Origin of the sequence: Sphingomonas sp. dw_22 (assembly GCF_018449795.1) — a bacterium.
Lineage (GTDB): Bacteria > Pseudomonadota > Alphaproteobacteria > Sphingomonadales > Sphingomonadaceae > Sphingomonas.
Genome location: NZ_JAAVVE010000011.1, coordinates 1 through 57,671 on the forward strand (window position 1 = coordinate 1; position 57,671 = coordinate 57,671).

General features: G+C 67.5%; 46 protein-coding genes (1 of these 46 running past the window's edge). 22 read left to right on the forward strand and 24 right to left on the reverse strand.

The window, feature by feature from the left end; all coding sequences use genetic code 11:
- From hutU to HB724_RS07170, 3 genes are all read left to right on the forward strand, one after another.
- On the forward strand, positions 1-1,097 hold a 1,097-nt coding region (gene hutU / locus HB724_RS07160; protein ID WP_213980233.1), incomplete at its 5' end, for a urocanate hydratase.
- A 32-nt stretch (positions 1,098-1,129) separates the two neighbouring features.
- The gene (locus HB724_RS07165) at positions 1,130-1,675 is read left to right on the forward strand and encodes a HutD family protein (RefSeq protein WP_213980234.1); all 546 of its coding nucleotides are present in this window, start codon (positions 1,130-1,132) and stop codon (positions 1,673-1,675) included.
- A 173-nt stretch (positions 1,676-1,848) separates the two neighbouring features.
- Complete coding sequence (locus HB724_RS07170; RefSeq protein ID WP_213980235.1) at positions 1,849-3,723, forward strand: ABC transporter ATP-binding protein; 1,875 nt, start codon at positions 1,849-1,851, stop codon at positions 3,721-3,723.
- 614 nt (positions 3,724-4,337) lie between these two features.
- Here the strand turns inward: HB724_RS07170 and HB724_RS07175 are convergent.
- From HB724_RS07175 to HB724_RS07190, 4 genes are all read right to left on the reverse strand, one after another.
- Complete coding sequence (locus tag HB724_RS07175; RefSeq protein WP_213980236.1) at positions 4,338-6,920, reverse strand: M14 metallopeptidase family protein; 2,583 nt, start codon at positions 6,918-6,920, stop codon at positions 4,338-4,340.
- Between the two features lie 175 nt (positions 6,921-7,095).
- Positions 7,096-9,693: a bifunctional lysylphosphatidylglycerol flippase/synthetase MprF gene (gene mprF / locus HB724_RS07180; RefSeq protein ID WP_213980237.1), complete on the reverse strand. Its 2,598-nt coding sequence runs from the start codon at positions 9,691-9,693 to the stop codon at positions 7,096-7,098.
- Positions 9,663-10,067 (reverse strand): DUF2147 domain-containing protein, encoded by a 405-nt coding sequence (locus HB724_RS07185; protein ID WP_213980238.1) that lies wholly within the window; start codon positions 10,065-10,067, stop codon positions 9,663-9,665. Before HB724_RS07185 ends, mprF begins: the two co-directional genes overlap by 31 nt.
- Entirely contained in the window at positions 10,064-10,834 is a 771-nt protein-coding gene (locus tag HB724_RS07190) for an AcvB/VirJ family lysyl-phosphatidylglycerol hydrolase (protein WP_213980239.1), read from the reverse strand. The genes HB724_RS07185 and HB724_RS07190 overlap by 4 nt, the downstream gene beginning before the upstream one ends.
- 242 nt (positions 10,835-11,076) lie before the next feature.
- Between HB724_RS07190 and HB724_RS07195 the strand changes: the two genes are divergently transcribed.
- Both HB724_RS07195 and HB724_RS07200 read left to right on the forward strand, forming a co-directional pair.
- Positions 11,077-11,997, forward strand: coding sequence for an alpha/beta hydrolase (locus tag HB724_RS07195; protein WP_213980240.1), 921 nt, complete (start codon positions 11,077-11,079; stop codon positions 11,995-11,997).
- A gap of 56 nt (positions 11,998-12,053) precedes the next feature.
- Complete coding sequence (locus HB724_RS07200) at positions 12,054-12,926, forward strand: NAD(P)-dependent oxidoreductase (protein ID WP_213980241.1); 873 nt, start codon at positions 12,054-12,056, stop codon at positions 12,924-12,926.
- Between the two features lie 188 nt (positions 12,927-13,114).
- On the opposite strand, the gene HB724_RS07205 is transcribed toward HB724_RS07200, so the two are convergent.
- Complete coding sequence (locus HB724_RS07205) at positions 13,115-14,800, reverse strand: MFS transporter (protein WP_213980242.1); 1,686 nt, start codon at positions 14,798-14,800, stop codon at positions 13,115-13,117.
- Positions 14,801-14,897: 97 nt separating this feature from the next.
- Between HB724_RS07205 and HB724_RS07210 the strand changes: the two genes are divergently transcribed.
- The 6 genes from HB724_RS07210 to HB724_RS07235 all read left to right on the forward strand — a co-directional run bounded on the left by HB724_RS07210 (position 14,898) and on the right by HB724_RS07235 (position 20,841).
- Entirely contained in the window at positions 14,898-15,164 is a 267-nt protein-coding gene (locus HB724_RS07210; RefSeq protein ID WP_213980243.1) for a DUF6356 family protein, read from the forward strand.
- The gene (locus HB724_RS07215; RefSeq protein WP_213980316.1) at positions 15,161-16,510 is read left to right on the forward strand and encodes an FAD/NAD(P)-binding protein; all 1,350 of its coding nucleotides are present in this window, start codon (positions 15,161-15,163) and stop codon (positions 16,508-16,510) included. Before HB724_RS07210 ends, HB724_RS07215 begins: the two co-directional genes overlap by 4 nt.
- Before the next feature lie 110 nt (positions 16,511-16,620).
- Positions 16,621-17,658: a 4-hydroxyphenylpyruvate dioxygenase gene (hppD, locus tag HB724_RS07220; RefSeq protein WP_213980244.1), complete on the forward strand. Its 1,038-nt coding sequence runs from the start codon at positions 16,621-16,623 to the stop codon at positions 17,656-17,658.
- 255 nt (positions 17,659-17,913) lie between these two features.
- Positions 17,914-19,191, forward strand: a complete 1,278-nt coding sequence (gene hmgA / locus HB724_RS07225; RefSeq protein ID WP_213980245.1) for a homogentisate 1,2-dioxygenase — start codon at positions 17,914-17,916, stop codon at positions 19,189-19,191.
- Positions 19,192-19,325: 134 nt separating this feature from the next.
- Entirely contained in the window at positions 19,326-19,679 is a 354-nt protein-coding gene (locus HB724_RS07230; RefSeq protein WP_346344687.1) for a Rieske (2Fe-2S) protein, read from the forward strand.
- 10 nt (positions 19,680-19,689) lie between these two features.
- Positions 19,690-20,841, forward strand: coding sequence for an isovaleryl-CoA dehydrogenase (locus HB724_RS07235; protein WP_275956455.1), 1,152 nt, complete (start codon positions 19,690-19,692; stop codon positions 20,839-20,841).
- A 130-nt stretch (positions 20,842-20,971) separates the two neighbouring features.
- Here the strand turns inward: HB724_RS07235 and HB724_RS07240 are convergent, their stop codons facing one another.
- The gene (locus HB724_RS07240; RefSeq protein WP_213980247.1) at positions 20,972-22,153 is read right to left on the reverse strand and encodes an SGNH/GDSL hydrolase family protein; all 1,182 of its coding nucleotides are present in this window, start codon (positions 22,151-22,153) and stop codon (positions 20,972-20,974) included.
- A 27-nt stretch (positions 22,154-22,180) separates the two neighbouring features.
- Entirely contained in the window at positions 22,181-24,238 is a 2,058-nt protein-coding gene (locus HB724_RS07245; RefSeq protein ID WP_213980248.1) for a M13 family metallopeptidase, read from the reverse strand.
- A 132-nt stretch (positions 24,239-24,370) separates the two neighbouring features.
- Between HB724_RS07245 and HB724_RS07250 the strand changes: the two genes are divergently transcribed.
- A complete protein-coding gene (locus HB724_RS07250; protein WP_213980249.1) occupies positions 24,371-25,972 on the forward strand; it encodes a carboxyl transferase domain-containing protein in 1,602 nt (533 codons plus the stop codon).
- Positions 25,973-25,992: 20 nt separating this feature from the next.
- Here the strand turns inward: HB724_RS07250 and HB724_RS07255 are convergent, their stop codons facing one another.
- Positions 25,993-26,403: an endonuclease domain-containing protein gene (locus HB724_RS07255; RefSeq protein WP_213980250.1), complete on the reverse strand. Its 411-nt coding sequence runs from the start codon at positions 26,401-26,403 to the stop codon at positions 25,993-25,995.
- A 98-nt stretch (positions 26,404-26,501) separates the two neighbouring features.
- On the opposite strand from HB724_RS07255, the gene HB724_RS07260 reads away from it, so the two are divergent.
- Genes HB724_RS07260 through HB724_RS07280 form a run of 5 tightly spaced genes read left to right on the forward strand, consistent with a single transcriptional unit; the run spans position 26,502 to position 30,883 of the window.
- Positions 26,502-27,020, forward strand: coding sequence for a nuclear transport factor 2 family protein (locus tag HB724_RS07260; RefSeq protein WP_213980251.1), 519 nt, complete (start codon positions 26,502-26,504; stop codon positions 27,018-27,020).
- On the forward strand, positions 27,017-27,328 hold the full coding sequence (locus HB724_RS07265; protein WP_213980252.1) for a DUF3088 family protein: 312 nt from the start codon (positions 27,017-27,019) through the stop codon (positions 27,326-27,328). The genes HB724_RS07260 and HB724_RS07265 overlap by 4 nt, the downstream gene beginning before the upstream one ends.
- Positions 27,325-29,199: a biotin carboxylase N-terminal domain-containing protein gene (locus HB724_RS07270; RefSeq protein ID WP_213980253.1), complete on the forward strand. Its 1,875-nt coding sequence runs from the start codon at positions 27,325-27,327 to the stop codon at positions 29,197-29,199. The genes HB724_RS07265 and HB724_RS07270 overlap by 4 nt, the downstream gene beginning before the upstream one ends.
- Positions 29,199-29,651 (forward strand): MaoC family dehydratase, encoded by a 453-nt coding sequence (locus HB724_RS07275; protein WP_213980254.1) that lies wholly within the window; start codon positions 29,199-29,201, stop codon positions 29,649-29,651. Before HB724_RS07270 ends, HB724_RS07275 begins: the two co-directional genes overlap by 1 nt.
- Positions 29,652-29,668: 17 nt before the next feature.
- Positions 29,669-30,883, forward strand: coding sequence for an NAD(P)/FAD-dependent oxidoreductase (locus HB724_RS07280; protein WP_213980255.1), 1,215 nt, complete (start codon positions 29,669-29,671; stop codon positions 30,881-30,883).
- 24 nt (positions 30,884-30,907) lie between these two features.
- On the opposite strand, the gene HB724_RS07285 is transcribed toward HB724_RS07280, so the two are convergent.
- The 9 genes from HB724_RS07285 to HB724_RS07325 form a co-directional block, all read right to left on the reverse strand.
- Positions 30,908-31,096 carry a hypothetical protein gene (locus HB724_RS07285; protein WP_213980256.1) on the reverse strand — a complete coding sequence of 63 codons (189 nt, stop codon included), beginning with the start codon at positions 31,094-31,096 and terminating at the stop codon, positions 30,908-30,910.
- An 82-nt stretch (positions 31,097-31,178) separates the two neighbouring features.
- Positions 31,179-32,645: an NAD(P)/FAD-dependent oxidoreductase gene (locus HB724_RS07290; protein WP_213980257.1), complete on the reverse strand. Its 1,467-nt coding sequence runs from the start codon at positions 32,643-32,645 to the stop codon at positions 31,179-31,181.
- 50 nt (positions 32,646-32,695) lie between these two features.
- Positions 32,696-36,913, reverse strand: coding sequence for a translocation/assembly module TamB domain-containing protein (locus HB724_RS07295; protein WP_213980258.1), 4,218 nt, complete (start codon positions 36,911-36,913; stop codon positions 32,696-32,698).
- Positions 36,913-39,075 (reverse strand): BamA/TamA family outer membrane protein, encoded by a 2,163-nt coding sequence (locus HB724_RS07300; RefSeq protein ID WP_346344688.1) that lies wholly within the window; start codon positions 39,073-39,075, stop codon positions 36,913-36,915. Before HB724_RS07300 ends, HB724_RS07295 begins: the two co-directional genes overlap by 1 nt.
- Positions 39,076-39,171: 96 nt before the next feature.
- Positions 39,172-41,256 (reverse strand): malate synthase G, encoded by a 2,085-nt coding sequence (locus HB724_RS07305; RefSeq protein ID WP_213980259.1) that lies wholly within the window; start codon positions 41,254-41,256, stop codon positions 39,172-39,174.
- A gap of 73 nt (positions 41,257-41,329) precedes the next feature.
- On the reverse strand, positions 41,330-41,791 hold the full coding sequence (locus HB724_RS07310) for a MarR family transcriptional regulator (protein WP_213980260.1): 462 nt from the start codon (positions 41,789-41,791) through the stop codon (positions 41,330-41,332).
- Positions 41,792-42,173: 382 nt separating this feature from the next.
- Positions 42,174-43,583: a coniferyl aldehyde dehydrogenase gene (locus HB724_RS07315; RefSeq protein WP_213980261.1), complete on the reverse strand. Its 1,410-nt coding sequence runs from the start codon at positions 43,581-43,583 to the stop codon at positions 42,174-42,176.
- Positions 43,584-44,396 (reverse strand): A24 family peptidase, encoded by an 813-nt coding sequence (locus HB724_RS07320; protein ID WP_213980262.1) that lies wholly within the window; start codon positions 44,394-44,396, stop codon positions 43,584-43,586.
- Positions 44,386-44,646 (reverse strand): hypothetical protein, encoded by a 261-nt coding sequence (locus tag HB724_RS07325; protein ID WP_218625112.1) that lies wholly within the window; start codon positions 44,644-44,646, stop codon positions 44,386-44,388. The genes HB724_RS07320 and HB724_RS07325 overlap by 11 nt, the downstream gene beginning before the upstream one ends.
- Positions 44,647-44,734: 88 nt before the next feature.
- On the opposite strand from HB724_RS07325, the gene HB724_RS07330 reads away from it, so the two are divergent.
- Positions 44,735-45,922 carry an acetyl-CoA C-acyltransferase gene (locus HB724_RS07330; protein WP_213980263.1) on the forward strand — a complete coding sequence of 396 codons (1,188 nt, stop codon included), beginning with the start codon at positions 44,735-44,737 and terminating at the stop codon, positions 45,920-45,922.
- Positions 45,923-46,107: 185 nt separating this feature from the next.
- Here the strand turns inward: HB724_RS07330 and HB724_RS07335 are convergent, their stop codons facing one another.
- Complete coding sequence (locus tag HB724_RS07335; RefSeq protein WP_213980264.1) at positions 46,108-46,854, reverse strand: glucose 1-dehydrogenase; 747 nt, start codon at positions 46,852-46,854, stop codon at positions 46,108-46,110.
- A 114-nt stretch (positions 46,855-46,968) separates the two neighbouring features.
- On the opposite strand from HB724_RS07335, the gene HB724_RS07340 reads away from it, so the two are divergent.
- The gene (locus tag HB724_RS07340) at positions 46,969-47,304 is read left to right on the forward strand and encodes a helix-turn-helix domain-containing protein (RefSeq protein ID WP_213980265.1); all 336 of its coding nucleotides are present in this window, start codon (positions 46,969-46,971) and stop codon (positions 47,302-47,304) included.
- Between the two features lie 169 nt (positions 47,305-47,473).
- On the opposite strand, the gene HB724_RS07345 is transcribed toward HB724_RS07340, so the two are convergent.
- A complete protein-coding gene (locus tag HB724_RS07345) occupies positions 47,474-47,950 on the reverse strand; it encodes an SH3 domain-containing protein (RefSeq protein WP_213980266.1) in 477 nt (158 codons plus the stop codon).
- A gap of 90 nt (positions 47,951-48,040) precedes the next feature.
- Between HB724_RS07345 and HB724_RS07350 the strand changes: the two genes are divergently transcribed.
- Positions 48,041-49,039, forward strand: a complete 999-nt coding sequence (locus HB724_RS07350) for a D-glycerate dehydrogenase (RefSeq protein WP_213980267.1) — start codon at positions 48,041-48,043, stop codon at positions 49,037-49,039.
- Here HB724_RS07350 and HB724_RS07355 read toward each other — a convergent pair.
- From HB724_RS07355 to HB724_RS07370, 4 genes are all read right to left on the reverse strand, one after another.
- On the reverse strand, positions 49,036-49,575 hold the full coding sequence (locus HB724_RS07355) for a YetF domain-containing protein (protein ID WP_213980268.1): 540 nt from the start codon (positions 49,573-49,575) through the stop codon (positions 49,036-49,038). The two genes, HB724_RS07350 and HB724_RS07355, sit on opposite strands and share 4 nt — an antisense overlap.
- The gene (locus HB724_RS07360; RefSeq protein WP_213980269.1) at positions 49,572-50,975 is read right to left on the reverse strand and encodes a nitronate monooxygenase; all 1,404 of its coding nucleotides are present in this window, start codon (positions 50,973-50,975) and stop codon (positions 49,572-49,574) included. Before HB724_RS07360 ends, HB724_RS07355 begins: the two co-directional genes overlap by 4 nt.
- A 65-nt stretch (positions 50,976-51,040) precedes the next feature.
- The gene (locus HB724_RS07365; RefSeq protein WP_213980270.1) at positions 51,041-52,174 is read right to left on the reverse strand and encodes a glycosyltransferase; all 1,134 of its coding nucleotides are present in this window, start codon (positions 52,172-52,174) and stop codon (positions 51,041-51,043) included.
- Positions 52,175-52,858: 684 nt separating this feature from the next.
- Positions 52,859-53,728, reverse strand: coding sequence for an alpha/beta hydrolase (locus HB724_RS07370; protein WP_213980320.1), 870 nt, complete (start codon positions 53,726-53,728; stop codon positions 52,859-52,861).
- 18 nt (positions 53,729-53,746) lie between these two features.
- Between HB724_RS07370 and HB724_RS07375 the strand changes: the two genes are divergently transcribed.
- Together HB724_RS07375 and astD are read left to right on the forward strand one after the other, a co-directional pair.
- Positions 53,747-55,102: a protein adenylyltransferase SelO family protein gene (locus HB724_RS07375; RefSeq protein WP_213980271.1), complete on the forward strand. Its 1,356-nt coding sequence runs from the start codon at positions 53,747-53,749 to the stop codon at positions 55,100-55,102.
- Between the two features lie 95 nt (positions 55,103-55,197).
- Positions 55,198-56,613 carry a succinylglutamate-semialdehyde dehydrogenase gene (gene astD / locus HB724_RS07380; protein WP_213980272.1) on the forward strand — a complete coding sequence of 472 codons (1,416 nt, stop codon included), beginning with the start codon at positions 55,198-55,200 and terminating at the stop codon, positions 56,611-56,613.
- Here the strand turns inward: astD and HB724_RS07385 are convergent.
- A protein-coding gene (locus tag HB724_RS07385) for an acyltransferase family protein (RefSeq protein ID WP_213980273.1) crosses the window boundary here: on the reverse strand, positions 56,610-57,671 show its 3' portion. It continues 48 nt past the right edge of the window; 1,062 of the gene's 1,110 nt are visible here — the last part of the coding sequence; the start codon falls outside the window, past its right edge — the gene reads right to left on this strand; the stop codon is at positions 56,610-56,612. The two genes, astD and HB724_RS07385, sit on opposite strands and share 4 nt — an antisense overlap.

A 57,671-nucleotide genomic window follows, 5' to 3' on the forward strand; every position in this document is an offset into this window, starting at 1 on the left:
GCATCGCCGTCGAGTGCCAGCCCTCGCGGATCGAGATGCGCCTCAAGACCGGCTATCTCGATCGCCAGGCCGCCACGATCGAGGAAGCCCTCGCCATCGTCGAGGAAGCGCATGCAGCCGGCAAGCCGGTCTCGGTCGGCCTGCTCGGCAATGCGGCGGACGTCTATCCCGAGATGGTCCGCCGCGGCATCCGCCCCGATGCCGTCACCGATCAGACCTCCGCGCACGATCCGCGCAACGGCTATCTCCCGCTCGGCTGGACGCTCGACCAGTGGGACAAGATGCGCGTCGCCGATCCGGAGGTGGTCGACAAGGCCGCCCGCGCCTCGATGGCGGTCCATGTCCGCGCGATGCTCGATTTCCACAAGATGGGCATCCCGGTGGTCGATTACGGCAACAACATCCGCCAGATGGCGCTGGAGGAAGGCGTCACCGACGCATTCGATTTCCCCGGCTTCGTCCCCGCCTATATCCGCCCGCTCTTCTGCCGCGGCGTGGGGCCGTTCCGCTGGGCCGCGCTCTCGGGCGATCCCGAAGACATCTACAAGACCGACGCCAAGGTGAAGGAGCTGCTGCCCGACGACGGGCATCTCCACAACTGGCTCGACATGGCGCGCGATCGCATCCACTTCCAGGGCCTGCCCGCGCGCATCTGCTGGGTCGGCCTGGGCGATCGCGACCGGCTGGGCCTCGCCTTCAACGAGATGGTGGCCAAGGGCGAGCTCAAGGCCCCGATCGTCATCGGCCGCGACCATCTCGACAGCGGCTCGGTCGCCTCGCCCAATCGCGAGACCGAGCGGATGAAGGACGGCTCCGATGCCGTGTCCGACTGGCCGCTGCTCAACGCGCTGCTCAACACCGCCAGCGGCGCGACCTGGGTGTCGCTCCATCATGGCGGCGGCGTCGGCATGGGCTTCTCGCAGCATTCGGGCATGGTCATCGTCGCCGACGGCACCGAGGACGCCGCACGCCGCATCGGCCGCGTGCTGTGGAACGATCCCGCGACCGGCGTGATGCGCCACGCCGATGCCGGCTACGAGATCGCGATCGATTGCGCGCGCGAGAAAGGCCTCGACCTCCCCGGCATCCTCGGCTGATGCGCCTGCTCCCCGCCGCTTCTCGCACGGCCATGCCGTGGCGGAACGGCGGCGGGGTGACGACCGAGGTCGCGGCCTCTCCCGAAGGCGCCGGCATCGCCGATTTCGACTGGCGCGTGAGCATCGCCCGGATCGATGCCGACGGGCCGTTCTCGGCGTTTCCCGGCATCGACCGGACACTCGTCCTCCTGTCCGGCGGCCCGGTCGTCCTGACCGCGCCGGACTGGGAGGAGACGCTGACCGAGGGATCGGCCCCGATCGTCTTCGACGGTGCCGATCCCGTCGCGGCGCGCATCGCCGCCCCCTCCACCGATCTCAACGTGATGAGCCGCCGCGAGCGTTGCCGTCACGTGCTGCGCCTGCTCACACTGCCACAGATCGTGACCGGCGAAGCGCTGGTGATCGCCGCCGATGCCGGCATCGCCTGCAACGATCTGGCGCTCGAACCGATGGATGCGCTGCACCTCGCACAGGGCGAAACCGCCGCCCTCCACGGCCCGGCCGGCGCCCGAATCTGGGCAGTTTCGATCCGAAGCGCCGCGAAAAGCCGCAAATTGCGGGAAACACCCCAGCCGTAAACCGGCTGCATCAGTCGGCCCGACATGCAATTGGTCGACCGGCTCACCGATACAGGCCCACCTCCTGCCCGGTCGGCACGAAAGGTTCATTCGGGGTTCATGCAGGCACCGCTCTTTCCGTCCAAGGGTCTGCTGCGCCGCAAAATTAGAATGGACCAATAAGGGTCGAACCATTGCCGTTTCTTGCCAGTCCCATACGTTTTCTCGCGCATTATGTCGCAACCCGGCCGCTCGGCTTCGCGCTCCTCACGCTGATCGTGGTCCTCGGCTCGTCGAGCCAGGTCGGCGTGCAATATGCCATGAAGCTGCTCATCGATGCGATGACCGGGCCGGCCCATGCGCTGGGCCAGGTCGAGACGGCGCTGATCGCCTTTGTCGGGCTGGTCGCGCTGGAAAGCGGGCTGCTGCGCGCCTCGGCGATGCTGCTCTGCCGCCTGACCGTCTCGACCGGCGTACGCATCCGGCTCGACATGTTCGATTATCTGACCGGGCACCAGCTCTCCTTCTTCCAGAACCAGCGCGCCGGTTCGCTCGGCCACCGTGTCGGCGCGCTCACCGGCTCGTTCAGCGCGCTGGTCCATCGCATCCTGATGGAGATCGCGCCGCCACTGATCTCCTTCGCTGGCGCGCTGCTCATCTTCCTGTCGATCGACACACGCATGGCGATCGTGCTCGCTTTGGTGTTCGTGACGGTCAGCGCGACTTTGGTGCGGCTCGGCCTGGGCGGCGATGCCTATCACAAGGAATTCGCGCGCCAGGCGGGCAACAGCAGCGGCGAGCTGGTCGACCTGATCGGCAATATCTGGGCGGTGAAGGCGTTTGCCGCCCGCCCGCGCGAGCTCGATCGGCTGCGCGGCTATTTCGAGAAGGAAGCGGCCGCGCAGCGCCGCGGTTGGTTCTTCGTCGAGCGCGTCCGCGGGCTGCACGACATCGCGCTGATCCTGCTCGTCGGCGGCACGCTCTTCTGGGCGATCAGCCGCTGGTCCGCCGGCGCGATCACCGCGGGCGACGTGGTGGTCATCAGCGCGATGACCTTCCGCATGCTCAACGGCTCGCGCGATCTCGCGATGGCGCTGATCGATACCAGCCAGCAGTTCAGCTATCTGGGCGAGACGCTCGACATCATCGGCGTGCCCCATGCGCTTCCCGATGCGCCGAACGCGCGTCCGCTGAAGCCCAGCGAGGGCTCGATCCGGCTGGAGAACATCACCTTCGGCTATGATCCGCACCGCCCGGTGCTGCACGACGTCTCGATCGACGTGCCCGCCGGGCAGAAGGTCGGCATCGTCGGCCCGTCCGGCGCCGGCAAGTCGACCATCCTCCAGCTCGTCCAGCGCCTCTACGAGACCCAGGCGGGGCGGATCCTGGTCGACGGCCAGGCGATCGACGCCGTGACGCAGGACAGCCTTCACGCCGCGGTCGCGGTGGTGCCGCAGGAAGTGCTGCTGTTCCACCGCTCGGTGCTGGAGAATATCCGCTTCGCCCGCCCCGACGCGACCGACGAGGAAGTCCAGCGCGCCGCCGAGGCCGCCCATTGCGCCGCCTTCATCAGCGAGATGCCGGAGGGCTATGACAGCATCGTCGGCGAGCGCGGCACCAATCTCTCGGGCGGCCAGCGCCAGCGCATCGGCATCGCCCGCGCCTTCCTGAAGGATGCCCGGATCGTGCTGCTCGACGAGGCGACCTCGGCGCTCGACACCGGCTCCGAGATCGAAGTGCAGCAGGGGCTGGACGCGCTGATGACGAACCGCACCGTGCTCGCGGTCGCGCACCGCCTGTCGACGGTCGTCGCGTTCGATCGCATCCTGGTGGTCGAGGACGGCCGCGTGGTCGAGGACGGCCCGCCGCTGCGCCTGTTGCGCGAGGGCGGCGCCTTCCGGCGGCTCTGGGCGCTGCAGGCAGAGGGGCTGGACCAGCCCATCGGCAATGGCGCCCGCCCGCCCGTGCAGGAACCGATCGCTCTCCCGATCGCAACCCGCAGCCGCGCGCCGGGCCGCACCGGCCGCCGCTGGCGGAGCGGCCTCACGAGGCTGCCGAAGATCAATTGAGGCTGCCCGGTTCTTTCCGGGACCGATCGGCGGTCGCGCCTCCAGCATAAACCCCACCCCAATCGTCCCCCGGCCGAAGTGCCGGGGTCCACCGTGCGGCTGGGAGAGCCCCTGGAGCCTGATCCACCGATGTTGAAACACTTTTCCCCGGCGAAGGCCGGGGCCCAGTTTCCACGAAGTCGAGACGGCAGGATGACGCCTCCAATGCCTCGCGACTGGGCCCCGGCCTTCGCCGGGGAAACCGATTCCAATCGGTTGAATCCGACTCTGGAAACGTGAGGGGTTCTCTCGCGGATACGTAGACCCCGGCACTTCGGCCGGGGTGCCGTGGGAATTTTACCGCACGCGGCACCCACCAATCCGCGCCGCGGCCCCTTGAAAAATAGGATTTGAGAGCCGACCCCAAGGATCGGCTCTTTCTCATCGTCGAAGCATCTGGAAAGCGCGCGCCGCGCGGAAAGACTCACGCGTGATGGAGTCAAATGAGTCAACCGGCCGGTCAACGGCATCCTGCCGGACCCACGGATTTCCACCAGTCTTCAGTCGACCCGCAACTCGGTGCGGGGACATCCACCAAAGCGAAAAGGGGGCGCCTCACGGACGCCCCCTCCCTCTCAATGTGCGTACATCAGGTTGAACAGCAGCTTGTAATTGCCATGCGACTGGCCGCGCCACTGCGGCTCGAAGCCGTAGAGATAGATCTTGCCCTTGCCATAGGGCACTTCCATCGCCGCGGCCTTGCCCTGGATCTTCTCCGGGTGGAGCAGCACGCCGCTGCGCAGCGGATTGCCGCTGGCCGCATAGGACGCGAGGATCTTGCCGTTGAAGCCGGCCTTGGGCGCGAAGGCCGGGCTGCGCTCGAACATCACGATCGGATCGGTGGGCATGCCCGCCGAGGCCGCCGTGCCCGGCTCCAGCAGGATCTGGAGCAGCGCACCCGAGCAGAAGAACTCGTCGCTCTTCACGCCCTTCAGGATGTTGGTCACCGGCAGGTCGAACAGGTCGATCACCGCGTCCGAGGCGTTGTTCATCGCGACCAGCGTGCCGCCGTCCGCGACGAACTTCTTCAGCGCCGCGCCGCCGTCCTCGCCGATACCGCCGGCATAGGGAGCAGGCGCTTCCTTCTCGCTGAAGCCGTTGATGAGCGCGCCGATCGATCCCCGACGCTGCGGGGCCGCACCCGCCACCGGCGCCGTCGTCGCCGCGGCGACCTGGCGGCCGCCGCTGATGTCCGGCAGGACGATCGTATCGTACTTGCCCGCCAGCCCGGCCTTCACATCGGCGTTGTAGACGCTCTTCGCGCCGAAGCCGTATTGCTCGAAGACCCAGCGGGTCCAGCCCTCGTCGATGTTCGAGCCCCAGGGACGATAGAGGCCTACCCGGCCCTTGCGGACCACCTGCCCCATCGGCGCCTGGCTGACGGCCGTGGCGGTCACGCCCAGCGGCGTCACGATCTTCTCCAGCTTGGCGCGGTCGATCCCCGAGACCACGATCGACTCGTCCGATCCGGCCGCGAAGCTCGCCTTGCCGCCGGCCGCGAGCACGGCGTTCAGCACCTTGAAGCTGCCGTTGACCTTGCGGCTGAGAACATAGCTGCTCCCCTGCCCGGTCACGCCGCCCGCCGGCGCATCGGCCTTGGCGACCTTCACCAGCGCGTCGGACAGCCCGGCATCGAGCGGCGTCTTCACCGCATCGACCTTCACGCCCAGCTGCATCGGCAGCGTCCAGCCGGTGACGTCATAGGGCAGGTCGACGGGCTTGCCGTCGCCGTCCATGATCGCGTCCGGATATTTCTGCGGCTCGAACAGCTCCTTGGCGAGGCCCGCGAAAGGCTGCGCCATCAGCACGACGAACGAGCCCGCCGGATAGCTGGTGCCGCCGATCGTCGCCGGGCTCTTGAGCTGGTGTACGTCCAGTCCATGGCTGATCATGAGCTGCGCGAGCGAGGCCGCCTCGGGCATGTCGGCCTGGCCCGAGGGGATGACATAGGCGAACGGCCCCTCGGTCGAATAGAGCTTCACCGCGTCGCGGCCCGCCTGGTAGCGGTTATAGAGCAGCGTCTCGCGATATTTCTGCGCGGTCTCCAGCACCGACATCGACGCGGTGACCATATAGTCCACCGAGTCCTTCAGGTGCCATTCGCCGCCCTTCCAGGGGTCCGGATACCAGATCTGCGCCTTCAGATCCTTCATGTTGTCCGGGAAGTCCTTGACGTCATAGGTCTTGGGCGTGGCGCTGTCGTGCGCGGTCTCGGTGAAGAACGAGATCGTGTTGCGGAAGACGTGGATGTAGTCGAGGAAGCCCGGATACCAGTTGTCGAACCGCGCCATCGCGATCGCGCCCGGCTTCTGCTCCTTCTCGAAGCGCGCCATCATGTTGGTGCCGATCGCGTTGGTCCAGATGCGCATATAGGGGCTGATGTTCGACGAGACCGGATCGGCAAAAGGCGGCATCCAGATGCGCGCGGGGAACGGCGCGGTCTGATGCTGCGAATACCAGATGACCGGCGAATATTCCTGCTCGGCCGAGTTCACCGCGCGAGTCTCGATCATGTTGAGCATGTAGCCGTCGCGATTGTTGTCGTGGCCGACATATTCCTGATACAGCCACGGCATCCGGCTCGTCTCATAGGGCGTGCCCAGATACTTGCGATACCAGTCGACGATCATGTCCTGGCCGTCCGGGTTCAGCGTCGGCCACAGCACCAGGATCACGTCGTCCAGAATCTTGTCGATCTCGGCGTCGTTCTTGGCGGAGAGCAGCTTGTAGGCGAGCGCCATCGGAAGCTGGTGATCGGCCACTTCGGAGGCGTGCATGCCGCCGTCGATATGGACGATGATCTTGCTGTCCTTGGCCAGCGCCTTCGCCTCGGCGTCGCTCAGCCCGCGCGGATCGCCCAAGCGGCGCGAGACTTCCTTGTAATGCTCGTACTTGGCGAGATTCTCGGGCGATGAGATCACCGCATATTCGAACGTCTTGCCCTGCGTGGTCTTGCCCGCGGTGAACATCTTGATGCGGTTGCTCGACGCCGCGAGCTTGTGGAAATAGGCGACCTCTTCCTCGTAGCGTGCGAGATAGCGATCCTCGCCCACGTCATGGCCCAGCACCGATTTCGGCGTCGGCACTTCCTGGGCGGCGGCCATGCCGGCGCCCAAGGCGATGGCGAGAATGGCGACCCCGGTCTTCAACTTGCGCATTTGCTTTGTCTCCCTTTGCCCGTGAAACCCCTGCGCCTGCGCAAGATCTTGTCCGGCGAGCACGGATCGGGCGGGAGAACCGCGCGACCCGGACTACATGGCGATCTTTTCGCTCGTGCAGCATCCTAGCCGCGCAATTTGTATATACAAGAAGGAAAATGGGAGTTCGAAAATATCAGCCGCCCACCAGCGCGGCGAGATCGATCAAGGCGCGCGGCGCCGAGAGCCCCGGCGAGGTGCCGATATAGCGCGGCACCCAGACGGGGCCGAACTTCGCCTTGAACGCCCGCAGCCCGGAAAAGCCGTAGAGCCGCTCGCCATGGCCATAGACCGCAGCGCCCAGCCGCGACCAGATCGGCGCCAGCGGCCCGCCCATCAGCCCCGACAGCGGCGCCAGCCCCAGGTTGAACCGCTCGAACCCCTGCGCCGCACCATATTGCAGCAGCCGCACGAACAGGAAGTCCATCGTGCCGTTGGGTGTATCGGGCAAATGCCGCATCAGGTCGATCGACATCTCCTCGCGGTTCGGCGTCGCCCAGATATTGGCGAAGGCGATGATCGCGCCGCCCTGCAGCAGCACCGCGCAATCGGATCGCGAGAGGTAATCGAGGTCGAACCGCCCCAGGCTGAACCCCTTCTCCGCCCCCGGCTTGCGCGCCAGCCAGGCGTCGGAAACGCGGGTCAGCTCCTCGCCATGGGCGCGCACCTCGGCCGCCGGGATCACCTCGAAGCTGATGCCGGAGGCCACCGCCTTGTTCACCGAATGCCGCAGCGACTTGTACGGGGCACCGGCCAGCTCGAACCCGCCGCGCAGGTCGACCATTGCCTCCTCGCCATATTTCATCGGCTGGAGCCCCAGCTCGACGACGAGCGGCAGCATGTCGATGCTCACCTGGAACAGGCAGAGCCGCCCGCGCGCCGCGTCGCAGCGCCGCCGCAGCTCCCAGATCAGCTCCGGCCAGGCCGCCGCCGGGCCGACGGGATCGCCCATCACGATCCAGGTGCGCCCCTGCACGCGATACATCAGGAAGGCGTCGCCCGCCGGCGAGACCAGGAAGTCCTTGTCGCCGGTGAAGGCGAGCATCGCATCCGCCCTGCCCGACTCCGCGATGGCGCGTTCGGCGACATCCGGGGGCAGCGTGTCCCGTCCGCCCGCGCGCGGCGCCGCCGACATGAGCTGCCAGAACGCCCAGCCGCCGACCAGCATCGTCGCCCCCAGCGAGGCGCGCAGGAAGCGCGGCGCATTGCCCCGCCACGCGAAATCCCACCACAGGGCGTCCGAATACGTCACGTGCTTATAGGCGAAGAAGCCCGCCCAGATGCTCAGCGCCAGCGCGATCAGCGCCGCCGCCCACCACCAGCGCGCGAACGGCGCCGCGCCGATCCCCGTCGTCCGGTAAAAGGCCGGCCGGCTATATTGCAGCAGCCCCGCGACCATGAGCAGCACGATCGCCTCCTCATAGTCGAAGCCCTTGAGCAGCGAGAACAGCGCGCCCGCCAGCAGCAGCGCCCGCCCCGCCAGGAAGCCGCTGCGCAGCCGTGCCTGCAGGGCAGGCGCGGTCAGCAGCAGCGCCGTCCCCACCAGGCTCGCGACGAAGTGCGAAGTCTCGACGAACGGCAGCGGCAACATGCCCTCGAGCGAGAGCATGCGGCCATGCACCGCGGGCAGCGCGCCCGACACGAGCAGCACGATCCCGCCGCCGAATACCAGCAGCGCCGCCAGCGAAGGCGCCAGCGCCTGTCCCACGCGCTGCGCAGCCGATAGCCCGGCCGCCAGCGGGTGCCGCAGCCGATGCCCCTCCAGCCCGATCATCATGCCCCCGGCAACGCCCAGCGGCAGCAGGTAATAGATCACGCGATAGAGCAGCAGCGCCGCGAACAGGTCGCTGCTCGCCATCGGCACCAGCGCCAGGATCGTCGCCTCGAACACGCCGACGCCGCCCGGCACATGCGTAATCATCGCGACGATGACCGCCAGCGCATAGGCAAGGAAAAAGCTGCCGAACAATGCCGGATCGGCATGCGGCACCAGCACGAACAGAGCGCCCGACGCGCAGGCCAGATCGAACGCCGCCACCGCGATCTGCGCCAGCATCGTCCGCGCGCCCGGCAGCGGCATGCTCGCCGCGCCGATCCGCAGCTCGCGAAGGCCCCGCGCCCTCAGCGCCACCACCAGCACGATCGCGCCGACGAACAAGGCACCGATCGCATGCTGCAATCTCGGCCCCAGCTGGAACACGCCGATGTCGATCGGCAGATGCGCGAACAGCAGGGCGACCGAAGTCACCGCGACGATCCCGGCCCAGAACGTGCCCGAGGCGATCAGCGTGATCCGCGCGACGTCCGCGAACTCCAGCCCCGCCGCCGAATAGGCCCGCAGCCGCGCCGATCCGCCGGTGAACAGCGACAGCCCCAGGTTATGGCTGAGCGTATAGCTGGTGAACGAAGCCAGCGCCGCCGTCCGCCATTTGAGCCGCTTGCCGATCGTGCGCACCGCGAACCAGTCGTACAGCGTCAGCGCCAGATAGCTGCACGCCGTCAGCACCAGCGCGATCCCCATCCGGTCCGGTCCGATCGCGTGCAGCGCGTGGCGCACGTCCTTCAGATGCACCTCGGCCAGGATCGAGCGCAGCGCCTCGAACCCCAGCAGCGCGACCGCCAGGATCGCCAGCCCGATCAGCAGGCGGCGGTTGCGCTTGGCAAGGGCGGCGATGCGGCCGCCGGGACGGGCGGCTGCGCCGGTCAGACTCGTGTCCAGTCCTGTGATTTGCATAGGAACCCCGCGATCAGGCAGCCCGAGATGCGCAGCGTGTTGGGCGCGCTCTGGACGATGTGCGAGGAGAAGCTGCGGCCCATGTCGGGCACATAGACGGTGCCGGACCAGCGCTGACGGCCCGAAGGGCGATAGTCGCGCAGCAACTGCGTGCCGATCAGGTTGGTCACGCCGGCTTCACGCGCATCCGCCATCGCCTCGGGCGTGGCGTTGACGATCTTGCCGCAAAGCTCGTTGCCGCATTGCTCCACGCGCACCGCGATCGTGTGCTTCGGGTTCTCCCAGGTGCCGATCGGCGTGTCGGCGACGGGCGGGGCCGCCCAGGCCGCGGTCGCGGCGCCGATCAGCAGCAGGGGCAAGGCCAACACTCTCATTTCGAAGGCTCCATCGGTTCGGGAACAAGGGTGCCGAGCGCGGCGAAGATCGTCCGCACCAGCAGATCGTGATCGTTGTTCAGGAAATGCCCGCCCGGCAGCGCGATCCGCCGCACGTTCGGCGTCAGCATCAGCGGGCAGAGGCTGTCGGGCTCCAGTTCGCCGCGGATGCAGGTGATCGGCACCCAATCGAGCTTGCGCGTGCTGGAGGCATCGGCATCGGGCGTGCCGTGATAGGCGATGTTGGTGGGATCGGCACGGAAATAGGCGGTTTCCCCCGGCACGACGAGCACCACCGCCGCGATCCGCGCGCGCAGGTCCGGCGCCAGCGACACCAGCCCCACGCGCACCATGTCGGCGCCGAAGGATTGCCCCATCACGATCAGCCGCTGCGCGCCGGTCCGCTTGAGCGTGTCGCGCATGGCATCGGCGACGATCGCATCGACCTCCTCCTGGCTGCGATGCGTCGCGAATGCAGTCGAGGAACTCACGGCCAGCACCGGCACGCCCGCCTTGGCCAGCGCGCCCGCGACATAGGGGCCCATGCCGAAGCGTAACCCCATGTCGCCGGAGAAATAGACCGCCGCCACCGGCTTGCGCCCGCCCTCGATGCCGAACAGGTGGATCGGATCGCGATCGAAGAAACCCGCGGCGGCATACAGCGCCAGGACCGCTCCTGCGAATATGGCGGTGGCGAGCGCGGTCCATCCCTTCCAGCCGCGCGGGATGATCCGGAAGCGACGTTGCGCCTGAACAGGTTGAATCATCGCATTGCCCTCACGCGGCACCCGGAAATCGTCGCGAGATCCCGCCTGCCGCCCAGTTTTCGCGCCCTCGATCGCGCCCGCTACGCCTGACTACATGAATGGACGATAGACGAAACGCCCCAAATCCACGTTCGGGCGAGATACATAGGCGCGCCGAAGGGACGATGCGCTCACCCTTTAGGATGATGGCGATTCGGCCGAACGCGCCTAGCGTGGCGACACCCAGCAGAAAGGGGTTTCCCATGCGCCTGATTCTCTCGGCGATTCTCGCCTGGCTTTTCGCGACGATTCCCGCCTCCGCCCAGAATTTCGATTTCCCGGCCGGCTTCAAGAGCCAGGACATCGCCACCAACGGCGCGACGATCCATGTCCGCACCGGGGGCAAGGGGCCGGCCGTCGTGCTGCTCCACGGCTATGGCGAGACCGGCGACATGTGGATCCCGATGGCCGCCGATCTGGCGCGCGATCATTTCGTCATCGTCCCCGATCTGCGCGGCCTCGGCCTCTCCTCCAAGCCCGCGGGCGGCTTCGACAAGAAGACCCAGGCGGGCGATCTCGCCGGCGTGCTCGCCGAGCTCCACGTCACGCGGATCGATCTCGTCACCCATGACATCGGCAACATGGTCGGCTTCGCCTTCGCCGCGCAGCATCCGGATCAGGTCCGCGCCTTCGCGCTGATCGACGCGCCGGTGCCCGGCATCGGCCCCTGGGAGGAGATCCTCAAGAACCCGCTGCTCTGGCATTTCCGCTTCGGCGGGCCGGACATGGAGCGCCTGGTGGCGGGCCGCGAGCGCATCTATCTCGATCGCTTCTGGAACGAATTCTCCGCCGATCCCGCGCATTTCACCGAAGCCGCCCGCCGGCATTATGCCGCGCTCTACGCGCTTCCCGGCGCGATGCATTCCGGCTTCGCCCAGTTCGCCGCCTTCGATCAGGACGCGATCGACAACCGCGCCTGGCTCGCCACCGGCGCGCGGCTGCCCATGCCGATCCTCGGCGTCGGCGGCGAGAAGTCGTTCGGATCGACCATGGCCGAAGTGATGCGCGCCGCCGCGCCCAATGTGCAGACCGCGATCGTCCACGGCTCGGGCCACTGGATCATGGAGGAGAATCCGGTCGAGACGACCCGGATCATCCGCGCCTTCCTCGAATCGGTGCAATAGCCGGCTTGCTCCCACACCGGCTCCGCCACTAGGGACATGGGGAAAGGAGACGCGGCATGAAACTCGGATTTCTCGGCCTGGGCCAGATGGGTGCCGGCATCGCCGCCAATCTGCTGAAGGCAGGCCATGAACTTCATGTCTGGAACCGCTCGCCCGAAAAGGCCGGGCCGCTGGTCGCCAAAGGCGCGGTGCTGGCCCGCTCGCCGCGCGAGGCGGCGGAAGGCGCCGATGCGATCTTCTCGATGATCGCCGACGACGCGGCGCTCGCCACCGTCATGGAGGGCGAGGACGGCCTGCTCGCCGGGCTTCCCGCGGGCGCGCTCCACATCTCGCACAGCACGATATCGGTCGCCGCCGCCGATCGCGCCGCCGGCCTCCACGCGGAGCGCGGCCAGCGCTTCGTCTCCGCCCCCGTCTTCGGCCGCCCGCCAGTCGCCGAGGCCGGCCAGCTCTGGATCGTCGCCGCCGGCGCCTCCGACGCGATCGATGCCGCCCAGCCGCTGTTCGACGTTATCGGCCGCACCGTGTTCCGCGTGGGCGGCACGCCCTCCGCCGCGAACCTCGTCAAGCTGGCCGGCAACTTCATGATCATGTCGACCGTCGAAGCCTATGGCGAGGCGATGGCGCTCGCCGAGCGCGGCGGCGTGCCGCGCGACCGCATGCTCGAAGTCCTCTCGGGCACGATCTTCGACGGCACGATCCACAAGATCTACGGCCCAATGATCGCCGAGCAGCGCTATCGCCCCGCCGGCTTCGCGGCCCCGCTCGGCCTGAAGGACATGCGCCTCGCCGGGGAGGCCGCCGCGACTGTGGGCCAGCCCATGCCGCTGCTCGATCTGCTCAAGGCGCACCTGACCGAAACCGTCGCGACCGAAGGCGACGATGTCGACGTGACCGCGATGGCCGCCACGATCGCGAAGCTGGGGTAGGATGGGCCGGCTGCCAGCCTCTTCTCTTCGTCACCCCGGCCGAAGTGCCGGGGTCCACCCATCCTCCAGAGAGCCCCTCACGCCTCTAGCTGCTCTCCCAGCATCTCGGTGGACCCCGGCACTTCGGCCGGGGTGACGGAGGAAGCTTTCACGCGGACTGATCTTCGTCGCGGGAATGTCGACCCACCCTAATCGTCGATACTCCGCCGGAAGGTCTCGGGCAGCAGGAACACCCCGATCACCACCGTCGCCGCGGCGACCACCACCGGATACCAGAGGCCGTAATAGATATCCCCCGTCGCCGCGACCATCGCGAAGGCGGTCGCCGGCAGGAACCCGCCGAACCAGCCATTGCCGATATGATAGGGCAGCGACATCGAGGTGTAGCGGATGCGGCTGGGGAACAGCTCGACCAGCATCGCCGCGATCGGGCCATAGACCATCGTCACCATCAGGATCAGCGCGGTCAGGATCGCGATCACCAGCGGCTTGTTCACCTGTGCCGGATCGGCCCTGGCCGGATAGCCGGCCGCGCCCAGCGATGCCTGCATCGTCGCCTGATATTGCTTGACCACGTCCTTGCGCGTCGCCGGATCGAGCAAGGTGCCGTCGTCCATCTCCAGCACCAGCCGGCCGCCGATCAGCAACTGCGTCCGTGAGGGCGCGACGCCCGCATCCGGATCGCGCGGCCACGCCGCCGCCGCATAGGGTATGCCCGCCTTAGCGAGGAACGCCTTGGCGATATCGCAGGTCCGCTCGTCGAAAACGTTCCGGCCGATCGGATCGAACTGCACCGAGCAATGCGCCGGATCGACCACCAGCCGCACCGGCGCGTTGCGCTGGGCCGCGGCCAGCGCCGGATTGGCGGCCTGGGTCAGCGCGCCGAACAGCGGGAAATAGGTGATCGCCGCCAGCGCGCAGCCGGTCAGCACGATCGGCTTGCGGCCGATCCGGTCGCTCAGCCAGCCGAAGAACACGAAGAACGGAGTCCCGATCACCAGCGCGATCGCGATCATCATGTTGGTGGTAACGCCGTCCACCTTCAGCATCTTCTCCAGGAAGAACAGCGCGTAGAACTGCCCGGCATACCAGACCACCGCCTGCCCCATCACCGCGCCGAACAGCGCGATCAGCACCAGCTTGAGGTTGCCCCATTTGGCGAAGGATTCCCTCAGCGGCGCCTTCGAAGTCTTCCCCTCCGCCTTCATCTTCTGGAACACCGGGCTCTCGGCGAGCTGGAGCCGGATCCACATCGAGACCGCGAGCAGCACGATCGAGACGAGGAACGGCACCCGCCAGCCCCAGTCGGCGAACGCCGCCTCGCCCATCGCCGCGCGCGTGCCGATCACCACCAGCAGCGCGGCGAACAGCCCCAGCGTCGCGGTCGTCTGGATCCAGCTCGTATAGAGGCCGCGCTTCCCCTCGGGCGCATGCTCGGCGACATAGGTCGCGGCCCCGCCATATTCGCCGCCCAGCGCCAGCCCTTGCAGGAGCCTGAGCGCGATCAGGATGAACGGCGCCGCGAGCCCGATCATGTCGAATCCGGGCAGCAGGCCGACGCAGAAGGTCGAGAGCCCCATGATCCCCATCGTGACCAGGAAGGTGTTCTTGCGCCCCACCAGGTCGCCGATCCGCCCGAACACCAGCGCGCCGAACGGCCGCACGGCGAAGCCGGCCGCGAACACCCCCAGCGCGAAGATGAACCCCGTCGTCTCGTTGAGCCCGGTCAGGAAATGTGCGGTGATGTTGGAAACGAGCAGCCCGTACAGGTAGAAATCATACCATTCGAAAACCGTACCCAACGAGGAAGCGGCGATCACCAGCTTCTCGCTCTGCGTCGCGCGGTGATGCTTCGGCAGCGTCTCTTCGGCCATGCCCTCTCCCCTTGTCGCCGGCAACCAACCACAGCCCGGCGCAACTGCAAAGCCTGAAAGGGTTCACAGGAGCCTCGCCGCAGCGTAATCAGCGCGCATGATCGACCGTATCTTCCTCTCCCACCCGCGCAGCGTCGGCGAGAGCTATGCCGAGCATGCCGCGACGGCGGCGCGCTTCGGGTTCACGATGATCGTCGGGGGCGCCGCATGCCTCCTCCATGCGATCGTGCCGGCCGTCTTCCCGCGCACCGCCAGCGATCGCGTCAAGAAGCTCTACATGCAGATGAAGGCGCGCCAGCCCGCCTTCGCCCAGTCCCGCCCGGCGTTCCAGGAACCCGAGTGGCAGATCGAGTACGAAATCTGATCGATCACGTCGCCATTATCGGCGCGGGGTTTTCGGGCACGCTGCAGGCGATCAACCTGCTCCGCCACGACGGCCCCCGCGCCACGCTGATCGAGCGCGCACCCGTGGCCGGCACCGGCCTCGCCTATGGCGCCGCGCATCCCAGCCACGTCCTGAACGTCCGCGCCGCGAACATGAGCGCCTTTCCGGACGATCCCGGCCATTTCGTCCGCTGGCTGGAGGCGCGCGGCATGGCCGATGCCGCCACCGCCTTCATCCCCCGCGTGACCTTCGGCGAATATCTGCGCGAGTTGCTGGAGGAAGCGCTGCGCACCTCCAACGGCCGGCTGACGCTGGTCCGTGGCGAAGTGGTGGATCTCGAATCGAACAATCGCGGCGTGCATGTCGTCCTGAAAGACCGCACGATCGAAGCCGATGCGGCCGTGCTCGCGGTCGGCAATCTCCCGCCGCACACGCCGCCTGGGCTCGACCCCGACGCGCTCTCGCCGACGCGCTACAAGGGCGACCCCTGGGATCCCAGCGTCCCCGAAAACCTCTCCGACGACGATACCGTCCTCGTCATCGGCACCGGGCTGACGATGGTCGATGTCGTGCTGCTGCTCGACGCGCGCGGTTTCCGCGGCAGGATCGTCGCCCTTTCGCGCCGTGGCCTGCTCCCACGCCCGCACGCCCCCGGCTCGGACTGGCAGAAGATCGCCGAGCGCCCCGCCCTTTCCGCATCCGACCTGCTCCACGCCGTCCGCCGGCGCGGCAAGGTGATCGGCTGGCGCAACGCCGTGGATGAGCTCCGCCCCTTTACCCAGGCGATGTGGGGCAATGCCAGCGAGGACGAGCGTGCCCGCTTCCTCCGCCATCTGCGCCCCTGGTGGGACGTCCACCGCCACCGCCTCGCGCCCGAGGTCCATGCACGCCTCCAGGCGATCCTCGATCGCGGCCAGCTCGAAGTCGTCGCCGGCAAGACGCTCGGCTTCGAGGAGCGCGCGGACGGCATCCAGGTCGCCTTCCGCCGCCGCGGCCAGGACGCGACCGAGACGCTGCTCGCCCAGCGCATCGTCAACTGCACCGGTCCCCTGGGCGACCTGGAGCGCACCGAGGAGCCCCTTCTCCAGCGCCTGGCCGCACGCGGCCTGATCCGCCCGGACGCGGGCCATCTCGGCATCGACGTCGACAATCAGGGCCAGACGATCGCCGCGGACGGCAGCCCCAATCGCACGCTCTACGCGCTCGGCCCGATGACGCGCGGCGCCTTCTGGGAAATCGTCGCGGTGCCCGACATCCGCACCCAGACCTGGAACGTCGCCCGCCGCCTTTCGAACGCGCACTGGGTGGGCGGCGAGGGGCTGTAAGCCTTAAGTTCGCCATTTATCTCACCGGAAGCCACAACTCACCGCTCCGGCATCGCCGCCGCAACTAGTATCAATTGACACCATTAGCCGGCCAGCGGTAGAACCGCCCCATGACCGATCCCGCGAATCCCCTCGGCCTCAACGGCTTCGAGTTCGTCGAGTTCACCTCCCCGAATCCGGACGCGATGGCGCGCCAGTTCGAGCAGCTCGGCTTCGTGCCGACGCACCGGCACCTCAGCAAGAACATCACCCGCTACAAGCAGGGCCGCATCAACCTGATGCTCAATCGCGATGCCGACGGCCGCGTCGCGCAGTTCCGCAACGAGCATGGCGCCTCCGCCAGTGCGATGGCGTTCCGCGTCGCCGATCCCAGGCTGGCGATGCGCTGGGCGCTCGATCACGGCGCGCAGCCCACGATCGAGGACGACACCGTCATCGAAGGCATCGGCGGCTCGTACCTCTATTTCATCCAGGACGGCATCGATCTCTATGCCGACTGGGCCGAGATCCCCGGCTGGCAGGAAGCCGAGGCGCAGAACAATGTCGGCCTCGACCTGCTCGATCACCTCACCCACAATGTCCGGCGCGGCCAGATGCGGGTGTGGTCGGACTTCTACAAGACGCTCTTCGGCTTCGAGGAGCAGAAATATTTCGACATCAAGGGCCAGGCCACCGGCCTGTTCAGCCAGGCGATGATCGCGCCCGACAAGGCAATCCGCATCCCGCTCAACGAGAGCCAGGACGACAAGAGCCAGATCGAGGAATTCCTCCGCGAATATCATGGCGAGGGCATCCAGCACCTCGCGCTGACCACGGACGACATCTTCGATACCGTCGAGCGGCTCCGTGCGAGGGGCGTGCGCCTCCAGGACACGATCGAGACCTATTACGAGCTGGTCGACAAGCGCGTCCCCGGCCATGGCGAGGATCTGGAACGCCTGCGCCGCAATCGCATCCTGATCGACGGCAATATCGGCGAAGAGGGCATCCTGCTCCAGATCTTCACCGAGAACATGTTCGGCCCGATCTTCTTCGAGATCATCCAGCGCAAGGGCAATGAAGGCTTCGGCAACGGCAATTTCCAGGCGCTGTTCGAGAGTATCGAGCTGGATCAGATCCGGCGCGGGGTAATCAAGGTCGACGCTTGATCCGCGATGCAGCGCGAAGGCGCCCGCCGTCGACCGGACGGCACGGCAAGCGAGCCCATAGGGCACGGCTTTGCCGGGACCGACGGGATGGCGGTTGATAGAGTTTGGAGGGGAGAGCCGGGACCAACCCGGCCCCAAATTTTCCCTCTCCTCCCCATGGGGAGAGGGAACCGCAGGAGGATGAGGGAGACGGCGCCACCGCGCCTCTCCCTCATCCGACTTCTCCGGCCAGCGAAGAGCGATTAGGAAGCGGCCATGCCCGATTATTTCCCCGGCTTCGGCAACCACGTCTCCACCGAAGCCGTTCCCGGTGCGCTCCCCATCGGCCGCAACTCGCCGCAAAGGCCCGCCTTCGGCCTCTATGCCGAGCAGCTCTCCGGCACCGCCTTCACCGCGCCCCGCCACGAGAACCGCCGCTCCTGGCTCTATCGCCTCCGCCCCAGCGCCGAGCATCCGCCCTTCACGCGTTACGACGGTGCTGCAAACTTCGCCCCTGGCACGGTGGGCCATCCCCTGCCCCCCAATCGCCTGCGCTGGGATCCGATCCCCGGCCCGTCCGAGCCGACCAACCTGATCGACGGCATGACGACGATGCTCGTCAACCGCGATCCCGCGGACCTGGAGGGCGTCGCGGTCCATCTCTACGCCGCCAATCGCGACATGGACGCCCGCGTCTTCATGGATGCGGACGGCGAACTGCTGTTCATCCCCCAGGCCGGCCGCCTGACGCTCCTCACCGAGCTCGGCCGCATCGACATCGCCCCCGGCCAGATCGCGCTGGTCCCGCGCGGGTGCAAGTTCCGCGCGCTGCTCCCCGACGGCGAGGCGCGCGGCTATGTCGCCGAGAACCACGGCGCGCTGTTCCGCCTCCCCGATCTCGGCCCGATCGGCGCCAATGGCCTCGCCAATCCGCGTGACTTCGAGACCCCCACCGCCTGGTTCGAGGATAACGACGAACCGTTCGAACTGGTCCAGAAATATCTCGGCAGCCTGTGGACGACCACGCTCGACCACAGCCCGCTCGACGTCGTCGCCTGGCACGGCAATCTCGCGCCCTGGCGCTACGATCTCGCCCGGTTCAACACGATCAACACGGTCAGCTTCGACCATCCCGATCCCTCGATCTTCACCGTGCTCACTTCGCCCAGCGACGTGCCGGGCCGCGCCAATGCCGATTTCGTGATCTTCCCGCCCCGCTGGATGGTGGCGGAAGACACGTTCCGCCCGCCCTGGTTCCACCGCAACGTGATGAGCGAGGCGATGGGCCTGATCCACGGCGCCTACGACGCCAAGGCGGAGGGCTTCGCCCCCGGCGGCCTCTCGCTCCACAACCTCATGGCCGGCCACGGCCCCGATCTGACGAGCTGGCAGGGCGCGACCAACGCCGATCTCAAGCCCCACAGGATCGAAGGCACCATGGCCTTCATGGTCGAGACCTGCTGGCCCTACAGGCCCACCCAACACGCCCTCGACCACGCCCAGCCCGACTATGACGCGGCATGGAAAGGCTTCCCCAAGGCCAGGCTCCCATGAATTCCTCCCCGGAACGGGGAGGGGGACCATCCGAAGGATGGTGGAGGGGCGGCGGCGAAGCCGCCGTCTTCGACGGCGCCCCTCCACCACGCCCTGCGGGCGCGGTCCCCCTCCCCGTTCCGGGGAGGAATTGAGTGCAGCACCTCTCCGAAACCCCACCCAACGTCATCCTCGGCCCTCTCGCCCTCGTCCCCGACGGCAAGGCCCGCAACTTCGTCCTGGAGATGCGCGCCGGCCGTTTCCACGGCTTCGTCGTGCGCTGGGGCGAGACCGTCCACGGCTATGTCGATCGCTGCGCGCACATGGCCCTCCCCCTCGCCCAGCAGCTCGACCAGTATCTCACCGAGGACGGTGCCCTCATCCAATGCTCCTGGCACGGCGCGCTCTACCGCATCGAGGACGGCGTCTGCGTGGGTGGCCCTTGCGCCGGCGCGCGGCTAAGGGCTTGGCCGGTAGCGGTGCGCGACGGGATGATCGTGACCGCCTGAGAGGATGACGATGGAACCGACCCTGGATTTCGACCTCGGCGAAACCGCCGACATGATCCGCGATACGACGCGGCGCTTCTCCAGCGAGAAGATCGCTCCCCTGGCGGCGAAGATCGACGCCGAGGACTGGTTCCCGCGCGACCTGTGGCCCGCAATGGGCGAGCTCGGCCTGCACGGCATCACCGTGGAGGAGGAATATGGCGGCCTGAACCTCGGCTATCTGGAACATGTCATCGCCTGCGAGGAAGTGTCGCGCGCGTCCGCCTCGATCGGCCTCAGCTATGGCGCCCATTCCAATCTCTGCATCAACCAGATCCGCCGCTGGGCGACCCCTGAGCAGAAGGCGAAATACCTCCCCAAGCTCGTCTCCGGCGAGCATGTCGGCAGCCTCGCCATGTCCGAGGCCGGGGCCGGCTCCGACGTGGTCAGCATGAAGCTCCGCGCCGAGAAGACCGACACGGGCTACATCCTCAACGGCACGAAATTCTGGATCACCAACGCGACTTACGCCGATACCCTCGTAGTCTATGCGAAGACCGGCGAAGGCAGTCGCGGCATCACCACCTTCCTGATCGAGAAGGACATGCCCGGCTTCTCGATCGGCCAGAAGATCGACAAGATGGGCATGCGCGGCTCCCCCACCGCCGAACTGGTGTTCGACGATTGCGAGGTGCCCGAGGAAAACGTCATGGGGCCGCTCAACGGCGGCGTCGGCGTGCTGATGTCGGGCCTCGATTACGAGCGCACCGTACTGGCCGGCATCCAGCTCGGCATCATGCAGGCCTGCCTCGACGTGGTCCTGCCCTATCTGCGCGAGCGCAAGCAGTTCGGCCAGGCGATCGGCCATTTCCAGCTCATGCAAGCCAAGGTGGCGGACATGTATGTCGCGCTCAATTCGGCCCGCGCCTATGTCTATGCCGTGGCCAAGAGCTGCGATTCCGGCCGCACCACCCGCTTCGACGCGGCCGGCGCGATCCTGCTCGCCTCGGAGAATGCCTTCCGCGTCGCCGGCGAAGCGGTCCAGGCGCTGGGCGGCGCCGGCTATACCAAGGACTGGCCGGTCGAACGCTTTCTCCGCGACGCCAAGCTGCTCGATATCGGCGCGGGAACGAACGAAATCCGCCGCATGCTCATCGGCCGCGAACTGATCGGCGCAGTCTGACCTATAGCCCTCTCCCGCTTGCGGGAGAGGGTTGGGTGAGGGCTCAGCGCAACGCACTCTCGATCGCACCTTCACCCGACTCACCCTCACCCCGGCCCTCTCCCGCAAGCGGGAGAGGGAGAGTTACAAGCTACCGAAACAACCCCAACGGGATCGCCTCACCCATCTTCGTCTCGCCGGCCGCATTCGGATGGAGATTGTCCCCGAACTGCAGCGCATCGGCCAGCCGCCGGGGATTGGCCGGATCGCCAACCACCTTCTCCATGTCGATCACGGCATCGAGCTCGCCCGAGCTGCGCATCCAGTCGTTGACGCGCACGCGGATCGCCTCGCCCTCGGGCCGCGCATATTTGGCGCCTTCGAACGGCAGGATCGTCATCGCGATCACCTTGATGCCATGCCCATGCGCGCGCTCGACGAGCTGGCGAAAGCCCTGGATCAACTGCGCCGCGGTGACCTCCGGATTCTTCACCCCGTTCCGCTCCAGCCCCGAATTGCCGATATCGTTGATCCCTTCGAGCAGCACGACATGCGTCACGCCGGGCATCGCCAGCACGTCGCGATCGAACCGGGCAAGCGCGCTAGGCCCCGCGCCCGTCGCCAATATCCGGTTGCCCGAGATCGCCTGCGTCACCACCACCTGCGGCATCCCCGCCCTGGCGAAGCGCCGCCCGAGCACATCGCCCCAGCGGCAGATCGGCACCGCATCATTGGCGCACCCGGTATTGTCGGTGATCGAGTCGCCATAGGCGACCACCACCGGCCGCGCCTTCGCCCCCAGCACGTCGATCCCGGCGATCAGCGGCCGGAAGCGCGTGGTCCGCGCCGGCACGAAGTCGCCGCCGCTATGGTCGCCGGGGCCGGAAACCTGCGTCGGCTGGCCGCCCGCGTCGTGCACCGTCTCGATCTCGGCCCGCTCCGGCAGGAACAGCGAGACCTCCACCACGTCGAACGCCCTGACCGGCAACGCCACCGGATCGCTCACCAGCGGTGCCCCCTGGGGCAATTGCGTGGAGCCCTGCCCGTCGAACGTCACCCGCACCGTCGGCCCGCCTGCGATCCGTACCGTCGCCGCGCCGATCGCCAGCGCCGCGCCATACTCATTGGCAAGCCGCAGCCGCAGCTTGCTTCCGCCCATCCCGACCCGCACCGCGGCGCGGATCGTGGCGTTCTCGACCAAAACGCGCTGGTCCGGATTGGTCGCCTGCCACATGCTCGCGGTCCAGGCCGGCGTCCACGCATCCGGCGAGGGCGCCGCCGCCCCGGTCGCAGCCAGAGCCGCGGCGGCAAACGCAATCCGAAACCAGCGCATATCCCCTCCTATGTTCGTCGTCCTATCTCACCATATCTTCACGCGCTTGTCCGGCGCCAGGTACAGTTTCTGCCCCGGCTGGACGTCGAACGCCGGATACCAGGCGTCGAGGTTGCGCACCGTCATCGCCCGCCAGCGCCCCGGCGCATGGCCGTCGGTCGCCACCTCGGCGCGCAGCGACTGCTCGCGCTGCTTCTCGCGCCAGCTCTGCGCAAAGGCCAGGAAGAAGCGCTGGTCGCCGGTCAGCCCGCCGATCACCGGCGCCGCCTTGCCGCCCAGCGAGGCGCGATACGCCTCATAGGCCGCCGTCAGCCCCGCCACATCGGCGATATTCTCGGCCAGCACCTGCTTGCCGTTCAAATGCAGCCCCGGCAGCACCGCATAGGCGCTGTACTGGTCCGCCAGCGCCCCCGCCGCCGCCTCGAAATGCTCCAGGTCCGCCGGCGTCCACCAGTTGCGCAGCGTGCCGCTCGCATCGAAGTCCGCGCCGGTATTGTCGAAGCTGTGGCTGATCTCATGCCCGATCACCGCACCGATCGAGCCGTAATTGGTCGCCGCATCCGCCTTGGGATCGTAGAAGGGCGCCTGGAGGATCGCCGCCGGGAAGTTGAGCGCGTTCTGCAGCGGCAGATTGACCGCGTTCACCGTCTGCGGCGTCATCCACCATTCGCCGCGATCGACCGGCTTGCCGATCTTGCCGAGCTGGTGGCGATATTCGGCCAGTTCGGCGCGGCGCAGATTGCCGACCGGATCGTCCGCCTTCACCTCCAGCGAAGCATAGCTGCGCCAGGTCTCGGGATAGCCCACCCCGACGCGCATCGTCTCGATCTTACGCCGCGCCTCTGCCTTGGTCGCGGGCGCCATCCAGTCGAGCTTGGCAACACGGGCGTCAAACGCCGCCAATATGCCCTTCACCATCTGCTGGATGTCGGTCTTGGACGAAGCCGGAAAATAGTCCTTCACATAGAGTTGCCCCACCGCGTCGCCCAGCCAGCTGTTGACGTTGGCGATCGCCCGTTTGTCGCGCGGGCGCGCCTTGGGAACGCCGTTCAGCGTATGGCTGAAGAACTCGAAATGCGCATTGTCGATCGCCGCCGGCAGCACGCTCGACACGTCGTCGATCCGATGGAAGGTCAGCCAGTCCTGCCACGCCTGGAGCGGCTCGCCCGCCACCAGCTTCGAAAGCCCTGCCACGGGCCCCGGATGCCAGACGACGAACTGCTGCTGCCCGCCAAGCTGCGCCGCGCTCCAGAAGGCATCCCAGTCGATCCCCGGCGCCTTGGCGGCGAAATCGCCCTTGCCCCAGACATTGTTGGCCTTGTGGACGTCCTGGCTGGAAACGCGATCGGCATGGACCTGGGCGATCTTCGTCTCCAGCGCGAAGATGCGCTCCGCCCGCGCGGCGGGATCGCTCACCCCGGCCAGCGTCAGCAACTGCGCGATATAGGCTTTGTAGCCGGTGCGGATCTTCACCATCTCGGGATCGGCCGAGAGATAATAGTCGCGGTCGGGCAGCCCCAGCCCGCCCTGGAGCACATAGGGAAAATTGGTGCCGGACTGCTCCAGCCCCTGCGCCACCCAGATGCCGACGATGTTCGTCGTCTCGAAATTGGTGGCGTTGAGCGGATCGACATCGGCACGGACGTTGCCGCCCAGCATCGCCGAAAGCGCCTTCTTGTCCTTCAGCCCCGCAATCGCCGCCAGCTCGGCCTTCACCGGCGCCAGCCCGCGCGCCTCGATCCCCGCCGTATCGGTAAAGCCGCGATACCAGTCGGCGATGCGCCGCGTGTCGCTGCCCGGTGCGGCATTGGCGTTCACCGCGGCGGCGATGATCGCGGCATTGTTCGCCTCGGCCTTGTTGAACACCTCCAGGAAGATGCCCACGCTCGAACGGTCGGCCGGGATCTCGGTCCTCGCGCGCCAGCCGCCATTGGCATATTGGTCGAAATCGTCGCCCGGCTTCACGTTGGCATCGATGCCGGTCGTATCGGGATCGACCGCCACCACGCGATCGCTCGCCACGCCGCCGGAAGTCCAGGCCGTCGTCGCCAGCAATATGGCCAGCATCATGGTGCCACGCTTCATCCCACGTCCCTCTCGTGATGTGCTGTATGGCAGCGCAGCTACACCCGCTTCCCGCCCCGCGCCAGCACCTTCCAATCGCTGCCGCGCCGGTGTAGGAGAAACGAAAACTAGGACAGGAAGGATGCCCTATTTATGAGCGCGCCGGTGCTGGACACGAAGGTCTCGGCCGATAGCGAGGCTTTCCGCGCCAATGCCGCGCATAATCGCGCGCTCGCCGATCGCCTGCGCGCCGATGTGGCGCAGGCGGCGCTGGGCGGCAGCGAAGCCTCCCGCGAACGCCACACCGCGCGCGGCAAGCTCCTCCCCCGCGACCGCGTCGAGCGGCTGCTCGATCCCGGCTCGCCCTTCCTCGAAATCGGCCAGCTGGCCGCCTGCGACATGTACGAAGGCGAAGTGCCCGGCGCCGGCATGATCGCGGGGATCGGCCGCGTCTCGGGCCGCACCGTCATGATCGTCTGCAACGACGCGACGGTGAAGGGCGGCACCTATTACCCCCTGACCGTCAAGAAGCATCTCCGCGCCCAGGAGATCGCCGAGCAGAACCGCCTGCCCTGCATCTATCTGGTCGATTCGGGCGGCGCCAACCTGCCCCACCAGGCCGAAGTCTTCCCCGATCGCGACCATTTCGGCCGCATCTTCTTCAACCAGGCCAATATGTCCGCCAAGGGCATTCCCCAGATCGCCTGCGTGATGGGAAGCTGCACGGCGGGCGGCGCCTATGTCCCCGCCATGTCCGACGAGACGGTGATCGTCCGCGAGCAGGGCACGATCTTCCTCGCCGGCCCGCCGCTGGTGAAGGCGGCGACGGGCGAGGTCATCTCGGCCGAGGATCTCGGCGGCGGCGATCTCCATGCGCGCAAGTCGGGCGTAGTCGATCACCTCGCGGAGAATGACGAGCACGCCCTCACCATCGTTCGCGACATCGTCAGCCACCTGCCCGCCGACGCTACCCCCGACATCAAGCTGCTGGATCCCCGCGCGCCAAAGTACGACGCGAGCGACCTCTACGGCATCGTCCCCCAGGATGTCCGCGCGCCCTATGACGTCCACGAGGTCATCGCCCGGCTGGTCGACGGCAGCGAATTCCACGAGTTCAAGGCGCTCTACGGCACCTCGCTGGTCTGCGGCTTCGCGCATATCTGGGGCATGCCGGTGGGCATCATCGCCAACAACGGCATCCTGTTTTCGGAGAGCGCGCAGAAGGGTGCCCATTTCATCGAGCTCGCCTGCCAGCGCCGCGTGCCTTTGCTGTTCCTCCAGAACATCTCGGGCTTCATGGTCGGCGGCAAGTACGAGGCCGAAGGCATTGCGAAACATGGCGCAAAGCTGGTGACGGCCGTCGCCACCGCGACGGTCCCCAAGATCACCGTCCTGATCGGCGGCAGCTTCGGCGCCGGCAACTACGGCATGTGCGGCCGCGCCTACAGCCCGCGCTTCCTCTTCACCTGGCCCAACAGCCGCATCAGCGTGATGGGCGGCGAGCAGGCCGCCAGCGTGCTGGCCACGGTCCACCGCGACGCCGAAAAATGGACCCCGGAAGAGGCCGAAGCCTTCAAGGCCCCGATCCGCCAGCGCTACGAGGACGAAGGCAATCCCTGGCACGCCACCGCGCGCCTGTGGGACGACGGCATCATCGACCCCGCCCAGACCCGCGACGTCCTCGGCCTGGCGCTAGCGACAACGCTCAACGCCCCGATCCCCGAACGCCCGGCCTTCGGCGTGTTCCGGATGTGATGGAAGAACGCACGCTCCCTTCAATCCTCCCCCAGCTCCGCTGGGGGAGGGGGACCGTCCGAAGGACGGTGGAGGGGCGCGCGCTTGCGCGCGTGCTCGGTCACCAACCGAACAACGCCTTCAAGGTTACCCAGCACCTCCGCAGCCGGAATGCGCAATGTCGTAATGCCATGCACCGCCAACCAGGCATCGCGCTTCGCGTCCCGATCCGGCCGGTCGCCACGCTCATGCGCCTCGCCATCAACCTCGATGCAAAGCTTTGCAACATCGCAGTAGAAGTCGAGCGAGTAAGGCCCTGCGGGATGCTGCTTGCGCCAATGCTGGTCGATCGCCCGCCCGCGAAGTCGTTGCCACAACAGCACTTCGGGAAGCGTAAGCTCGCGCCGGAGTTCCCGCGCGCGTCGATAGGCTTTGCCGCTACCCTTCAGCATTCCGCCCTAGCCCCTTCGCGCTTCGCGCGCCCCTCCACCATGCTTCGCATGGTCCCCCTCCCCGAGACAAGCTCGGGGAGGATCTGAAAGGTCCGAAGATGCTCCTCCCCCTCCTCCTCATCCTCGCCGCCCAGAGCACGCCCCTTCCCCCACCGGCGGCGAACCCCACGCCCAGCCCAAAGCCCGCGGACAAGCTCCCGCCGGCGAACGCCCTCCCCTATGAGGATGCCGAAGCCACTGCCGTCCTCGCCCCGATCAACGCGCTCTTCGCCAGCCTCGCCGCGCGCGACGGCGCCGCCATCGCCACCAGCGTCCTCCCCGATGGCCGCGCCACCGGCGTCGCCATCAAGCCCGATGGCAGCCAGACCGTCCGCTCGCTGAGCTGGGCCGAGTTCGCCGCCAACCTCAAGCCCGGCCCCGAGCGCTATGAGGAGCGCATTACCGACCCCGCGATCGAGGTCGACGGCGATATCGCGATGGTCTGGGCGCCCTACACCTTCCGGATCGACGGCAAGGTCCATCATTGCGGCGTCGATCATTTCGACCTGGTCCGCCAGGGCGGCGCCTGGAAGATCCTCAACGTCACCTGGTCCTCGCGCACCACGGGGTGCCAATGAGCCGCGACACGCTCTTCCTGCTCGATCCCGACTGGGCCGATCCGGCGTTCGGCGGCAAGCGGCGCTTCTATTGCAAGGAGTGCATGATCGTCGAAGGGCTGCTCGCCACCTTCCCGGAGCGCGCCGCGAACATCGACGTCGTCCGTATCGCCTGGCCGCGCCCCCGCGCCGCGGTGATGGAGGCGATCGGCGAGGCGAACCAGAATCTCCCCGCGCTCGTCTTCGCGGACGGCGGCTTCGCCAACGAGATCGAAGCGCTGCTCGCCGCGCTCCACATCCGCCACGGCTTTCCGGAGCGCCACCCGTGATCGAATCGCTGCTCATCGCCAATCGCGGCGAGATCGCCTGCCGCATCATCCGTACTGCGCGGACGATGGGCATCCGCACCGTCGCGGTCTATTCGGACGCCGACGCGAAGGCCCTCCACGTCCGCCAGGCCGACGAGGCGGTGCATATCGGTCCCTCCCCGGCACGGGAAAGCTATCTGGTGGGCGAAAAGATCATCGCCGCGGCCAGGGCGACCGGCGCCCAGGCGATCCACCCCGGCTACGGCTTCCTCTCGGAGAACGCCGATTTCGCCCAGGCCGTGATCGACGCAGGCCTGGTCTGGGTAGGCCCCAGACCGGACAGCATCCGCGCGATGGGCCTGAAGGACGCCGCCAAGGCGCGGATGATCGCCGCCGGCGTGCCGGTGACGCCGGGCTATCTGGGCGACGACCAGTCCCCCGAACGCCTCCAGGCCGAGGCCGATGCGATCGGCTATCCGGTGCTCATCAAGGCGGTCGCGGGCGGCGGCGGCAAGGGCATGCGCCGCGTCGATGCGCCCGAGGATTTCGCCGACGCCCTCGCCTCCTGCCAGCGCGAGGCCGCCAGTTCCTTCGGTGACGACCGCGTGCTGATCGAGAAATACATCCTCTCGCCCCGCCACATCGAAGTGCAGGTGTTCGGCGACACACACGACAATGTCGTCCACCTGTTCGAACGCGACTGCTCGCTCCAGCGCCGCCACCAGAAGGTGATCGAGGAAGCGCCCGCTCCCGGCATGGACGAAGTGACCCGCGAGGCGATCTGCGCCGCCGCCGTCCGCGCGGCGAAGGCGGTGGACTATGTCGGCGCGGGCACGATCGAGTTCATCGCCGATGCGAGCGAGGGTCTGCGCGCCGACCGCATCTGGTTTATGGAGATGAACACCCGCCTCCAGGTCGAACATCCGGTGACCGAGGAGATCACCGGCGTCGACCTGGTCGAATGGCAGCTTCGCGTGGCCTCCGGCGAACCGCTGCCGAAGCGGCAGGAAGAGCTGGCGATCAACGGATGGGCGTTCGAGGCACGCCTCTATGCGGAGGATCCGACCACCTTCCTTCCATCGACCGGCACGCTGGAGCAATGCCATTTTCCGGAGGATTATGTCCGGATCGAAACCGGCTTCGAGAAGGGCTCGACGATCTCGCCCTTCTACGATCCGATGATCGCGAAGGTCATCAGCCATGCCGATAGCCGCGGGAACGCCCTCGCCCTTCTGGCGCAGAAGCTCGAAGGCGTCGCCATCTGGCCCGTCAAATCCAATGCCGGATTCCTCTATCGCGCGGCGACCCACCCCGTCTTTGAGGACGGCGACGTCACGACCGCCTTCCTCGCCGACCACGCGGACGATCTCGCGGTGCCGGCTGAGCCAAGCGCGGCAATGCTGCGCCAGGCCGCGCGCGAACTCGTCTCGCAATATGAAGAGCCCGGTCGGCGCGCCTTGAACGGCTTCAGGCTCAATGCCGCTCCTGTCGCAGCCGTGCGGATGAAAGCGGCGGGGCAGACCTACACTGTCGATGCGCCCGCCGACTTCGACGGCGACGTCTATTCCTCACGCGCCGCGCCGGATGTCGCCCTGGTGACCGAGCACGGACAAAGCTTCGGAATCACGCTCGCCCGGCACGAAGGCGGCACCGCCGGCACCACCGCCGACGGCGCGATCCTCGCCCCGATGCCCGGCCGCATCGCCGCCGTCGAAGTCGCCCCCGGCGCCTCCGTCACCAAGGGCCAGCGCCTCGTCACGCTGGAGGCGATGAAGATGGAGCACAGCCTCACCGCTCCATTCGACGGCACCATCGCCGAGCTCAACGCCGAAGCCGGCGCGCAGGTCAGCGAAGGGGCACTGCTCGTCCGCGTGGGAAAAAAGGAAGGCTGATGGCAGGCAGATTCTACGACGAATGGCAGGTCGGCGACCGGATCGAGCATGATCTGCGCCGCACCGTGACGGAGACCGACAATCTCCTCTTCTCCACCCTCACCCACAACACCCAGCCGCTCCACATCGACGCGGAATCCGCCCGCGCAAGCGAGTTCGGCCAGATCCTCGTCAACGGCACCTTCACCTTCAGCCTGATGGTCGGCATCACCGTGGGCGACACCACCGCCGGCACGCTCGTCGCCAATCTCGGCTATGACAAGCTGGTGATGCCCAAGCCGGTCTTCCTCGGCGACACCCTCCGCGCCTCCAGCGAAGTCGTCGAGCTGCGCCCCAGCAAGTCCCGCCCCGGCCAGGGCATCGTCACCTGGCGCCACCAGATGCACAACCAGCGCGGCGAACTGGTCTGCGAATGCCTGCGCTCCGCCTTGTTGCGGAGCCGTTCGGCCTGACGCGCGTTGGCACCCGTATGAGCGAGTGGGATATCGTCGTGATCGGCGGCGGCGCGGCCGGAGTCGCCGCGCTTCGAACCTTGGCGGACGCCGGCGCGAAGGCGCTGCTGGTCGAGGCGAGCGATCGCCTGGGCGGCCGTGCCTGCACGGTCCATGTGGAGGGGATGCCGCTCGATCTCGGCGCCGGCTGGCTCCACTCCGCCCAGCACAATCCCTGGGTCGGGATCGCTCAGAAGAGCGGCTTCACCGTCGATCGCACTTTGCCCCGCTGGCGCGAGCAATGGCGCGAGCTCGGCTTCTCAAAGGCCGAGCAACAGGCCGCCCGCGACGCCTATGCCGCGTTCGACCGGCGCATGCGCGATGCCCCGCCCGCCAGCGATCGCGCATCCGACGCGCTCGACCCGGAAAGCGAATGGAACGGCTATCTCGAGGCGATCAGCGGCTTCATCAACAGCGTCGGCAATGCCGAAGTCTCGATCGCCGACTATCTCGCCTATGAGGACGCCGCGACCGAGACCGATTGGCGCTGCGAGCAGGGCTATGGCGCGCTCGTCTCGCGCCACGCCGCCGATCTCCCCGTGGCGCTGGCCACGCCGGTCACGGCGATCGACCGCTCGGGCAGGCGTCTCCGCATCGAGACCCCGCGCGGCACCCTCACCGCGAACAAGGCGATCGTCACCGTCTCCACCAACGTCCTCGCCGGCGACGCCATCGCGATGCGCGGCATGGACGACATCTATCACGCCGCCGCCTGCCTGCCCCTGGGCCTGGCCGACAAGCTGTTCCTCGCGCTCGACCAGGGCGGGGAGCTCGACGCCGACGCCCATCTGCTCGGCGATCCCCGCAATGCGATCACCGCCGCCTATACGCTGCGCCCCTTCGGCCGCCCGGTGGTCGAGTGCATGTTCGGCGGCGAAAGCGCCCGCGAGATGGAGGCGCGCGGGCTCGACGGTGCCGCCGATTTCGCGATCGAGGAGCTGTGCGGGCTGCTGGGCAGCCAGTGGCGCAAGCGGCTGCGCCTGATCGCGGGCTCGACCTGGGGCCGCGCCGACTACATCCTGGGCGGCTACAGCCACGCGCTTCCCGGCCGCGCCGCCGCGCGCCGGACGCTCGCCACCCCGATCGATGAACGCATCCGCTTCGCCGGAGAGGCCGTGTCGGAAACCGAATTCTCCACCGTCCACGGCGCCTACAGGACCGGCGTCGCCGCGGCGAAGGCGCTGATCGGCTAGGCCGGTGCGCTTATTGGAGGTGCCTCACGGGCATTTGGTGAACTGTCCCTTCTTCGGCCCGGAAGCAATCTGGCAACGGCCGTTGCTCAGCTTCGTCACGGCAGGCGCAGCAGGGCATTTCACGAACTTGCCCTTGGCGTCCTTGCAGGGCGCGGCGATTGCGGGAGTGGTCACGAGAGCGGCGACAGCGAAGGCAACAGAAAGACGGAACATGGTCTTTTCCTCCAAAACCGCGAGCATCATCTACCTTGTGCGCGATTAATCAAGCGGCAGGCGCGTTCAGCGCTGATCGGACTCAGGCCGCCGCCTTCACCTTGGGCACCGGATTGGAGAACGCCATCTCCTGGTCCAGCCCGCCATATTTCAGCGCCATCACGTCGCGGGTATAGCTCTGGTCCACCCGCCACGGCGCGCGCGTGCCCCGGCGGGGGAACTTGTCCATAGCCCGCTGGACATAGCCCGAAGTGAAATCGAGGAACGGCGCCTCCTCGATCGGCGCGCCCAGCCGCGGCGTCACCTGCCGCATCCCGCGCTTCTTCATCGCATTGAGCAGCCGCGTCACATAATTGGCGGTCAGGTCCGCCTTCAGCGTCCAGGATGCGTTGGTGTAGCCGAACGACAGCGCCAGGTTCGGCACGTCGGAGAACATCATCCCCTTGTAGCTTACATGGCGAGACCATTCGACCGGTTGCCCGTCCACGCTGAACGGGATGTCGCTCATCAGCTGCACTTCGAGCCCCGTCGCCGTCACCACCAGATCGGCCTCCAGCGCCTTGCCCGATCCGAGCCGGATCCCCGTGGGCGTGAAGCGATCGATCGTGTCGGTCACCACGTCCGCGCGTCCCTCGCGGATCGCGGCGAACAGGTCGGCGTCCGGCACCAGACACAGCCGCTGGTCCCAGGGATTGTAGCTGGGCGTGAAATGCGTGCCGATATCATAATCCGGCCCCAGCTCGCCGCGGACCATCTCGATGAGCCGTTCCTTCGCCTTTTCGGGATGCTTGCGCGCGGCGCGGAAGAAATATTGCTGGAGCAGCACGTTCTTCCACCGCGTGATCGCATAGGCCGCCCTGGACGGCAGCTTGCGCCGCAGCCAGTTGGCGATCCCGTCCTCCGAAGGCCGCGCGACGATATAGGTCGGCGAGCGCTGGAGCATCGTCACGCTCGCCGCCTCGCGGGCGAGCTCAGGCACCAAAGTCACCGCCGTCGCGCCGCTGCCGATCACGACGACGCGCTTGCCCTTGTAGTCGATGTCCGGCGTCCAGAATTGCGGATGGACGATCCGCCCCTTGAAGTCCCCGGCCCCGGCGAACTCCGGGGCATGGCCCCGCGCGTAATTATAATAGCCGGTACACATGAACAGGAAGCCGCAGGTGAACACCCGCTCCTCCCCGTCCTGCTCGGCGGTCACCGTCCACAGCGCGTCCGCGCTCGACCATTCCGCGCGCTGCACCCGGTGGCGATAGCGGATATGCCGGTCGATCCCATATTCGCGCGCGGTCTCGTCCAGATAGTTGAGGATCGAGGGGCCGTCGGCGATCGCCTTGCTCTCGGTCCAGGGCCGGAACGAGAAGCCCAGGGTGAACATGTCCGAGTCGGAGCGTATCCCCGGATAGCGGAACAGATCCCAGGTGCCCCCCAGCCGCTCGCGCCCTTCCAGGATCACATAGCTGCGATCGGGGCTGTTGGCCTGCAAATGATAGCCCGCGCCCACGCCGGATATCCCGGCGCCCACCACCACCACGTCGAAATGTTCGGTCATCGGCCTCTCCACCGACATGCTTACACCAATGTAAGTAGAGCAGCCAGCCCTCAATAATCCCTGGAATAGCGCAGGCTCGCGCTCGATCCGCCGAACGATCCCATCTGCGAGAGCAGGCTCAGCGAGCGGGTGAGCGAGATTTCGAGCTGGGTCGCGGTGAAGCCCTGCGCGTCGGTGATGATCTCGACATAGATGTCGTTGGTTATGTACTTGCCCGCCGCCAGCGAGGTGCCGCGCCCGGTGGTGTCGTCGGCGCCCAGGATGCGCAGCCGGTCGATCCCCGTCGCGGACTTGAGCTGCCCCAGCGGATTGAGTCCCCCGCCCGACGCACGCAGCGAATTGAGCGCGGCGGCAAGCTGGATCGCCTCGGTCGCCGAGAGATTGGTGACGTTGGTCCCGAAGAACAGCCGCGACAGCACTTCCTCCTGCGGCAGGCTGGGCGTCGAGGTGAAGGCGATCTGGGGCTGCTGCGCGGTGCCATCGATGTTGAGGATCGCCGTCACGCCCTCGGCCGTGGTGTTGGCCGATATGTCGATGCTGGGGTTGGTCAGCGTCGATCCCTGGAAGCGGATGATGCCCCGGCTGATGTCGAAGCGGCGGCTGGCGAAGCTGTAGGTGCCGCGCACGATCTCCATGGTGCCGCGAATGTCGGGCGCGGTGGTGGTGCCGCCCACGGTGACCCGCGCGCTCCATTCCGATTCGAGCCCCATGCCCGATACGAAGAGCTGGTTGTCGGCGCGGACCTGAAGCGCCAGGTCGAAATTGCTGAACGCCCGGCGCGGCTTCGCCTGCGTCTCGCCGTTCGCCGCCATCTCGCTCTTGCGGCGCACGCCGGTCAGCTCGGGCACTTCGGCGGCACCCTGGCGGATGATCTCGTAATTCGCCTTGGGGATCGTCAGCCGCCCCTCGATCTTCTGCACCTGATCGTTCTTGGTGATCGTGATCTTGCCGGTCGCGGTGGCCCCCAGCGATTCGCTGCGCGCCAGCCGAGCATTGTCGAAGCTGGCGTTGATGAGCATCGGGAAGCCGTTCTCGGCCGACAGGCCCACCCGGCCCTGGGCAGTCACCGTCCCGTCGCCCGCCGTGGCGCTCGCCTGGTCGAGGATGAACGCGTCGTTCGAGAAGCGTCCGTCGATCTTCAGCTTCGTCAGCCGCGTGCCGAAATTCTCATTGTCATAGGTCAGGTTCTCGCCCCGCACCACGCCGGTCAGCACCGGTGCGCGCACCTGCCCGGCAAAGTCCGCGGCGATCCCGATCGGCCCGGTCAATTGCTGGTTCGAGAGTCCGGCGAGCGAGAAGGGCAAGGCCGCCGGCCCATTATAGCGGATGCCCCCCGAAAGCGGCGCGGCGAGCAGCCGCTGGTTCCAGCTTCCCGCCGCCGGCCCCAGCGGCCGCAGCGTCGCCACCATCCGCCCGATCGTCGCCCCGCCGCGCTTGATGAGCGCCCGCGCGTCGCCGCCATCGGGCAGCAGCTTGCCGACGAAGCTGATGTTCACCGGCGTCGAGACCGTCGCGAGGCTCGACCGGGTGAAATCGGCGATCTCCAGCCGCGCATCGGCGCTCGGGAAGGCGCTCGCGCTCGCCTGGGCGAAGTCGAGGCTGCCGGAGGCGCTGCCGCCGATGCCGATATCGGGCACGAAGCCGTTGACCACCGCCAGGTCGAGCTTGTCGAGCCGTACCTGCAGCGCCATGCCGTCGCCATAGCTCCCGGCGATCCGCGCGCTGCCCTGGTCGAAATCGAGCTGGGTCGGCAGCAGATGATAGCTCCCGTCCCGGATCGCGATCCGCGCAGGGTTCACGGTGTGGAAGTTGATCCCGCTCCCCTGCCCCTTGAGCGCGACCAGCCATTGCTCGGGCGAGAGCTTCGCATTCGCCGCGATCTGGAACGGCACCCCGGTCGATCCCGTCGCCACCGCCTGGGCAGTGCCGTTGCCGCCCCGATAGTCGATCTTCGCCCGCGCAGTCTTCAGCACGAAACGGCCGCTGCGCAGGTTGGCGATCTGGGCGTCGGCCAGGATCTGCGGCGTATCGGCCAGGACGATGCTCGCGGTGACCAGCGCCCGCCCGATCGTCAGCCCCGCATCGCCGGGGATGACCGCGTTCAGCGCGGTGGCCTTCAGGTCGGCGCGCTGCACATCGCCCTGCGCCGCCAGCTCGGCGCTGCCGGTCACGCCCGATCCCTGGAAGCTCAGCCGCCCCGCGAACGGCCCCGCCGCCGTCTGCTGGAGCTGCCCGGCGATATCCATGCCCGCAAAGCGCGCGGCCTGGATGTCGAGCGCCAGCGCCTCACCCGTCCGCACCAGCACGTTGGCGCTGAACGGCCCGTAATTCGTCCCGCCCGTCGCCTCCACGGCATAGGCATTGCCCTGCCCGCGCACGCGCGCCTCGAGATCGACCAGCCCGACGCCCAGCCCCGGCCGCGGCGCGCGCAGCAGCACCTGCGGCGCGTTGAGCGTCCCCGTCACCCGCGCCGTCAGCGGGCCGTATTGGTTGGATTCCGCATCGGCGTCGATCAGGATCGGCCCCGCCGGATCGTACCGCCCCGAGCCCCGGATGATCCGGAACTCCGGCGCCTTCATCCGAAGGTCGCTCACCGCCACGATCCCGCGCGGATCGAGCGCCACGCGCGCCGAAGCCACCGCATTGCCGCCCAGGAATTTCCGCGCGCCGTCGCTGAATATCCTGCGGCTCTCGCCCGCGATCGTGCCCTTGATCCCCCAGCCGCCGCCCGGCGCCGCATAGAGCTGCGCGTCGGTCCTCAGATCGACCACGCCGACGCCGTTGATGACGTAATCGTTCACCCGCCCCTTGAGCGCGCCGGTATAGCGCCCCTTGGCGACGTCGGCGGCGATGATCGCGGTCGCATCGACGCGATCGGACTTGAGCTTCAGATTGTCGGACAGGATCCGGCTGCCCGAAATGGCGAGATCGCCGTTGAGCGTCAGGTTGGTCACCAGCCCGCCCACTGCGGCGTTGAGTCCGGAAACGCGCGCCGCGCGCGCCTTCACCGGCACCAGGATATGATCGGCATCCACCCGCGCCCGCCCTTCGGCATAGAGCTGCTCGGCCACCGTCTCGCCAAAGCCGATCGCCGCCGCCTGCACCTTGTAATCCACCACCGGCGTCGCGAACGGCCCGTTGAGCACCAGCGCGGCCCGCACCGATCGCCCGCTGAGGTTCGGCGCGATCGCCCCCGGCGTCAGCAGCATCGCCTCGACGCGCAGGTTGCCGAACCGGTTGTTGCCGAGATCGACCAGCCCGGTCCCCTCCACCGACAGCGCTTTCGAGCGGAGCTTGAGCGTCCCGTCCGCCTTGCGGTCGCTCCACTTGGCGTCCAGCGCCACATCGAGCTGCGGCGCCGCCAGCCGCTCGACCGGCTCCTTCATGTAGAGCCCCGGATGGGTCGGCCCGCGCACCTGGAAACGCCCGTCCTGCGCGAGGATGGTCAGGTTGGCGAGTTCCTTCCCGCCCAGCGTCCCCTGCGCCCGGCCGCGCCAGTTCTTCCAGTTGCCCTTGCCATCCACGTTCAGCGTCAGCGGCGCATCGATGCGGGCCAGCCCCGCCACCAGCCCCTTGGCGGGCGCATCGAGCTTCAGGTCGATATCCAGCCTGTCGCGATCCGGCACCGCGTCGAGCCTGAGCGCCAGCCGGTCGCCCCCCGCCACGCCCGGCGCGACGATCGTGGCAGCATCCGCCACGATCCGCGCCCGCCCGTCGGAGAGATGCGCGCTGCCGCTCAGCCGGGCGATATGCCGCTGGCCGTCCACCGCCGGGTCGATGTCGATCCGCGCCACGGCGAGCCGCGCGATGTCGAGGTTGATGTCGGGCAGGATCGGCGCATTGGGATCGCCGGAGGACTTCAGCTCCGGCAGCCGCATCAGCCGCACCTCGGGGCTCGCCAGGTTGCGGATGTCGATCCGGTTCCTCAGATAGCTGAACGGCCGCCAGTCGAGCGCGATCTCGCGCGACGTGGCGAACACGCCCTTGGGGTCGCGCGCCTGCACGTCGTGCAGCACCATCGCGCCATAGAGCGACCCGTCGATCCGCCCGACGCGGATGTTGAGCCCCGAAGCCAGCGTCAGGTCGCTGATCTTCTGCGCCACGAAGCGCCGCCCCGGATCGGTGTTGAGCGCGATCACCGCCGCCGCGATCAGCACCGCCACCGTGACGACCGCGATCGCCGCCCATTTGATGATGCGCTGCCACAGCGGCGGCCGGGCGCGGACCGTCTCCACCGGCGCCTCGGCCTCGGGGGTTTCGCCTTCCATCAGAAAGCCTGCCCGATCGAGATGTAGAGCGAGATCTTCGATTCGCCCGGCTTGCGCGCGATCGGCGTCGCCACATCGACGCGGATCGGCCCGAAATTGGTGTAGAGCCGCCCGCCGATGCCCGCGCCGAAGCGCAGATTCTGCCCGGTCGGATAAATGCCCTCATAGACCTGACCGGCATCGACGAACGGCACGATGCCGTAATTGCCGAAGCGATAGCGCGCCTCCAGCGCGAACTCGTTGACCGATCGCCCGCCCACCGGCCGCCCGTCGGGCGAACGGGGCCCAAGCTCCTGATAGCCGAACCCGCGCACCGATCCGCCGCCGCCCGCATAATAGCGCCGCGAGGGCGGCAGGTCGTTACGCGCCACGCCCGCAATCGATCCCGCCCGCGCCCGCCCGGCGATCACGATATTGCCCGTCACCGGATAATAGGCCGTCCCCTCCAGCATGAACCGCTCATAGGGCCGCGCGGAGACGCGCACCGACATTTCCGGGCTCACATTGGCCTTAATCCGGAAACCCCGGGTCGGATTGAGCAGGTTGTCGGTGCTGTCATAGCCGCCATACATCGGCAGCGCCGCGATCAGCCAGGTGCCGCGATCGCGCCCGCCGGTGTTGAAATTATACCGGTCCTCGTTCGATCCGACGAGCTCGACGCCGTAATAATAGGTCCAGCGCTTCTGCCAGATCGGCGTCGAATCGCGCGACATGCGCGCGGAGAGCGACCCGGTATAGGATTCGAACGCAGCATAATCCTGGTGGTTGAGCGAAGCCGACATCTGGAAGGTCCGGTCGCGCAGCCCCGCGTTCGAGCGGCGGAACGTGCCGGTCACCCCCTGTTCCTGCGTCCCCAGCACGCCGCTGCCGATCAGCGCGCCTTCGGGCGGGAACAAATTGCGGTGCGTCCAGCTTCCCTCCAGCCGGATGCCCTGGCCGGTGCTGTAGCCCAGTTCGGCGGCGATCGTCCGCGGCCGCCCCGCCACCTGCCTGACCAGCAGGTCGACCACCTCGGTTCCGTCGGCTCCGGCCTGCCCGGTCTTCTGCGGCTCCACCGAAATGGTCGAGAACAGGCTTGTCGCGATCAGCGCCTCGCGCAGGTCGTCCACCTGGCGGGCGTCATAGATCGCGCCCGGCTTGTAGCGCCGGAGCAGCTCGATATGGTCGGCCTCGAATACCCGGCGCCGCCCTTCGGTGACGATCTTGCCGAAGCGCGCCCGCGGCCCCAGCGTCACCGGCAGCGTATAATCGCCGATATGGGTTTCCTCATCGAGCAATATGTCGCGCTCGCCCAGCGTGACGAACGGATAGCCCTGTTGCGGCAGGCGCAGGCTCACATTGGCCTCGGCGCCCTGCACGCGATCCGCCTGGATCGGATCGCCCGGGTTCAGGTTCAGCTCGCGGTCGAGCAGCCCGGGCGGCACGGTCGGATCGCTGACGATCGTGATCGTCCCCAGCCGATAGACCGTGCCCGGCGTGGCGGCGATCGTCGCGCGGACATTGCCCGAATTCTTGGGGTTCTGCTCGATCGTCGAGATCGCGGTGCCGTCATAATAGCCGAGCGACTGCATCAGCCGCACCGCCAGCTTCTCGTCCTCGCGCGCCCGCGCCGAGACCATCGCGGCGTTGACCGCCTTGCCGTCGCCATTCTCCAGCGACGAAAGCGCGCGGAACCGGTCCTCCAGCCGCACCTTCTCCAGCCCCTCGACCACGGTCGTATAGCGGATCGTCGGAGCCTTCTCATCGGCGTCGTCGCTCCTGGCAGGCTCGACCTTGAACTCGGCAAGCGGCTGGAGCGGCTCGGCGAACTCGGGCGCTTCGGCGGCGGCCGGCGCGAAATCCTGCTCGATCTGCCGAGACACTTCCGGCACCGTGGGCACGGCCGAGGGCGCCGGTGCGGCCGGCTGCGCCTGGAAATCCTGCATAGGCTCCAGCGGCGCGTTGATGTCGTCGCTCAGCTTGGGAAGCGCCGCCTCGAATTCGGCATCGGGAACGATCGGCTCCTGCTGCTGCGGCGAGACCGTCGGCACCGGATCGGGAAGCGCCGGCGCCGGGGCGCCCTGGCCGGGCTTCGGATCGGAAATCTGCGCATGCGCGACCGCCGGCAGGGCCGCAGTCCCCGCCAGCGCAGCAATCCAGACCCCCCTTACGCCTTTGCGCACACGCTTCCTCCGGGAGCCGCAATACCCACAGCCCTCACGCAAGCGTAACGACCAAATTCCCTTTTGGCTCCGCCTGCAATCGATCTCCCAACAAAATCAGGCACTAAGCGCCTTCACCTTGGCGCGGAACCGGTGCAGCAGCGGCTCGGTATAGCCGTTGGGCTGGGTCAGCCCTTCGAACACCAGCGCCCGCGCCGCCTGGAAGGCCAGGCTGGTCGCCGCATTCCCCGCCATCGGCCGGTAGAGCGGATCGCCCGCATTCTGCGCGTCCACCTTCGCCGCCATCCGCTCGAACGCGGCGTCGATCTCCCCGGCGCTCGCCACGCCGTGGAGCAGCCAGTTCGCCATGTGCTGCGACGAGATGCGCAGCGTCGCACGGTCCTCCATCAGGCCCACATCATGGATGTCGGGCACCTTGGAACAGCCCACGCCCTGATCGATCCAGCGCACGACATAGCCCAGGATCCCCTGCGCATTGTTGTCGAGCTCGCGCGCGATCTCCTCGGCGCTCCAGTTGCGCCCCGGCGCCACCGGCACGGTCAGCAGATCGTCCAGCGAAGGCACGCCGCGCGCGATCTCCTCCTGCCGCCTGAACACATCGACCTGATGATAATGCATCGCGTGCAGCGTCGCCGCCGTGGGGCTCGGCACCCAGGCGGTGGTCGCACCGCTCAGCGGATGCGCGATCTTCTGCTCGATCATGTCGGCCATCCGGTCGGGTGCCGCCCACATGCCCTTGCCGATCTGCGCCTTGCCCGAGAAACCGCAATCGAGCCCGATCCGCACGTTGCGCGCCTCATAGGCGGCGATCCAGCGCGACGATTTCATCTCGCCCTTGGGCACCATCGGCCCGGCGCGCATGCTGGTGTGGATCTCGTCGCCGGTGCGATCGAGGAAGCCGGTGTTGATGAAGAAGATCCGGTCCTTCACCGCATGGATGCACGCCGCGAGATTGGCCGAGGTCCGCCGCTCCTCGTCCATCATCCCGATCTTGACCGTGCCGCGCCCAAGCCCGAGCAGATCCTCGACCGCGTCGAACAGCCGATTCGCGAACGCCGCCTCGTCCGGCCCGTGCATCTTGGGCTTCACGATATAGACCGAGCCCGCCCGGCTGTTGCGGAACGTGCCCAGCCCGCGCAGGTCGTAGAGCGCGATCAGGCTGGTCACGATCGCATCCAGAATCCCCTCGGGCGCCTCGCTCCCGTCCGCCAGCAGCACCGCCGGCGTCGTCATCAAATGCCCGACATTGCGAATCAATAGCAGCGCCCGGCCCGGCAGAACCCGATCGGAACCGAGCGGCACCGCGAAGCTGCGATCCGCCGCCAGCCGCCGCGTCAGCATCTTGCCGCCCTTGTCGAAGCTCTCCTCCAGGTCGCCCCGCATCAGCCCCAGCCAATTGGAATAGGCCGCAACCTTGTCCTCGGCATCGACCGCCGCGATCGAATCCTCCAGGTCGACGATCGTCGTGAGCGCCGCCTCCAGCACGACATCGGCGATCCCCGCCGGATCGTTCCGCCCGATCGGATGCGCCCGGTCGATCACCACTTCGACATGCAGCCCGTGATGGCGGAACAGCAGCGATTCGCCGCGATGCCCCACGAACTGGCCGGGATCGGAAAGCGGCAGGTCGCCCCCGGCGAAATCGGCCCAGAACATCCCTTCAAGCGGCACCGCCATGTCAAGAAACGCCTTGGCCCGCGCGATCACCGCGCTCCCACGCTCCGCATCATATCCACCCGGACTGGCGACGCCGGGCAGCGCGTCGGTGCCATACAGCGCGTCGTACAGGCTCCCCCAGCGCGCATTGGCCGCGTTGAGCACGAACCGCGCATTGAGCACCGGCACCACGAGCTGCGGCCCTGCCATGTGCGCGATCTCGTCATCGACATCGGCCGTGCCGATCTCGAACGGCGCCGGCTCGTCCACCAGATAGCCGATCCCGCGCAGCCAGCCCTCGTCCGCCGCCTCGCCGCCTTCCAGCCGCGCATCGATCAGGGCCTGGAGCGAATCCCGCCGCGCCAGCAGCGTGCGATTCTCCGGCGCGAATCGGGCGAAGATATCCGCCGCGCCCGTCCAGAACCCGCCGGCATCGATCCCCAGCCCCGGCAATACCCGCTCCTCGACAAAGCGCGCGAGCGGCTCGGCGATCTTCAGTCCGGCGCGGTCGGTATAAGCGGTCATGAATCCTCCTGGCTTTGTGATCGATAGCCTGGGGAGGGCGTATTCGCGATTAGAGCGGCCGAGGCAACGGGGATCAACCCTCGTCGAGCGCGCCCGCCGCCGCTTCCAGCCGTTCGAGCATCGCGCCGAGCTGGTCGCGTTCCGCCTGCGAGAAGCCCGCGAAGATGCGCCGCTCCAGCTCGATCGCCTTGGGCGCGACCTGCTCGTAGAGCGCCCAGCCCGCCTTGCTGAGCGTCAGCAGATGCGAGCGCTGGTCCTCGGGATTGGCGGTACGCGCGATCAGCCCGCGATCGGCCAGCGCGATCGCGGCGCGGCTCACCGTCACCTTGTCCATCCGCGTCCGCCCGCACAAGGCCTGCTGGCTCATCGCCCCGCCCTCGGCGAGCACCGCTACCAGCCGCCATTCGGGGATGCGCAGGCCGAACAGCGTGCGATACGCCGTCGCCACCGCGTCCGACACCGCATTGGACGCGATCGACAGGCGATAGGGCAGGAATGCGTCGAGCTTCAGCGTCGCGGGCTGCTTGGTAGACATGACCTCACCTCTTCCCCACCCGCCGCATTTTGCAAGTGACAACGTTGTAGGATTGCAATTCTTGCACTGATACCGGTAACACTACGCACTTGCAGCAAGAGCCGCCGCGTTGCACAAAGATCGGGCCTTTCAGGCATCCTCTCCTAAAACTTTCCAAAGGCCGCCCCTCGGGGCGGCCTCTTTTTTTGTCGTTATCATACCGGCTCCTGCGAAATCGCTGGAAATGTAGGATTTGGCCTGCGACTCTCCACCGGCTCTTTCTCATCGTCGGTTTCTGCAAAGGCTGCCTTCTTCTCGCCAGGGCAGGCTCCAAAGCGTCTCGATCGGGCCCCCAGGTTTTTTCGCAATACTGGTGTCAACCGTGTCAACCTGGGCCGGTCGCTTATCCCTTCATCTGGCGGCGGATCGTCGCCCAGGTCGCCTTGCCATAGGGCGGCTTCATCCCCGCCAGCTTCGCCACATCGAGTCGCGACTGCTTGAAGACGCTGCGCGCATGGCTGAAGGTGCGGAAACCCGCCTCGCCATGATAGGCGCCCATTCCCGACGGCCCGATCCCGCCGAACGGCAATTCTTCCTGGCCGACATGGAAGATCACGTCGTCCAGCGTCACCCCGCCGGAGATCGTCCGGTCCAGCACGCGCCGTCGCTCCCCGGCATCGCTCCCGAAATGATAGAGCGCCAGCGGCCGATCGCGCCGGTTGACCTCGCCGATCGCCGCATCGATATCGCGATAGCTGCGCACCGGCAGCACCGGGCCGAAAATCTCCTCCTGCATCACTTTCATCTCGTCGGTCGGGTTGCGGACGATGTGGAGCGGCATCTTGCGCGCATTGGACGCGCCGAAATCCTCGTTCGCCGGATTGACCGCGATCACCTCCGCGCCCTTGGCCCGCGCATCCTCGATCCATTCGGTCAGCCGGGCATGATGCCGGTCGTTGATGATCGCGGTATAGTCGGGATTGTCGAGCAATGTCGGATACATGCGCGTCGCCGCGGCGGTCAGCCCCGCCACCACTTCGGCCTCCTTCTCCTCGGGCACCAGCATGTAATCGGGCGCGAGGCAGATCTGCCCGGCGTTCATCATCTTGCCCAGCGCCACCCGCTCGGTGGCCCGCGCGATGTCGGCCGATCGCCCGACCAGCACCGGAGACTTGCCGCCCAGCTCCAGCGTCACCGGCACCAGATTGTCCGCTGCGGCATGCAGGATATGCCGCCCGATCCCGGTAGCGCCGGTGAACAGCAGGTGATCGAACGGCAACTCGGAGAAAGCTTTGCCCATTTCCGCCCCGCCGCCGACGAACGCCAGTTCCTCGGGCGCGAAATAGCGGCCCGCCAGTTCCTCGAACAGCGCCGCGACCACGGGCGTATATTCGCTGGTCTTCACCATCGCCCGGTTGCCCGCCGCGAGCACGCCCGCGAGCGGCCCCATCACCAGGTTCACCGGAAAATTCCACGGCGCGATCACGCCCACCACGCCCTTGGGCTGATATTCGATCCAGGCCCTGGCCCCGAGCAGGCCCAGCGGAAACAGGGTGGGCTTGCGCTCGGAGCGCGCCCAGCGCTCGACATGCTTCATCGCATGCCGGAGCGGCGCCACCGACGCGGCAATATCGGTAATCATCGATTGCTCGCGGCTGCGATGCCCGAAATCCTCGGAGAGCGCGTCGCAGAAGCGCTCGGCATTCTCCGCCACCATCGCGATCGCGCGCGCCAGCCGGTCCTTGCGCGTCGGAACCGAAACCGGAAGCTCGGCCATGAAGGCGGCCTGCTGGCGTTCGAGAAGTTCGCGCATCTATCGCTCCGCCGGAATCTCGACAGTCTGGCCGAAGTCCGGGCCGGGTTCCAGTGCCGCCATCGCCGACACCATCCACACCGCGAAGGCGGCCGCCGCGAGCATCGTCCCGAAAGGCAACCGATCGGTCGCCGCCGGCCTGCCTCTCCGCATCCAGAGCGCCAGCGCCAGCGCCACCGCCAGTCCGATCAGGCACGCTGCCAGCAGCACTAGCGGCAGCGCCCGCCAGCCCAGCCAAAGCCCGATCGCCCCGAACATCTTGGGGTCGCCCCCACCCAGCCCCCGCCGCCCGCGCAGCCGCAGATAGGCTTCGCTCACCAGCCACAGCACGCCGAACCCCGCCGCGCCGCCGATCAGCCGCTCCTCCAGCGGCACGCCGATCCCCGCCAGCCCAACGGCCACGCCCGCCACCGCCAATGCCCCCGTCAGCACATTGGGAAGCCAGAAGGCGGACAGGTCCAGCGCGGCCAATGCCAGCAACAGCCAGCCGAATGCCGCGCCCGCCGCCGCTTCCACGGGCGATGCCGCCAGCGCCGCCGTCACCCCGATCAGCAGGGCGATCAGCTCCACCAGCAAATGGCTCGGCCGGATCGCGGCGCCGCAGGCCCGGCACCGCCCGCGCTGGAGCACGAAGCTCAGCACCGGCACCAGCTCGTGCCCCCGCAGCGCCTTGCCGCACGCATCGCAGGCCGATCGCCCCTTCGAAACCGCCCGCCCCTCGGGCCAGCGGATCGCCAGCGTCGCGATGAAGCTGCCGAAGACCAGCCCCAGCACCCCCAGCAGCACCGGCATCCCCCAGGCCTCAACCGTCATGCCGCGGCGGCCGCTTGCGGATCAGATAGCGATAGACGCCGAAGCAGTTGATCCCGAACAGCACCATGTTCTGCGTCCATAGCGGTTCGTCCCTGGTCAGCAGCGCGCCGCTGATCCAGCAGATGCTGGAGCCCACGAACAGCGCGAATCCCCATCCCGTCACCCGCCGCCCCAGATCGAGCGAGACCATGAAGCACGCCGCGATCCCGCTGATCGATGCGGACCATTTGAGGATGTCGACCAGCGTCATGCACGAGCTTTCCTTGGAGGGGCGACGCGGCTTTTGCAAACCGGCCCCGGGGGCACTAGATCGCCCCCAACCAATGAGAGGATCGCTTATGTCCGCCGACGACGTCGTCATCGCCTCCTATGCCCGCACGCCGATGGGCAGCTTCCAGGGCGTCCTGACCGACGCGCCCGCCACTGAGCTCGGTGCCGCCGCCGTCGGTGCCGCGGTCCAGCGCGCCGGGCTCCAGGGCGAGGCGATCGAGCGCATCTATATGGGCTGCGTCCTCCCCGCCGGCCTGGGCCAGGCGCCCGCGCGCCAGGCGGCGCTCAAGGCCGGCCTGCCCAACCATATCGAGGCCACTACGGTGAACAAGATGTGCGGCTCCGGCATGCAGGCCGCGATCATGGCCGCCGATGCGCTCGCCGCCGGATCGGTCGACCTGCTCATCGCCGGCGGCATGGAGAGCATGACCAACGCGCCCTACCTCTCGCTGCGCCACCGCGCCGGCGCTCGCATCGGCCATGACGTGCTCAAGGACCATATGTATCTCGACGGGCTCGAGGACGCCTATGAGCCCGGCAAGCTGATGGGCAATTTCGCCGAGGAGGTCGCCCAGGAATATCAGTTCACCCGCCAGGCGCAGGACGAATTCGCGATTCAGTCGCTCCTGCGTGCGAAGAAAGCCCAGCAGTCCGGCGCCTTCGATCGCGAGATCGTCCCCGTCGAGGTCAAGGGCCGCAAGGGCGTGACCACCATCACTGCCGACGAGCAGCCCACCAAGGCCGATCCCGCCAAGATCCCCACGCTCAAGCCCGCCTTCGCCAAGGACGGCACGATCACCGCCGCCAATGCCTCCTCGATCTCGGACGGCGCCGCCGCGCTGGTGATGACCCGGCTCAGCATCGCGGAGAAGCTCGGCCTCACCCCCGTCGCCCGCATCGTCGCCCACGCCGCCCACGCCCATGCTCCGTCGCGCTTCACCACCGCCCCGGTCTTCGCGATGAAGAAGGCGCTGGAAAAGGCGGGCTGGAGCACGACCGACGTCGACCTCTACGAAGTCAACGAAGCGTTCGCCTGCGTCGCGATGATCGCGATGAAGGAGCTGGGCCTCAGCCACGACGTCATCAACGTGAACGGCGGCGCGTGCGCGCTCGGCCACCCGATCGGCGCCAGCGGCGCACGCATCCTCGCCACGCTCCTCTCGGCGCTGGAGACCAACGGCCAGAAGCGCGGCCTCGCCTCGCTCTGCATCGGCGGCGGCGAAGCCACCGCGATGGCGGTGGAGCTGCTGGATTAAAGGTCAACTGGAATCTTCCCCGGCGAAGGCCGGGGCCCAGTGTCGGCGAAGTCGAGGCGGCGGGATGCCGTCTCCAACGCGTCGCGACTGGGCCCCGGCCTTCGCCGGGGAAAGGATTCCAGCAGGTTGATCGGCCTCTAAAGCGGCGCGCGCCTATGAGGAGGACGCGCGCCGCTTCCCCAGGATCAGCGCAGGCCGCCGCTCGCGAGGAGATTCTCACCGGTCAGCCAGCGGGAATCGTCGGAAGCCAGGAACACCGCGACGGCAGCGATGTCGTCCGGCTGGCCCACCCGGCCGAGCGGAGTCTGGGCGATGAACCCAGTTTCAAGCTCGGAACCAACCACGCCCGCAGCATGGGTGCCCTCGGTTTCCACCACGCCGGGCCTGATGGCGTTCACGCGAATCTTGCGAGGGCCGAGTTCGTTGGCGAGCACGCCCGTGATGGCATCCACCGCGCCCTTGGTGCCGGTATAGACCGCGGATTGGGGCATCAGGACGCTGGTCACCGCCGAGGAGATGTTGATGATGCTGCCGCCCTCGCCCAGATGCCTGGACGCCGCCTTGGTGGTGAGCAGCACGCCCAGCACGTTGATGTCGAACATCCGGCGATAATCCTCCTCGGTCACCGCTTCGATCGGCGCGAAGGCATAGACGCCGGAATTGTTGACCAGCACGTCCAGCCGGCCGAAGTTCTGCACGGCGGCCTCGATCACGCCCTCCGCCTGGTCGGCCTTGGAGACGTCGCCCTGCACCGCGACGGCCTTGCCGCCGGCTTCGGTGATGGCCTGGACCACCGCGTCCGCCCCGGCCTTGCTCGATGCGTAATTGACCACCACCGCGGCGCCTTCCGCCGCGAGCGCCTTGGCAATGCCGGCGCCGATGCCCTTGGAAGCCCCGGTGACCACCGCTACCTTGCCTGCGAGTTTCGACATGATTGCATTTCCCTAATGACGGCTGGGCCGGCCGCCGGGATGGCGCGCCTTAGTCCAGTAGTTCTGGAAATCGGAACTGTTGAACCAAGCATCAAGTCCCCCTAGATAAATTTCATGCGCCCCCTGCTTCATCCCTCGGTGGAAGACCTGCGACCGGAAGCGATTCTCCATGCGCTGTCCGATCCCGTGCGCGCGGAGATCTTCGCGCAGATCGCCGGCCAAGGCTGCGTGCAGAACTGCTCGACCTTCTCGCATGTCGGCGACCGGGACATTCCGAAGTCTTCATTGTCCCAGCATTTCAAGGTGTTGCGTGAGTCTGGTCTGATCCGTTCCGAACGGCAAGGCGTGGAGATGCGCAACACGTCACGCTGCGGCGAGGTGGATGAGCGATTCCCCGGCCTGGTCGCCGCGATCCTGAACGCCTATTCCTGCGATGCCGCGTTGAAATAGGTCTGAACCAAAATCCCCTCGTCACCCCGGCCGAAGTGCCGGGGTCCACCGGGAGGCTGGGAGAGCCGCTCGAAGCTTGAGGGGCTCGTTCGCGGCGAAGTGGACCCCGGCACTTCGGCCGGGGTGACGGATTAAAGGCTACGGCAATGCCCCTTCAGCAGCGCCCGCCTCAGCGCACGGTCTCGCCCGGCTCGGTCCCCCAGATGCGCGACTGGTCGACATAGCCGCCGCGCCCGCCCACATCGAACCAGCACCAGCCGCTCGCGCAACGCTTGATCGTCCCCACCACGCCCGGCTCCGCACGCCAGTTCACCCGCGCGCTGGCATCGGGCGCGGCGCGCATCTCGACGATCGTGCCCGCCACCATCGCGGTACGCGCGTCATCGAGCAGGCCCGACAGCATCCAGCCCTGGGTGCCGTCCGGATCCTCGACCTTGCGCCACTCGCCATAGATGTCGACCACCTTCACCGGCAGCCCCTTGCGCTTGTAGAGCCAGCTCGCCGGATAGTTGCGCCCCGGCCCGGCGCGCATCAGCGCCTTGTTGGACTTGAGCGACAGGAAATAGGGCAGCTTGCGCTGCGCCCAGGCAGGCGCCGTCGCCGCGAGCACCGCCGCGCCCGCCACCAGCCACACCCAAGTCCGCATGCGTCCCCCGTTCATTTCCGATATGTATCCCGAGCATTGCACCAGCTTCAACCGTTGACTGGCGCTCCCGCGCCCGCCAATCCGGTCCGGATGGCACAGGCCCTTCGCCCTTCCCGCCCCCGGGTGACGATCACCCGCGCGCTTCCGCAGGCGATCGAAGCGCGCATGGCCGAATTGTTCGACGCTGTCATCAGGACAGACGACCGGCCGATGGACCAGGCCGCGCTCGCCGCCGCGATGGCAGATACCGACGTGTTCGTCCCCACCGTGACCGACCGGATCGATGCCGAGCTGATCCACGCCGCGCCCGAACGCCTCCGCCTCATCGCCAATTACGGCAACGGCATCGGCCATATCGACCTCAAGGCCGCGCGCGAACGCGGCATCGTCGTCACCAACACCCCGGGCGTCCTGACCGAGGATACCGCCGACATGGCGATGGCGCTGATCCTCGCCGCCCCGCGCCGGCTGGTCGAGGGCGACAAGCTGCTGCGCTCCGGCCAATGGACCGGCTGGTCCCCCACCGGCATGCGCGGCCACCGCATCGGCGGCAGGAAGCTCGGCATCCTCGGCCTCGGCCGCATCGGCCAGGCGGTGGCGATGCGCGCCCGCGCCTTCGGCCTCCAGATCCATTATCACGGCCGCCACCGCGTCCCCGAAGTGCTGGAGGCGCAACTGGGCGCGACCTTCCACGCCGATCTCGACGCGATGCTCGCCGCGATCGACATATTGACGATCCACACGCCGCACACCGCGACCACCGCCGGGTTGATCGACGCCCGCCGGCTCGATCTGCTCGGCCCCGACGGCTGGCTCATCAACACCGCGCGCGGCGAGATCATCGATCCCGAGGCGCTGGTGACGGCGCTCGTCACCGGCCGCATCGCCGGCGCCGGGCTTGATGTCTATGTGAACGAGCCGGCGGTCGACCCGCGCCTGATCGCGCTGGAGAACGTCGTCCTGCTCCCCCATCTCGGCTCCGCCACCTTCGAGGGCCGCGAGGCAATGGGGCTGAAGGTCATCGCCAACATCCGCTCCTGGTCCGACGGCCATCGCCCGCCCGATCAGGTGCTGGAGGGATGGCTCTAGGCGCCGTCCTGCTTCGCCTTCTCGACGAAGCTCAGCCTGCCGTTGCGCTCGATGCGGACCATCGCGATCCGATCGAGCGAGTCATAGCCGCGCTCGCGCAGATCCTCCTCCAGGTCGTGCATCGTCAGATGCTCGTCGCGCATGGCGGCATGGTCGATCACCCCGTCGCACACCAGCACGCGGTTGCGCCCCTTCACCAGTGCGCCGATCGCACGGGAGTGCATCGCCCCGAGCGAGAACAGCCAGTGCAGCGCGATCAGCGTCGCCATCGCCGCGAGCGACGGCAGGATCGGCGAGCCGCCGACGATCGCCCGCGCCGCGATCGAGCCGATCACGATCGCGATCACCACATCGAACGGCGTGCCGCGCCCCAGGAAACGCTTCTTGCCCAGCCGGATCAGCGCCAGCGTGGCGACATAGAGCAACGCCGCCCGCGCGGCCGCCTGCCCCATATCGATATGCGCGGTGCCGCTGCTCAGGCCCAGCAGGGCGGCCCAGGCATCGTTCCAGTTCATGCCGCCGGGCGCAGGGTTCAATCGCCCGTCAGGATGCGATCGACGAGCTGCTTCACGGTCGGCACGAACCCGTTCGAATAGAAGGGATCGCGCTTGAAATTATAGGCGCCGTGCCCCGCGAACATCAGGTTCTGCTCGACATCGCCGCCATGGGCGATGTCCTGCAGCGTCTTCTGGATGCAGAAGCTGCGCGGATCGGCGAGCCGGCCGGTCGAGTTGGTCTCGCTGTCCGCCCAGGACGAGAACTGGCACTGGCTGAGGCAGCCCATGCAATCGGCCTGGTCCTTGCGGATGATCGCCTGTTCCTCGGGCGTGACGAAGACGAGCGTGTTGTCCGGCGTCTTGAGCGCGCTGGTGAAGCCCTCGCCGAACCACTGGCGCGCGCGCAGCAGGTCGTTGCGCGTCACCCAGAAATTCTTGCCCTTCACGCCCACGTCGAGCTGGAAGATGTGATCCCCGGCATGCTCGGTCGAATAGGCGATCTGCCGCTCGGATCGCGCTTCCAGGTTGCGCAGGAACGGATTGCGGACAGCGGACGAATAGAAGCCCGTCGGCGAGAAGCGATGCAGCAGCACCTCGCCTTCCTCAATATTGGTCAGCCGCGCCTTCCACTCCTCGGGAATCGGGCTTTCCCGGGTCAGCAGCGGCCGCGTCCCGAACTGGAACGCGATCTTGCCGAGCTCGGGATTGTCGATCCAGTCGTTCCAGTCGCGCAGATACCAGACGCCGCCGGCCATCACGATCGGCACATCGTCCGAAACGCCGCCCTCGCGCATCATCGCGCGCAGTTCCTTGACGCGCGGATAGGGATCCTGCGGCTGCAGCGGATCTTCGGCATTGGACAGGCCGTTATGCCCGCCGGCCAGCCAGGGATCCTCATAGACCACCGCTGCCAGCCATTCGCTCGCCTTGGAATAGGCGCGCTTCCACAGCGCCCGGAAGGCGCGGCCGGAGCTCACGATCGGCAGGTAATTGACGTTGTACGACGCCGCGATCTCGCTGAGCTTGTAGGGCATGCCCGCGCCGCAGGTGACGCCCGCCACCATGCCGCGCGTCCGCTCCAGCACGCCGTGCAGCACGCGCTGCGCGCCGCCCATCTCCCACAGCACGTTGATGTTGATCGCGCCCTTCCCGCCGGCGATCTCGAACGCCTTCTTCACCTGCTGGACGGCGCCCTCGATCGCATACTGGACCAGCTCCTCATGCCGCTCGCGGCGCGTGAGCGCGCGATAGATCTGCGGGACGATCTTCCCCTCGGCATCGTAGCTGTCGGCATTCACCGCGCTCACCGTGCCGATGCCGCCCGCGGCGGCCCAGGCGCCGGCGCTGGCATGATTGGTGGCAGCCACGCCCTTCCCACCCTCGACCAATGGCCAGACCTCGCGGCCGTTATAGTTGATGGGAGAAAGACCCTTGAACAACGATACCTCCAGAAAAATTCCGCGCGACGCTAGCCGGAAGCGTCGCTACAAGCGAGTGGCAATCGTCAGCCGAGCACGCCCGGCCGGCCCATCGCCTCGCCATAAAGCCGCGCATAGGCCGCGACCATGTCTGCCTCATCGAACAACGCGCGGGCACGTTCCCGGTTCGCCTGGCCGATGTGCCGCGCCCCGTCCGGGTGCTTGGCCAGCGTGTCGAGCCGGTCGCGGATCGCCACTTCGGTCCGCTCCGGCGCGAGATACATCTGATTGATCTCGGATACCATCGCCGGAATGTCCCCCACCCGTGGCGCCACCACCGGCAGCCCGGCCGCCATCGCCTCGATCACCGAGATCGGCGCCTGCTCGCTCCTGGACGAAAGCGCGAAGATATCGAACAGCCCCATGTAACGATGTGGCTCGGGCAGGAATCCCGGCAGGATCACCTGGTCCTCGATCGCCATCGCCTCGGCCGCATCTAGGATCGCCTGGCGCTCCGGCCCCTCCCCGATGATGACGAGCTTGAACCGCGCGCTCATCCCCGCCGCCGCGCGCACCAGCATCGGCAGATCCTTGACCGGGCGCAGCCCCGCCAGGCAGCCGATGAACATCTCCCCAGGCCGCCGCTTCTGGAGCTCGGGGATCAGCGAGGGATCGGGCTTCTGCGCATAGAGCGCGGTCGGCACGCCGTTAGCGATGCGCCGGATCCGCTCGGGCGGCTGCTTCCAATGCTTGAGCGCCACCCGCTCGAGCACCGCAGACGGCACCACCAGCGCATGGGCGGCAGGCAGCGCGATCCGGCGATACATGTTGCGCACCGGGTTCAGCCGCTCGGCCTCGTCGGCGTTGAAGCCGTCCTCGTGATGGATGACCGGCGGCAGTCCCTTGCCGAACACCCGCGCCGCCATCACCCCGTCGATCGCGCCCCAATTATAGGTCAGCACCAGGTCGAAGCGCCGCATGAACCGCGCGATCGCCTCATAGCGCCTGACCGAGGGCTTGCCGGAGAGCGGCGGCGGATCGAGCGCGATCTCGTACTTGATCCCTTTGGCGATATAGTCCCGCGCGCCGAGCTGGTCGGGCATCGCCGAGACGATCATATGCCGCGCCCTGTCGCCGAACGCATTCATCAGCCGCACGGCGCGCGCTTCCTTGCCGCCCAGCGCGAAGGTGGAGTGGAGGTGAAGGACGTGGATCGACATGGAGGCGCGACTTAGCTCTCTCTTGCGCCTGCGTCACCCGGTGATGGAAGCGACCCCATTCTGCGCTGGGACAGGTCGGATCGAGCGGGGGAAAGAGATGCAGAAAGATTTTCGTGTGATCACGTGCGCTGCGATGGCCTGTTGCGCCACGCTGCCTGTCACAGCGCAAACCAGTGCGGCAGCCACGCGCGAATGCCCGATCGCCGCGACAAGAAACATCGGCAAATTGCAGGCTTTACTTAGCCGCCGCGCCGTCGAAATCGTCGAGCGGGCAAGCACTTCCAGTTGGAATTGCGATACCCATCTGCGCGCGCTGCTTGCTCCCGAGGCCGAGTTCGATCTGGGCTCGGGCGACGTCGGGCGCCCCATGGGCACCGGTCCTGCGGGCGCCCATGCACTCGCTACCGGAATGAAGGCAGATTCGTTCCGCTTTCTCAGCTGGAGCAGCATTCCGATGGAAATCGAGGGAATTGCGGGCATCGGTTGCAATGTAGGATTTGACCTGCAACCCTCTGCGGGCTCTTTCTCATCGCGAATATTATCCAGCCACGAGCGGCCTCGCGCGCGGGGAACCGGTGGCTCCAGGGTATCCTGGCTACCGCCCGAGCGGCAAAATTCGGGAAGGAATGTTTTTCCGCATAGCGGGTGTCAACTGTGTCAACCTAACGGCGCTTTTAACCCGGCTCAGGACGCCACTTTCGCCAGCAATCGCGCGATCCCCGCGACCGCTTCCGGCTCGTCGAGCGTCGGCGCATGGCCCACGCCCGGCACCGTCACCAGCTCCGCGCCCGGCACCCGCGCGATCATCTTCTCCGCCGTCGCGGCGCTCAGGATATCCGAACGCTCACCGCGCACCACCAGCAGCGGATGCCCGCCCAGCGCGTCGATCGTCGGCCACATGTCCGGCCCGGCCTCGTTGCCCGGCACACGGAAGGGCTCGGCGATTTTCATGTCGTAATCGAGCACGATCCGCCCCGAGCTGTTCACCCGGTAGAGGTGCTTCGCCATGCGCAGCCAGTCCTCGATCCCGTAATCGGGATAGACGTCGCCATTGCTCTCAGCCACCGATCGGGCGGCGTGCATCCAGGTCGGGTGCCACACCGACTTGCCGACATAGGTGCGGATCCGCGCCAGCCCCGCCGGATCGAGCTCGGGGCCGACATCGTTCAGCACCACGCCCGCCAGCCTGCCGCCGTCGGTAGCCGCCAGCAGCATCGTCACGATCCCGCCCAGCGACGTCCCCACCGCGACGAACTTCGCGATCCCCAGCTCGGCCAGCAGCGCCTCGACATCCTGGAGATAGACCAGAGGCACATAGGTCATCGGATCCTTGGCATATCCGCTCTCGCCGCGCCCGCGGAACTCGACGCAGATCACCCGCCAGTCGCCCGCCAGCCGCTCGGCCAGCACCTCGTAATCGCGCGCGTTGCGGGTCAGCCCCGGAAAGCAGATCAGCGGCGGCTTGTCCGCCGGCCCCGCATAATCGCGATAATGCAGCCGCAGGCCGTCCTTGGACCACCAATAGCCGTTCGAATAGTTGCGCCGCTCGCCCATTGCCCCCCATATCGCCGCATGGCCTTCTCTCCGCAACAGGCGATCCTCGAACTCGGCGATGCGTTCTACGATCCGGTCCATCCCGCCCGGTTCCCGAAACAGATCCTCCGCTTCCGCAACGATCGCGCCGCCGCAAGCGTCGGCCTCGACGGCCTGAGCGACACAGAGTGGCTGGCCCATTTCGCCCGCTTCGAGCCGCTCCCCGGCAGCCTCGAACAGCCGCTGGCCCAGCGCTATCACGGCCACCAGTTCCGCGTGTACAATCCCGAGATCGGCGACGGCCGCGGCTTCCTGTTCGCGCAGATGACCGACGACCAGGGCCGCTTGATGGACCTCGGCACCAAGGGCTCGGGCCAGACGCCGCACAGCCGCTTCGGCGACGGCCGCCTGACGCTCAAGGGCGGCGTCCGCGAGATCCTCGCCACCGAGATGCTGGAGGCGCTCGGCGTGGAGACCTCCCGCACCTTCTCGCTGGTCGAGACCGGCGAGGAGCTGCATCGCGGCGACGAACCCTCGCCTACCCGCTCCTCGGTGCTGGTGCGGCTCAGCCACGGCCATATCCGCATCGGCACCTTCCAGCGCCTCGCCCATTTCGGCGAGACCGAGGCGATCGCGAAGCTCACCGCCTATGTCCTGCGCCATTATTACGGCGAAGAAGCGGGTGACAACGCTCCCACCCGCCTGCTCGCCCATGTCGTCGCGCGCACCGCGCGGCTGGCGGCCCAGTATATGGCCGCGGGCTTCGTCCATGGCGTGCTCAACAGCGACAATATCAACGTGACCGGCGAGAGCTTCGACTACGGCCCCTGGCGCTTCGCGCCGATCTGGGCACCGCGTTTCACCGCCGCCTATTTCGATCATGCCGGGCTCTATGCCTATGCCCGCCAGCCCGAGGCGATCTATTGGGACGCGGCCCAGCTCGCCAGCGCGCTCAGCCTGGTCGCGCCCGAGGATTCGCTGGTCGCCGCGCTCGACGGCTTTCCGGACGCCTATCACCGCGAATCCGCCACTGCGATCCTCTGGCGGCTCGGTGTCCTCCCCCGCGATCCCGAGCAGGACCGCGCGCTCGCCCAGACGGTGGAGCAGACCCTCGCCGCGACCGACTCCCCGATCGACCTCTTCTATTTCGACGTCTTCGGCGGCGTTCTGCCCACAAGCTATGGCGAGCCCTTCGCTCAGCTACGCGCGCAACTCGCCCCCTATCGGCCGCGAAAGCCGCGCGATCACCCCTATTGGTCCGATCCGGAGCCCTGCGCGATGCTGATCGACGAGGTAGAGGCGATCTGGGCGCGGATCGCCGAGCAGGACGACTGGTCGATACTCCATGCCAAGGTCGCCGCGATCCGCCGCATGGGCGAAGCCCTGAAAGCATAGCATCGTCGGAAGGAGGAATAGGCCAGGCTCTGGCCTAGCTTTCCAATTTCGTGCAAGAGCGCGAGACCATTTCAAGGCACGTTAACCAAAACCGAATGTCCGGACAGGAAATCATCTCCACCGAACCCGCGACCGGCGCCATATTGTGGCGCCAGATGGCGGGCGATGCCGACACCGAAGTCGCGATCGCGCGGCGGAGCTGGGCCGAATGGGCCGCGCGCCCGCTCGCCTATCGGATCGAGGCGCTGCGCCGCTTCGCCAATGTGGTACGGCAGAAGTCCGATGCCTTCGCCGATCTGCTCGCGCGCGAGACCGGCAAGCCGCTCTGGGAAGCCCGCACCGAAGTCGAGACGGTGATCGCCAAGGTCGATATCTCGGTGACCGCCTATTCCGAGCGCACCGGACAGCGCCGCGTCGACGCGCCGATGAACTCGCGGCTGGCGCTCCGCCACAAGCCGCACGGCGTGCTCGCGGTGCTCGGCCCCTATAATTTCCCGGCGCACCTGCCGAACGGTCATATCGTCCCCGCGCTGCTCGCCGGCAACGCCGTCGTCTTCAAGCCGTCGGAGAAGACCCCGGCCTCGGGCGCGTTCCTGGTCGATTGCTTCCATGCCGCCGGCATTCCCGAAGGCTGTGTCCGGCTGCTGATCGGCGGCCCCGATCAGGGCAAGGCACTCGCCGGCCATCCCGATATCGACGGGCTGCTCTTCACCGGTTCCGCCAATACCGGCATCGCGCTCAACCGCCAGTTCGCCACCCGGCCCGAGAAGATCCTCGCGCTGGAGATGGGCGGCAACAATCCGATCGTCGTGTGGAACACGCCCGATCTCTATGCGGCGGCCGTGCTCGTGATCCAGTCGGCCTTCACCACCTCCGGCCAGCGCTGCACCGCCGCGCGGCGCCTGATCGTCGACCAGAATCTCTTCGACCCGCTGATGGCGGAGATCAACAAGCTGATCGGCCGACTCATCATCGGTGAGCCCCATGCCGATCCCCAACCCTTCATGGGACCGGTGATCGACAATGACGCGGCCGACATGCTCACCGAGAGCTTCGTCGCCCTGCTCACCCGGGGCGGCCGGCCGCTGCGCCACATGGAGCGCCCGATCGAGAACCGCCCGTTCCTGACTCCGGGCGTGATCGACATGACCGAGGCCAGCGAGAAGCCCGATATCGAGCTGTTCGGCCCGATCCTCCAGGTCTATCGCGCCGAAACCTTCGAGGCGGCGATCGCCGAGGCCAACGACACGCGCTACGGCCTCTCCGCCAGCCTGGTGAGCCAGGATCCGCGACTCTACGACCAGTTCTGGGCCAATATCCGCGCCGGAATCGTCAACTGGAACAAGCCGACCAACGGCGCATCGTCGGCCGCCCCGTTCGGCGGCATCGGCTGGTCGGGCAATCACCGCCCCAGCGCCTATTATGCCGCGGATTATTGCGCCTATCCGGTGGTCAGCTCCGAATCCGATCAGGCGCGCGCCGCCATGGGCGTGGGCCTACGCGACGCCTAAGCCGTCGCGACCGCAATCCGCCGCACTTCCGGCAGCCGTCCATTCAGCAGCAGCGACAGGGCCGGCGAACGCGCGACCAGCCGGAAGTGCAGCGCATAGCAGAAAACGGCCGTAAAGCTCACCGCCGCCGCATATTGGAGATAGGGATTCACGCCCCAGGGCCGCACCGCCGCGTTGATCGCGACCAGCACCGGATAGTGGAGCATGTAGATCGTGAAGGACGCCGCGCACAGGCGATCCATCACGGGCGGCACCTGGCGAGTCGTCAGCGCCGAACGCAGGATCAGCGCGGCTGCGGCCGGCGGGCAGACCACGCTCAGCAACCACCGCATCGTGCCGTCCCAATCATTGCCGGCGACAGGCTCCGCGATGAAGCAGAGCAGCGCCGCAGCCGCGGCCAGCGCCAATATCGTGATCGGCACGGCGACGGTGCCGAGCATCGCCACCCGGAACGCACGGGAAAGACCCAGCAGAAAGCCCAGGAAATAGAGCGGCATATAGCCGATGATCGACCCCAGTTGCAGCAGCATCGACCAATGGGCTTCCGGCGCGAAATCGAATGTTGCCTTCAGCGCCATGCCGGTCAGCACCAGCGAAACCGCGCTCATGACCGTAAGCACCCGCGTCTGCCCCTGCACGCAAAGCCACCGCAACAGACGCGCCGAACGGCGCCGATCGATCCGCGTGAACAGCAAATACGCGATCGGCTGGTAGAGCAGCAGCGCGAACAGGAACCAGAGGTGGTGCCAGTCGAACAGCGCGATCCCCGCGGCCTGCGCGGGATCGATCGCGCCGCGCATGATCGCCGCGATGATCGGGCTGAGCGCCAGGATGCCGAACAGTGCCGGAACCCCCACCCGCACGCTCTGTTTCCCGAACCAGTCGATCGGCCGGCGGCGCGTCATCACCAAGGCTGCGAGCATCCCGGAAATCGCGAAAAAGGCCCCCATCCGAAACGCCGCCGATATCCATGCCATCCCCTCGAACAGGCGCAAATGCTCCGACAGCACCGATCCATGGACCAGCAGCCCGCCAAGCATCAGCGCCGCCCGCCAGGC

Coding starts and splice junctions, on each gene's coding strand:
- hppD (WP_213980244.1), top strand. CDS start 16,621: ATGACCGATCCCGCGAATCCCCTCGGCCTCAACGGCTTCGAGTTCGTC.
- HB724_RS07370 (WP_213980320.1), bottom strand. CDS start 53,728: ATGGGCGAGCGGCGCAACTATTCGAACGGCTATTGGTGGTCCAAGGAC.
- HB724_RS07265 (WP_213980252.1), top strand. CDS start 27,017: ATGAGCCGCGACACGCTCTTCCTGCTCGATCCCGACTGGGCCGATCCG.
- HB724_RS07310 (WP_213980260.1), bottom strand. CDS start 41,791: ATGTCTACCAAGCAGCCCGCGACGCTGAAGCTCGACGCATTCCTGCCC.
- HB724_RS07345 (WP_213980266.1), bottom strand. CDS start 47,950: ATGCGGACTTGGGTGTGGCTGGTGGCGGGCGCGGCGGTGCTCGCGGCG.
- HB724_RS07240 (WP_213980247.1), bottom strand. CDS start 22,153: ATGCGCTGGTTTCGGATTGCGTTTGCCGCCGCGGCTCTGGCTGCGACC.
- HB724_RS07250 (WP_213980249.1), top strand. CDS start 24,371: ATGAGCGCGCCGGTGCTGGACACGAAGGTCTCGGCCGATAGCGAGGCT.
- HB724_RS07285 (WP_213980256.1), bottom strand. CDS start 31,096: ATGTTCCGTCTTTCTGTTGCCTTCGCTGTCGCCGCTCTCGTGACCACT.
- HB724_RS07205 (WP_213980242.1), bottom strand. CDS start 14,800: ATGGCCGAAGAGACGCTGCCGAAGCATCACCGCGCGACGCAGAGCGAG.
- HB724_RS07275 (WP_213980254.1), top strand. CDS start 29,199: ATGGCAGGCAGATTCTACGACGAATGGCAGGTCGGCGACCGGATCGAG.
- HB724_RS07295 (WP_213980258.1), bottom strand. CDS start 36,913: ATGGAAGGCGAAACCCCCGAGGCCGAGGCGCCGGTGGAGACGGTCCGC.
- HB724_RS07305 (WP_213980259.1), bottom strand. CDS start 41,256: ATGACCGCTTATACCGACCGCGCCGGACTGAAGATCGCCGAGCCGCTC.
- HB724_RS07210 (WP_213980243.1), top strand. CDS start 14,898: ATGATCGACCGTATCTTCCTCTCCCACCCGCGCAGCGTCGGCGAGAGC.
- HB724_RS07290 (WP_213980257.1), bottom strand. CDS start 32,645: ATGACCGAACATTTCGACGTGGTGGTGGTGGGCGCCGGGATATCCGGC.
- HB724_RS07235 (WP_275956455.1), top strand. CDS start 19,690: ATGGAACCGACCCTGGATTTCGACCTCGGCGAAACCGCCGACATGATC.
- HB724_RS07365 (WP_213980270.1), bottom strand. CDS start 52,174: ATGTCGATCCACGTCCTTCACCTCCACTCCACCTTCGCGCTGGGCGGC.
- astD (WP_213980272.1), top strand. CDS start 55,198: ATGTCCGGACAGGAAATCATCTCCACCGAACCCGCGACCGGCGCCATA.
- HB724_RS07255 (WP_213980250.1), bottom strand. CDS start 26,403: ATGCTGAAGGGTAGCGGCAAAGCCTATCGACGCGCGCGGGAACTCCGG.
- HB724_RS07375 (WP_213980271.1), top strand. CDS start 53,747: ATGGCCTTCTCTCCGCAACAGGCGATCCTCGAACTCGGCGATGCGTTC.
- HB724_RS07195 (WP_213980240.1), top strand. CDS start 11,077: ATGCGCCTGATTCTCTCGGCGATTCTCGCCTGGCTTTTCGCGACGATT.
- HB724_RS07335 (WP_213980264.1), bottom strand. CDS start 46,854: ATGTCGAAACTCGCAGGCAAGGTAGCGGTGGTCACCGGGGCTTCCAAG.
- HB724_RS07190 (WP_213980239.1), bottom strand. CDS start 10,834: ATGATTCAACCTGTTCAGGCGCAACGTCGCTTCCGGATCATCCCGCGC.
- HB724_RS07260 (WP_213980251.1), top strand. CDS start 26,502: ATGCTCCTCCCCCTCCTCCTCATCCTCGCCGCCCAGAGCACGCCCCTT.
- HB724_RS07175 (WP_213980236.1), bottom strand. CDS start 6,920: ATGCGCAAGTTGAAGACCGGGGTCGCCATTCTCGCCATCGCCTTGGGC.
- HB724_RS07245 (WP_213980248.1), bottom strand. CDS start 24,238: ATGAAGCGTGGCACCATGATGCTGGCCATATTGCTGGCGACGACGGCC.
- hmgA (WP_213980245.1), top strand. CDS start 17,914: ATGCCCGATTATTTCCCCGGCTTCGGCAACCACGTCTCCACCGAAGCC.
- HB724_RS07350 (WP_213980267.1), top strand. CDS start 48,041: ATGGCACAGGCCCTTCGCCCTTCCCGCCCCCGGGTGACGATCACCCGC.
- HB724_RS07330 (WP_213980263.1), top strand. CDS start 44,735: ATGTCCGCCGACGACGTCGTCATCGCCTCCTATGCCCGCACGCCGATG.
- HB724_RS07280 (WP_213980255.1), top strand. CDS start 29,669: ATGAGCGAGTGGGATATCGTCGTGATCGGCGGCGGCGCGGCCGGAGTC.
- HB724_RS07185 (WP_213980238.1), bottom strand. CDS start 10,067: ATGAGAGTGTTGGCCTTGCCCCTGCTGCTGATCGGCGCCGCGACCGCG.
- HB724_RS07340 (WP_213980265.1), top strand. CDS start 46,969: ATGCGCCCCCTGCTTCATCCCTCGGTGGAAGACCTGCGACCGGAAGCG.
- HB724_RS07320 (WP_213980262.1), bottom strand. CDS start 44,396: ATGACGGTTGAGGCCTGGGGGATGCCGGTGCTGCTGGGGGTGCTGGGG.
- HB724_RS07165 (WP_213980234.1), top strand. CDS start 1,130: ATGCCGTGGCGGAACGGCGGCGGGGTGACGACCGAGGTCGCGGCCTCT.
- HB724_RS07315 (WP_213980261.1), bottom strand. CDS start 43,583: ATGCGCGAACTTCTCGAACGCCAGCAGGCCGCCTTCATGGCCGAGCTT.
- mprF (WP_213980237.1), bottom strand. CDS start 9,693: ATGCAAATCACAGGACTGGACACGAGTCTGACCGGCGCAGCCGCCCGT.
- HB724_RS07200 (WP_213980241.1), top strand. CDS start 12,054: ATGAAACTCGGATTTCTCGGCCTGGGCCAGATGGGTGCCGGCATCGCC.
- HB724_RS07325 (WP_218625112.1), bottom strand. CDS start 44,646: ATGACGCTGGTCGACATCCTCAAATGGTCCGCATCGATCAGCGGGATC.